The sequence below is a fragment of the Desulfovibrio piger ATCC 29098 genome, assembly GCF_000156375.1.
Lineage (GTDB): Bacteria > Desulfobacterota > Desulfovibrionia > Desulfovibrionales > Desulfovibrionaceae > Desulfovibrio > Desulfovibrio piger.
Window position 1 is genome coordinate 148,683 of the sequence record NZ_DS996351.1, and the last position, 44,583, is coordinate 193,265.

The window sequence follows — 44,583 nt, forward strand, 5'->3', positions numbered from 1 at the left end:
GGACCAGCGGCACGAACACACCGGTGGTGATGATGTCCGAAGCGATCCAGGTGATCTCGAAGATGGAGCGGATGCGCAGGGCGATGAGGATGCCCACGGCCACGATGGCCAGCGTAGCCAGCCGGGACAGGCGCAAACGGGTCTTTTCATCGTAGCTGCCGGGGAGAAGGTCCATGACCAGGGTCATGGCGCCGGTGTTGATGAGGGAATCCATGGTGGACATGATGGCCGCCGAGATGCCCACGAAGACCACCGCCGCCAGCAGGGGCGACATGGAGCTTTCCACCAGGGCGGTCACCACGCCGCCCTTGGGCAGGGTATCGAACAGGACGATGCCCGCCATGCCGGTGAGGACCACGATCAGGTACAGCGGGATGTAGACGAAAAAGCTCATGACCGTCATGCGCCGGGCATCCCGTGTGTCGCGCGTGGCCGAGATGCGCTGCCAGACATTGGCCTGGATCATCCACGAACAGCCGAAGGTGATGACGTACATCAGGTATTTGGGGGCACCTGCGGTCAGGCTCATGAATTCCGGCTTGCCGCTGCGGGCCGCTGCTTCCGCGATGGGGGCCAGACCTCCGCATTCCTGCATGGCCACCACGAAGACGGCCAGGGCGGACAGGAGCAGCAGCACGAACTGGATGATGTCCGTGAGCACCACGCCGCGAAAGCCTCCGAACATGGAATAGACCAGCACGATGAGCGTCTCGGCCAGCACGCCGCCCTCATAGCCCATGCCGAGGAAGGTCCCGAAAAAGTCCCCTACGGCCACCATCTGCGAGGCGGCGGAAAACAGCATGAAGAACAGGATCATCAGCGCCAGCAGCCGCGCCACGGGGCGGGAATAGCGGGCCTCCATCATGGCGCCCTGGGTCAGATAGCCCACGCTGCGGATGGCCCGCGCGCCCAGGCCCATGAGCAAGGTGGCCACCAGCACGGGCACGCCGTAGTACCAGAACGCCCCCATGCCGTCGGCAAAGGCCAGATCCGCCGTGGACAGGGCCGAGCCCCCGCCCCACCACGAAGCGATGAAGGTGATGGACAGGGCCCAGAACGGCAGGCTGCGCCCGGCAAAAAAGTAGTCTTCCACGTCGCTGTTCTTTTTTTCCTTGAGGACGACCAGCAGCAGGGTGGCAAAATAGAGGATGAGGCCGATAAGGGAGGCGGTCTTGAGCATGAGGATTCCGCGGAAGGCTGAAGGTGGCGGGAACGGGAAAGGCAGGACGGTTCAACGGGCCAGGTTGTGCAGGATGCCGTCCAGCAGCGTCATGCAGGCGGCCTGGTCCGCAGGCGGGATGTCCTGCCAGAGCCTGCGGTGCAGCGCTGCGGAGATGTCCGTCTGGACTTGGCGCAGAGCCTCGCCCCTCTGGCTCAGGGACACCAGCTGCACCCGTGCGTCCTGGTCTGAAGGCCGGCGCCGGCAGTAGCCGCGCTCCTGCAGGGTATCCACAAGGCCCGTGACCGTATTCTTCTTGCGGCCTATGCGCCGGGCCAGCGTGCTCATGGGCTGGGGAGATTCCTCGAACAGGGCATGGAGCACGGCCCCGTGGGCGGGCAGCAGATCGGTGATACCGCGGCGGGCAAGCTCGTCACAGATATGCTGGTTGACCCGTTCCCGGATGCGGGAAAGCAGATCGATGATGTCATTGGGGGAGGTGGCAGGCATGGGATTCCTCGCACAGGAAATGGGGCGTTTTTAGTTCGTGGGCGAACTAATCGCACAAATATGCTGGAAAATCAAATAGGAAGCTTTGACTTAACTTTTTATATATTATTTGATATTTATTTATAATTATTGCGAATTATGCTGGTATTACTTTTGCCAGCAGAACAACAGGAAAAAGGCAACTAAGCTACTTTTCCATAAAGTGAAGGATTCATGGATAGTTGTGCCCTTGAGGCCAGTGTTGCGTATGAGGATTTGGTGGGGAGCGTGCTTCATGCTTACCGAGATGATTCCCAGAATTACCCCTGGATAGTGGGGTTTTCCGGTGGCAAGGACAGTACGCTTGTAGCCCATCTTGTCTTTGACGCCGTGATGCAGGTGGCCCCTCGCAGGCGAAACAGACAAATCTATTTTGTTTCCAATGATACGCTGGTGGAAAGTCCCTTTGTGACCCGGCAGGTGCAGGAACAGTTCGATATGGTGCAGTGCGCTGCGGACTGTTTTTCTTTACCGATAACCACCGTCATCACCCGGCCTAAGCTGGAACATACCTTTTGGGTGCTGCTTATCGGCAAAGGCTATCCCTGCCCCAACCAGAAGATGCGCTGGTGTACGGACAGACTGAAAATCAAGCCCACTTCCCAGTTCATCTTGGACAATGTTTCCCGTTTCGGGTCGGCCATTATTGTGCTGGGTGTCCGCAAGGATGAGAGCTCTAGTCGCCGTCAAAGTATCGAACGGCACAAAAATCTGGAGAATTCGTACCTCACACCACATGGCACCTTGCGCGGGGCCTTTATCTATCGCCCCATCGTGGAGCTGACCACCAGTGATGTCTGGTATCTGTTGGGGCATTATGATCCCCCGTGGGGCGGGACGCATGAAAAGCTGATTCAGATGTACCGGGATGCCGAGGGGGGGGAATGTCCCATGGTGTTGAGCCAGGAAGAGGCGCCGGGCTGTGGCACCAGCTCCAGTCGCTTCGGCTGCTGGGCCTGTACTGTGGTCAACAAGGACAAAAGCCTGCAAGGCTTTGTGAACTCCGGGCAGAAAAAATACCAGCTGCTCATTGATTTTCGGGACTGGCTCCAAGCCATCCGCAACGATCCTGCTTATCGGCAGGCGCGACGGCGCAACGGCCAGCTAACCTTTCTGGCTTCGGGAAGAATCATGGGGGGGCCATTCACCCTCAAGGCCCGGCAGGAGATTCTTCAGCGCTTGTTAGATGTTCAGGAACAATACGGCGAGCCTTTGATTTCCGAAGAAGAGACCCGCTTGATCCGGGAACTGTGGGCCACGGAGATAGCGGAAAAGTTTTCACGAGGTTGTGATGAATAACGATGAATTGAAAGATCTGCCTCTGTGGGGAGATCCTGAGACCAATGCTCTGTTTGAACAGCTGTGCAAGGAGTCTGGTATCCCTTCCTCACAGATTCGTGCGCTTCTGGCTTTGCAACGACGCTTCAATCATATGGAAAGAGCGCGCGGAATCTATGAGGAAATGGACAACTGTCTGTCGCAGGGAGAATTTTGATGCGTATTTCCTATTTAAAGCTTGTTAATTTCAAGTCATATAAAAATCAGATCTTCGAGTTTCCCCCAAGCAGAGAGGACAAGAACCTGATTCTTGTGGGGGGATTGAATGGTTTTGGCAAAACTTCCTTTTTAGAAGCCTTGTATCTTGGCCTTTATGGGGCACAGGCCCTGCACTATCTTGGACGGGCCGGTTTCAATCTTGATAAGAAGAAAGAAAATTACAGCAAGTTTTTGAACCGTGCCTTCTGTGGAATTGCAGATACGGACAGTATGTCCATCACTATTGAATTTGTTGACGACGATAATAATGGCTATCGGATTACGCGAACCTGGCATTTTGATAATAATCGCCATTGGGATGGCGATACAAATGATATCAGGGTGTTTTCTGTGCAGAGTGGGGTCTGTCGCCGTCCTGTGAATCCTGACGAATGGGACAATGTATTGGCCAATGACTTTTTGCCAGCAAATCTTGCACCGTTCTTTTTCTTCGATGGTGAGGAAATCAAAGAACTTGCTGCCGAAAGTATGGTCAAGCAGGTCAAAGTCGGTATAGAGACATTTCTTGGTGTTGTTGAGCTGTATCAGCTTCAGAAGAGACTACGTGAGTATAATATAAATAGAGGGCGAAATGTAACAGAGGATAATAAGGATACAGTTAAGCGTCTTGATAAAGAATTGCAAAGTCTTGATTTACGTATCAAGAAAAATGAAGAAAAAGAGAACGAACTCCACGAAAAGCAGAAAACTATCGAGCGGGAGATCCAGCGGGTACAGGACAGAATGATCACGCTTGGAGGTTCTGACGGCAGTATCGCATCCATCAAATCGTTGACGGAAGACATCAATACCTACAGAAACTTGATAGATGCAACGCGCAAAGAACTCAGCGAGCTCCTTTGTAAAAAACTTGCCTTGCACCTTATGGCGTCCACAACGGTGCATTCCTTCTTCGAGCAGGCACGTAGGGAACAGGCGACCCGTCAATGGCGGCGGAAATGTGCCGCCCTGGAAGCCCAGAGAGAGAAGTTCCTGGCCAGCTTTATGGCGATGGATGCATACACGCCACCTTTGGATGAAATCCAGAAAGGACAGATGCGCAAGGCTGTCTGTACGGCTTGGGAGGGGATGTTTTTTCCCATGCCTGCTGATTGTGCGGAGAAGTGTCTACACGACTACTTGAGTGATGACCAATTGAAGAGGGTTAGTCAGCTGTATGAAAAAACACGTGTGGGTCGCCGGGAAATTTTTGCCAAGCGCGATGAGCTTGCCAGCCATGAGCGGCAGTTGCAAAGCCTGAACATGCAACTGGCCAAGCTGGAAGGTCTGGACAGTTCCGGCAAGCTGGTCGAAGAGCTGAAGGCTGATATGGAAAAATACACAGGTTTACGTGATGCCTGCATAAAGGAGCAGACGACCGTCGAAAACCAGCTCATAGCCGACAGGGCGGCCTACCCGCAGAAAAAAGCCGAATATGAAAAAGCCTACCATCAATATATGCAGAATGTTCCCATGCATACATTGCTGGGCAGGGCGAGGCGTATAGAGAATTTTATTGTAAAAATTGATCCCTGGACTGTATCCTGTAAAGAAGAAGCAGCTTCAGGAGGAGCTGACACGAGTTTTTCGAACTCTTTCCCACAAGCATCATGTGGAGCGTATCACGCTGGATGACAATGCAACGGCACATTTGTGGGGAAAGGACGGCAAAGAGCTGGATTTTGACAAATCTGCAGGCGAATCCCAGATTTTTGCAACAGCTCTGATTCTTGCTTTGGCAAATCTTTCTGGCTTGAATGCTCCTATGATCGTGGATACGCCGCTTGGCCGTCTGGACAGCCTGCATCGTGAAAAGATGCTGCAATTCTGGACGGAAACGGACCGTCAGGTGATTTTGTTGAGCCAGGATGAGGAAATCGACAGGGCGCAGTTCGAGCAGCTCAAGCCCTTCATCCTCAAGTCTTATTTGCTAACCCATACGGATATGGGCAAGGGGATCGGTCTGACTGTGGCCCGTGAAGGATATTTTTAGGTAGGTACTTGCCATGCAATTCAGTATCAGTGAATTTTTTCTGACGAAATTTTCCATAGGCCGCAGCGGGGCGAGTCTAACCAAAGATTTTAGGGGGAGGCTTGGTCTGGCAACCAATTATGAGGTGGCCCGTCTGGCCATTGGCCTTTCCATGACGCAGGGGACATATCCTCCTAAAAATGCTTCAGGAAGTGGATTAACCATTTGGAGTGGTACACTGTTCGATCATGATGACTATTCCTTATGGATAGGTCTGCTCATCACCAACTATGTACAGTTTCATCCCGAAAGAGCAGGCAGTATTTCTATGGAGTTATTCCAAGAAATCGTGCAGACCCACTGGGATAATGGTCTGACCATCATGCAGGATGTCTGGGAAAAATCCGGTGAGGATTCAAACAAATTTTGGGATATCCTGCTTCATAGTTATGCGGATATTCCCGATGAAGTGGCGCCCGTCATTGATTCCGCCCCCGATTCTTCCCCCTCTTTTGCCGCAGGAGCCGTGCGCCTCGTACTGGGCAAGGTGCTGCGCAAGAACGGTGAAACGGGTGATGAGTTCGTTCATGAGGTCAACGGTGCAGGCTATGCGCCGCACATCGCCATCATGGGGCAGGCCGGCTCGGGTAAGACGCGCGTCATGACGCATATCTTGCAGCAGATGAAAAAACAGGCCCAGTGTCCTGCCATTTTGGTGGATTTGGGCAAGGGAGATTTAGGGTGTAATAATGCCCTGATTCAGTCGCTGGGCGCTACCGTGCTTTCCGTGCCGGAACAACCCATCCCGTTGGACATGTTCCATGTGGCTGACATGTCCGACACCAACTTGACCACAGCGGCTATGGAAAATTTCCGTGACGCTTTCGCCCAGGTGGCAGGCAAGCTGGGGCCCAAGCAAAGTGATAATATCGCCGAGGCCCTGCTGCCCCTGTTCCGTACCCAGCAACGCATCACCTTCCAGAAGATTAAAGAGACTGTAGATACTTTTTACGCTGACAACGGGCTTTCCAAGGATAGCGTGGTCTCCACGGTTAATAGCCTCACCCTTCGTGAACTCTTCCGGCCGGAGCTTTCGCCGGATGAATTTTTCCGTAAAAGCTGGGTCATTACCTTTGCCAATGCCCGTACAGAGGTCAAAACTTTTGCTGTCTGCCTGTTATTGTCTGCGCTGGACTTCTACTTCAAGCGTCAGCCTGAAGCCGCGCTGGATGCAGACGGCTATCGCTCATTACAGCTGGTGCTGGCCATTGATGAAGCCCGGGAACTGCTAGGTATGAATCATGTGGGCCTGGCAAATAATATTCGCCTGCACCGTTCCAAGGGCCTTTCTGTAATTTTGGTTTCCCAGAGCCCAGATGACTATGACGGTAAGAAAGATGATTATCTGGAAAATATTGGCCTGCCTCTCTGTCTCAAGACTAATGCGGCCAGTCCGCGTAGCCTGAAGAATATGTTTAAGGGAGACGTCAATTTTGCTTCCTTGCAACCTGGGACTTGCTATAGCGTAGACGCCAGAGCCAGTAGACCGGTTTTACTGAAACTGCAATTCGATAACTAGGCTATCTTCCACAGTTAGCGAGCGCATAGAAAGAACGCGGGGCATTGTGCGATGTCCCGCTTTTTCTTTGCCATTTTCCATTTCCTGGAACATCCATATGGGATAACAGGCAAAAAGGAGATGCTTTCATGGACAAGAATGGGCCTGTCTTCCCCTGTCCGCATTGTGGTTCCCGCCATACGGAACTGAGCCGGGCAAGCCTGCCTTTTCTGCCGGAATGGCTGCACCATCTGTTGCCCGTGTCCGGGACATGCCCTGCGCAAGGCAGGATCATCCTCATCTGCAAGGATTGCGGGAAAAGGTGCGTCATGTATATCATGTAGGGGGAGGGCCCCTGCCATGGCGACCATGTTTCCTGCTGATGTGACCTCGTTCCTGACCTCGGGCGAAGAGGCGACCTACAGCTTTTTGCAACGCACGGCCCGGCCGGACGGCAAGTTCCTGTGCTGGTACGCGCCGGACATCGAAGATCGCGAGCCGGACTTCATCCTGCTTTCGCCCGATTGCGGCCTGGTGGTGCTGGAGGTCAAGGACTGGATCATCGACCAGTTGCTGGAGGTGGACGGCAAAAGCGTGCTCCTGTCGGTCAACGGCCGGGAGGAGCGGCGCAAGCAGCCCCTGGCCCAGGCGCGGGAATATGTGGGCAGCCTGCTGACCCTGCTGAACAAGCACGCGCCCCGCATGGCGGACGGCAAGCCCCTGCTGCCCTGTCCCGTCACCGGCGGGGCCGTGTTGCCGCACATCAGCCGTGAGGAATTTCGGGCTGCCGGTCTGGGCGATGTCATGGAGGAGGGCCGGATCATCTTCTGGGACGAGCTGCACGAGGAGTCCCCGCTGCGACGGGATGCCTCGGGCCGCAGTTTCGCGTGCTGGCTCGCGGAGCATTTCCCGCCCCTGTTCCCCTTCCAGCTCTCGGGTTCCCAGATCGACTGGCTGCGGGCCCGGATCTTTCCTGTGGTGCGGCTGGAACTGCCCGTGCGCGGCGGGGCGCAGGCCTCGGCCCAGGACGAGACCATCCGTGCTCTGGACCGCGACCAGGAAAATCTGGCACGCGGCATGGGCGCCGGGAAACAGCTCATCATCGGGCCGTCCGGCAGCGGCAAGACGCTCATCCTGGCCCATCAGGCCTGGAACCTGCCGCGGGTGGACAAAAAGGTCCGCCGTGTGCTGGTGACCTGCTTCAACCTTTCGCTGGTGGGCTACATCCGCCGTCTGCTGGCCCGCAAGGGCGCCAGCCTTGGCCCGGACGGCGTGGAGGTGGTACCGTTCTACAGTGTGTGCGAGCGTATCCTGGGCGAACCGCTGACCCATGCCGAGGAGAGCGCGTATTACGACCTTATCGTGCAGGAAGCGCAGGAACGCCTGCAAGGAGAGCATCCGCTCAAGGGGCACTGGGACGCCATCCTGGTGGATGAGGGGCAGGATTTTTCCCCGGAGATGGCGCAGGTCCTGCTGGCCCTGTTGCCGCCGCACGGAGTGCTGACCGTGGCCCAGGACGAACAGCAATGCCTGTACCAGCCGGAGGACAGCGGCTGGGAAAAAATGGGCATCGCCGGTTTGCGGCTGCGCCGTCTGCAACGCCAGTACCGCAACACACGGGCCATCGCCCGGAGGGCCCTACGCCTGCTGCCGGAAGATGAGCCCGTACCGGAACTGGCAGGCGCGGAAGGGGAGGCCCCCTGCTGGCTGCAAAGCGCCGATGCGCCTTCGCTGGTGCGCGACGTGGCGGATGCCGTGGCCGCACTGGTACGAGAGGGCGTGCCCATGAGCGAGATAGCGATCCTCTACGCTCATTCCCGCATGGAAGGTCTGGCGGCCAGTCTGCCGGAAAGCCTGCTGGAAGCGGTGGAGGCCCGGGGCGTCATGGCCCGCTGGGTGGCCCGGGATGCGACCAGCAAGCGCTATTTCGACATTACCACGGACAGTGTCTGCATCTCCACAATCCACAGTGCCAAAGGACTGGATTTTTCCCATGTCTTCCTGCTGGGCATGGAGCGCCTCCAGCCGGAGAAGCCCCGCCAGCGGCGCCTGGCCTATGTGGGGATGACACGTGCCCGGGAGCATCTGACGCTGGCCGTCTGCGGCCGGGAAGGGCTCGTCCTCTTGCTGGCGGAGGCAGGGCGGTAGCCTTGTGGGCCCCATCCGCTCTCCTTCATACCCGAGGGACAGGTGGCGTCAGCCGGGGAAAAAGCCCCGTGCGAAAGCCCTTGCCAAGCGCCCAGGATTCATCTAAAAGAGGAGAGATGCTGGTGTGGCTCAATCGGTAGAGCAGCTGATTTGTAATCTGCAGGTTATGGGTTCAAGTCCCTTCACCAGCTCCAGGAAAAAGCAAAAAGCCCTTACGGAAATCTCCGTGAGGGCTTTTTTGTTTGGGGTTCCACGGGGAGCCCTGCGCGGATTTTCCTGCTACGGAAAAATACTCTTAAAATCCCTCAAAATAATCTCTGGAAAATATTTTCATCGGTGCGGCCGGGCAAGTGTTTGCGGCGCTATTGGCAGCAATTTGCGCTCGTATCGGCAGCAGGAAGAACAAGATCAAGGCGGGATCTCTCCCGCCTTTTTTGCATGACCGTAATGGGACGTTGGGGAAAAGAATAAGGAAAACAGTTATTGCAACCAACGTTTTCCCTTTCAGGAATTATGGCAAACCATTTGCAAAAAGATAGCATAAATGACTTATGTTGATGCTTATCTTTTATTTTTTCAACTCATTGGAAAATAAAATAAAGTATTCTTCATGATCTTGTCATATAGACTTTTCATACAGTTTATTTTATATTTGTTGGCAAAGACTCCAGCATAAATGAGACACGGCTGCGACAGAGTGAAAAAATTGGGGGCGTCCATTCCAGATACTGGAATGGATGAGGAGGAAAGTCCCTTTATCCGGCAGTGCTCTCAGTCTGGAATTCCCTTGCGAGCAAGGAGGCGTGATGGATCTTCCCCGACCCCTCAACGACTGGTCAAAGACGCATGATGGCGTGCCCGGCATCCCTGTCCGCCAGCACCTGCTGGCAGTGGCCTGCGTGACCGAAGCCTTGCTGCGTCGTTATCCATGCCTGTGTGATCGTTGCGGCATCACGCCGCAGGCGCTGTTCTTTTTGGCAGCGAGCCACGATGTGGGCAAACTTTCCCTGGATTTCCTGCAAAAGTCGTCTGTCTGGCTGGAGCGCCAAGGCCTGGCAGAAAAGGCGGCCCAAGGAAGCTGGAAAACTGTCTATGCCCGCCCCCACCCCCGCATATCCTGCGACAGCCTGCAAAAATTCCTTGCCGATAATCGCCTTGCCAACAAAAAAACTGCCGCATGCTGGGCAGCTGTGGTGGGGGCGCACCACGGTCGTATCTCCAAAGCCTATTCTTCTGCTCCTCTCATCCTCAAGGAGACGGAACGCCTTCTGGAAGAGGAGCGTCAAACCTGCCTGCGCGAATTGTGGGAACACTTTGGGCGGCCATCCCTGCCGGAGGTCTCGGACAAAAACGATCCTGTGCTCTGGTGTGTGGCCGGGCTGGTGACGCTGGCAGACTGGCTCGGCTCCGATGAGCATTTCTTTCCTCCAGACACGCTGCTGGACGAAGATTCCCTGCGACAACGGGCCGGAAAAGCCGTCGAGACCATCGGGCTGGGGCTACCGCCGGTCGTCCAGGGACTGGATTTTGCAAAAATCTTTTCCGGGCGCGCTCCCTATCCTTTGCAAGCGGAGGCCGCGGCGGCCATCGACAGGCCCGGCATCCATGTCATCGAGGCGCCTATGGGCATGGGCAAGACGGAGGCGGCCCTCTGGGCGGCCTATCATCTGCTGTCCCGGGGACAGGCCGATGGCATTTTTTTCGCACTCCCCACCCAGGCCACCAGCAATCGCATGTTCCTGCGTTTTGCGGATTTTGTCCGGCGCGTCTGTCCTCAGGCCGTACCGGCCCAGCTCATCCACGGCAATTCCTGGCTTCAGGACGAGCTCAAGGCCCTGGTCTGTCCCGCCACCCCCGGGATCGAGGCTGATCCCTGCTGGTTCAATACCACCCGGCGTTCCCTGTTCGCTCCTTTCGGTGTCGGCACGGTGGACCAGGCCCTGCTGGCCGTGCTGGCCGTCAAGCATTTCGCCCTGCGGCGCTTTGCCCTGGCGGGCAAGGTCGTGGTCATCGATGAGGTGCATACGTATGACATGTATACCGGCACTCTGGTGCGCTACCTGTGCCGTGAGCTGGAGCAGCTGGGATGCACGGTCATCATCTTGTCCGCCACACTGACGGAAGAGGCCCGCTGTTCGCTGCTTTCCCTGCCTGCCGGAGAGGAAGGCAGGGATATTCCCTATCCCCGTATCAGCGGCCGGGCCGCGAGTGATGTTTTGCCGGAGCGCTGCCCCCCGTCATTGCCGGACAAGGTGGTGCATGTGATGCATCCCGGACGTGGAGAGGCTCTGGCGCAGGCCGTGGAGCTGGCCGGGCAGGGGGCCCAGATCTTGTGGGTCTGCAATACGGTGGCGCGTGCGCAGGAAGATTTCATGGAGCTCAGGCAACGGGCGGCCACCCGCGATGGGGGGCCTGACGTGGGCTTGCTGCACTCCCGTTTTCCTTTTTACCGGCGCGAGTTCCTGGAGCGTGAGTGGATGGCCCGCCTGGGACCGGAGGGAGAACGGACAAAAGGCTCCATCCTCGTGTCCACCCAGATCGTGGAGCAGAGCGTGGACCTGGATGCGGACGTGCTGTTTTCCGAGCTGGCTCCCACGGACATGCTTTTGCAGCGGCTGGGACGCCTGTGGCGGCATCCGCGCGATGGGCGTCCCGTGGAGGCCCCGCTCTTCTGCCTGTTGCGGGAAGGCGTTCCCTGCGAGGAATTCCGCCATCTGGAGGCCGCAGCGATCATGGCCAGCCTGAGGGAAAAGGCCTTCGTCTACAGCCCGTATGTGCTGCTGCGGACCCTGGAGCTTTGGGAACCGCTGGAAAAGCTGACCCTGCCGTCCGGCATCCGGGGGCTGATGGCCGCGACCTATACGGAAAAAGATGTCCCTTCGGGCTGGGAGGCACTGTATGCCGAAGATTACGGCCGGGATCTGGCCGACAGACGGCTGGCGGACATGGGCACGGATATCTGGCAGGTGGCGCTGGATGATGCCGTTGCCCTGAAGACCCGCCTGTCCGCGGACGACGCCCTGATGGTCCTGGCCCGGGCCAGGGAGGGGAACCGCATCGTCCTGCTGGAAGGCGGTGAGGCCGCCATGCCGTCGGATGGCCGCATCTCGCTGGCCGCGGCGCGGCGGCTGCATCGCAATACGGTCCGGATCCCAGCTTCCTGTCTGACCGGGAAGCCACAGGACGGACAATTGGCACCCTATCATATCGACGGCTGCCTGCTGGTTGGGGAGGGCGTCCTAGTGGCGCCGTCCCTCAGGCCCGGCAGGGCGCTGTACTGGGATGAAGACCTGGGGGTCGTCATCCGCAAGGAGGAACGATGAATCTTGTCGATGATCCGTGGATCCCCTGCATCCGGCGGGACGGCATGGTCCGCCCGGCGTCCTTGCGGGACTGTTTCACCTGTGACGATATCGTCGATCTTGCCGTGCGTCCACATGAGCGGGTGGCGCTCATGCGTCTGCTGCTCTGTGTGAGCTACGCGGCCGCAGGCATACCGGAAGATTACGATGGCTGGGAAGACCTGCGGGAAAGATTGCCTTTGGAAGTCCCTGTCTATCTGGACCAGTGGCGGGATGCCTTTGAGCTTTTCCATCCGCAAAAGCCGTTTTTGCAGGTGGTCGGGCTGCGCAGCGCTTCTGCCTCCGGGGACCTGACGCCGTGCAGCAAGCTGGATTTTTCTCTGGCGACAGGGAGCAACAGCACACTTTTCGACCATGCAGCCCTGATGGAACGCGCGTTCACGCCGGAATGGCTGGCCCTGAACCTGCTGACCTACCAGATGTTCAGCCTCGGTGGCCTGATCGGCTCCGTGTGCTGGGGGGAGAAGACCACGGGGCGCTCGTCCTGTGATGGTCCCTGCGCGCCCGGTTCCATGCTGCATACCTTCCTGCGCCGGGACGTCTTGCTGGACAGCATCCATGTCAACCTTTTGTCTGAAGAAGAGCTGCATGACTACCAGCAGCTTGGAGAAGGCTGGCAGGGCAGGCCCTTGTGGGAAAGGTTCCCCCATGGCCTGGATGACGCTCCGGCCATCCGCAACGCGACAGAGACGTTCCTGGGGCGGATGGTCCCGCTCACGCGGGCCGTCCTGCTCTCGCGTGACGGAGCAGGGATGGTGCTGGGCGACGGACTGGCCTTTCCCTCATATACCAGTCCCCAGCGTCCCTTCCCGCCGGAAGTGACGGCTACGGTCATCGCCGGCGGCAAGAAAGACGTACGCTTCCTGCTCGGAGCCCAGCCGGACAAGGCCATCTGGCGTCAGTTGGCGGCCCTGACGGTCAAGCGGCAGGGAGATGGTATCGGGGGCTGTGCGGCCCTGATTCATGGTCATGAAGAACAGGGGACAGACCTTGTGGTCTGCGGCCTTTCCCGGGATCAGGCTGATGTGGTCGATGTCCTGGAGTCCGTGTTCCATGTGCCTGGTGCCATGTTCCAGACAGCGGGACATACGCTTTATGAAGGCGAGGTCGCCAGAGCGGAAAATATCGCCGGGGGGCTGGGCGACGCAGTGGAGCGGTACCGGCGTCTTGTGGACGGCGGCTGGGAAGCACGGCTGAAGCTGGCCGGTCCCAAGAAGGGGGGAGAGTTGGCCCGCCTGAAGGCACAGGCCTTCCGCTGTTACTGGACATCTGTAGAGACGGGGGTGTCCCTGTTGTGGGACATGGTGCGGACCTGCGGTAGTGAGGCCTTTGTGCCAGTACAGCGGGCCTGGTGGGCACATCTGGAAAAAAGCGCCCGAGCAGCCTATGCCGCTGCCTGCGGCAAGGATACGGAGCGGCAGATGCGTGCCTATGTCACGGGCAGACGCATCCTTGCTGGTCGTCTCCGCAAGTATCTGGAACATGACGGGAAGAAGGAGGAGGCATGAGCGCCCTGATGGAATTTTTGTTACGCAACGCGGACAACAAAAGGGTGATGGCCACACTGCGTTGCGGGCTGGTGGAAAGTACCGAGATGCGGGCATGGCCGCTGCTGGCGCATCTGGACGGTATCGGCAGCAGTCAGCGTGCCCGTGCCGTGCGCACGGTAGCGGGTTTGTTCGCCCTTCATCCCCGGGATTGCTCTTCCGGCAATATGGGGACCGTGTGTCGTCAGCTTTGCGGCAGCGATGAGACCCCCTGGGCCAGCGGTCTGGGGGCGGACGACAGTCCGGGCCCCATGGGGCGCCGTTTTCTCTATCTGCTCAATGCCGACAGGGAAGAGATCTGCGGACGAGTCTGCCGCCTCGTGCGCTATGCGGGCAGCAGGGACATCCCCGTCAATTACACAGCGCTGGAAAAAGATCTTTCGGAATGGCCACGGGCCCGGGAGGCCTGGGCCGCAGCCTTCTGGGCCCCCGTAGCTGATGAGACGGCGGAAAACGGGGGAGAAGCGTCATGAGCTGGCTCGTACGCATGCTTTTGGACAGGCAGGCCCTGGCGCGCTGCCGTTTTCGGGACAGCTATGCCTGGCATCAGGCCCTGTGGGAGTGCTTTCCCGCCATGCCGGATGCCGGACGGGATTTTTTGACCCGCACCGACTGGCTGCCCCAGGGCTGCCGGATCTATCTGCTGTGCCGCAGGGAGCCCGTCCGTCCGGACTGGTGCCCGCCGGGATCCTGGGCCGTCAAAAATATCGCCCCGGCTTTTTTGCAGCATGGGACGTATGCCTTCGACCTGCTGGCCAATCCCACCCGCAAAGTAGCGGCCTTTGACGCTGGCGGTCAGCGTACCCGTAACGGCAAACGCCTTGCCCTGCTGGATGAGACATCCCGTCAGGCATGGATGGAGGCCAAGGCCGGGCAGCACGGTTTCTGTCTGGACGGGCCCCTGGCTCTGGATGATGCCGGGGCCAGCATCTTCTGGCGGCGTGCCTGCGCCGGGACGCATATCGGCGTCCGTTTCAGGGGCCGTCTTCAGGTCACGGACCGGGAACGTTTCATCCATGCTTTTTATCACGGTATCGGTAGCGCCAAGGCCTTCGGCTTCGGCATGCTCCTGCTGCAACCTCTTTCCTGAGACTTTTCAAAGGAGAACACGCCATGCGTCATCTCGAACTGCATATCCTCCAGTCTGTCCCTGTGGCCTGCCTCAACCGTGACGATTTCGGCTCTCCCAAAACAGCACTGTTCGGCAACGTGCAGCGTGCCCGCGTTTCCAGCCAGTGCTGGAAGCGTGCCGTCCGTGAGCTGATGCAGGAGGAAGTCCCCGCTCTGTTCGGTGGTCAGCGTACCCGCCTTATCCTGGATCCGTTGTGCCGGATCTTGCATGAACAGCATGGTCTTGCGGAAGAAGAGGCCCGCAAGAAGGCGGAGGAGCTGGGGGCTGCGGTAAGCAAACTGGATACGCCGCCGGTACGCGTGAAGACCTTGTTCTTCACCTCGCCGCTGGAGCTGGAAGCCCTGGCAGCGGCCTATGTTGCCACCGGCAACGCCAAGAAGGCCGTCAAGGAACTGGCGAAACATCCGCTCAAGGATGCCGCGGACATCGCCCTGTTCGGCCGCATGGTGGCCAGCGACCATTCCCTGACTTTGGAGGGGGCGGCCATGTTCAGTCATGCCCTGTCCACGCACAAGGTCTCCAACGAGATCGATTTCTTTGCCGCTGTGGATGACCTGCAGCCGGAGGATGAAGCCGGTGCGGGCATGACCGGGACGCTGGAATTCAATTCCGCCACGTACTATCGCTTCGCGGCCCTGAACCTTGACCTGCTGGAGCAGCATCTGTCCGCCCTGTCGGCCGAGGAGCGCCGGGAGGTCGTGTGCAATTTTGTGACGGCCACCCTGCGTGCCGTACCCGGAGCGCGCAAGAATTCCATGAATGCTGCGACCCTGCCTTCCCATGTGCTGGCCGTGGTGCGGGAAAAGGGGCATCCGGTGCAGCTGGTCAATGCCTTTGAGAAGCCTGTCTGGACCAGGGGCGGGCTGATGGAGGAATCCGTCAGCCAACTGGAGCGGGAATACACGCATCTGAAGGAGACCTGGGGGCTGGAAGCCACGCTGGAGTGCCGTATGCCGGAGCTTTCTCTGTCCGTCTTGCTGCAGGAGGTCGAACAGCATGTGCGCTGAAACGGTCTGTCTGGCCATACGGCTGGAAGGGCCCCTGCAAGCCTGGGGCAGCGCCAGTCAGTATAACAGGCGCCTGACGGATCTTCTGCCTTCGCGCAGTGCTGTGACCGGTATGTTGTGCGCGGCCCTGGGGCTGGGCAGGGGATCGACGGAAGAGACCGACTTCCTGCGGGAAATGACCGGCGTGCGGATGCTGGCGGTAGTGGTGCCCCGCCGTATGGGGGGGACGGCGCTCCCTGTGCGTCGCCTGGAGGATTATCATACCGTGCAGGATACGGCCAAAGCGGATGGCGGTCTCAAGGATTGTCACATCACCCGGCGGCAGTATCTGCTGGATGCCGCCTTCCGGGTCTTCCTCAGCGGCAGTCGGGCGCTGCTGGAAAAGGCCGGAGCAGCCTTGCAGGATCCGGTTTGGGGCCTGTGGCTGGGGCGCAAGTCCTGCATCCCCACAGCCCCTGTTTTCGCAGGGATCTTTGCTGATGAACAGGCAGCTATCGCGGCCTGTGTCCCGGAAGGTCTGGACGGGTGCCTGCGCTCCCGGGATGCGCTTTCCTTTGCTGAGGGTACGGACAGCGTGGCAGACATGCCGTTGAGCTTTGCTTCTTCGGCACGTGCCTTTGCCCTGCGCAGGGTGCGTTTGGATCACGGAGACGAGGATGCGTCTTGATTCGGAGGTCATCCCCATCAGGGAGCGCAGCGCCATGCTGTTTTTGCGTTGTGGCCGTCTGGATGTGGAAGACGGCGCCCTGGTGCTGGTGGATGCCGCTGGCGTGCGGATGCAGATACCTTTGGGCGGGATAGCCTGCCTGCTGCTGGAGCCGGGGACCACGGTCACACATGCGGCCGTGGCCCTGGCTGCGGACTGCGGGACCTTGCTGCTCTGGATCGGAGAGGGCGGCGTGCGCCTGTACTCTGCCGGGCAGCCCGGCGGTGCGCGGGCGGACAGACTTTTGTATCAGGCCAGGCTTGCCCTGACGGACGATCTGCGCCTGAAGGTCGTCCGGGCCATGTACCGTTTTCGCTTTGGGGATGAACCGCCGCAACGGCGCAGCATCGAACAGCTGCGCGGTATCGAGGGGGTCCGGGTCAGGACGCTCTACAAGGAGCTGGCCGCACGTTACAAGGTAGCCTGGGGCCGACGCAGCTATGATCCGCGGGACTGGGATGCCGCCGATCCGGTCAACAAGGCCGTGAGTGTGGCCAACCACTGCTTGTATGGTATCTGCGAAGCTGCTGTCCTGGCGGCGGGCTATGCGCCTGCCATAGGCTTCATCCATACAGGCAAACCGCTTTCCTTTGTTTACGATGTGGCGGATCTGTTCAAGTTCGATACCGTGATTCCTGTGGCCTTTCGGGTAGTGGCTGCCAAAAGCCGGGATGTGGCCCGTGATGTACGTCTGGGATGCCGTGACATGTTCAGGGAACAGAAGTTGCTGCGCCGCATCATCCCCGTGATGGAAGAGGTCCTGGCAGCTGCCGGCCAGGCCTTGCCTTCGGCACATCCCGAGGCTGTCCCTGTGGCTTTTCCTGACAAAAAGGGGCTGGGTGATGCTGGTCATCGTAACTGAGGCCGCCCCGCCCCGGTTGCGCGGCTATCTGTCGCGCTGGCTGCTGGAAGTCCGTGCCGGCGTCTATGTGGGGGATTATTCTGTGCGCGTTCGTGAAAGATTGTGGAAGGTCGTCAGTGATGAGATACAGGAAGGGAATGCGGTGATGGCCTGGAGCACGAACAGCGAGTCAGGATTTTCCTTTGTGACGACCGGGAAAAACCGCAGGGAACCGGTGGACTGGGACGGCTTTTCCCTGGTTCGATTCTTGCCGGATCAGGCTGTACCTGATCGGTAGATTTTTGCAGCGATGATAACCTTTGAGAACTCTTCATGTTTTCTGGAGTATTCCCCACGCACGTGGGGATGAACCGCCCTTCGTCTCGCTAATGCTTCTGTCCGCGCTGTATTCCCCACGCACGTGGGGATGAACCGCCGCTGATCTTCCAGGAGCGCACCAGCCCGGAGTATTCCCCACGCACGTGGGGATGAACCGGGGACCGCGTGCAAGGGCAACAGGTGGTCGATGTATTCCCCACGCACGTGGGGATGAACCGGTGCTGGGCTGCCGGAAGACCGCGCAGGATGCGTATTCCCCACGCACGTGGGGATGAACCGGCTGATGAGTGCCTGCCAGATGTTGTGCTTGCGTATTCCCCACGCACGTGGGGATGAACCGCTCGTGTTCGTCCCTCGATCCTATTGTGGTACGTATTCCCCACGCATGTGGGGATGAACCGAATATTACCGACGAAATCAAAAAGACCAATGAGTATTCCCCACGCATGTGGGGATGAACCGCACTATGTCAGGTGTCACGGATGTGACATGCAGTATTCCCCACGCACGTGGGGATGAACCGAAATACATTCTTCTTTTTTATTGTCTTCTTTGGTATTCCCCACGCACGTGGGGATGAACCGAGCTGCAATGGCTGCCCCAACGGTAGACCGCGCGTATTCCCCACGCATGTGGGGATGAACCGTGCTGCGGCAGCTTTTGCTTCTGCCCCGGGTCGTATTCCCCACGCATGTGGGGGTGGGGCATACCGTCCGCCGCAGGCACACCAAAAAGCCCGGTATGGGAATTCCATACCGGGCGTGCCTTGCGGGCGGGTGCCGTCAGCCTGTCAGCCCGCGGCGGGGATGTGTTTGCCGACTAGGCAAAGAACATCTTGGACAGGGTCATGGGATCGATGTACTTGCCGTCCTTGTAGACGCGCATGTTGCCGGAGGCGATCTCATCGATGAGGATGACCTTGCCGTCGGCGTCATAGCCGTATTCGAACTTGATGTCGTACAGGACCAGGCCCTTTTCCTTCAGGTCGTCGGCCACGATCTGGGTGATTTTCTGGGTCATGTCCTTGATGTCGTCGTACTGCTTGTCGGTCATCACGCCCAGGGCCACCAGGGCGTCCTTGGTGACCAGGGGGTCGCCCAGGGCGTCGTTCTTGAAGGTGGTTTCCACATAGGCGGGCAGGTCGGCGCCTTCTTCGATGTAATCACCGTAACGGCGGATGAAGCTGCCCACGGCCTTGTGGCGGCAGATCACTTCCAGGCCCTTGCCGAAGGGCTTGGCGGGCAGGACTTCCATGGTGGTGTCGGCCAGGTTGGCGCTCACATAGTGGGTCTTGATGCCGGCGGCATTGATCTTTTCGAAGAAGTAGATGGACATGCGCAGGTTCACGTCGCCCACGCCGTCGATGGTCAGGCCCACGGAGTTCTCGCCGGGATCGAAAACGCCGTCCTTGCCGGTGCAGTCATCTTTGAACTTCAGCAGATAGTTGCCGTTTTCCAGGGCATAGACGTTCTTCGTTTTGCCAGTGTAGATGAGCTCCATTTTCGATACCTCCGTGAAGCTATGGTGGGAGAAAAATTTTGCTTCGGCCCGGCAGGGCCGGTCAGAATCAAAAAATGTCCGGTATGCATATAATTATTATAGTGTGAAATCAAGCAGGGAATGCAGGAGATATTTTTTACTGCATAAAGCCTATGCATCCAGGACAAGAAGAGGGAAATTTTTTATTTTTATTTAATTTTATAAAAATATCCTGCGCGATGAATGGAAAAAAATTCCATAAATGGCGTTATTATGTAGTGTTACATTTGTTTTTTATGTTTTTTGTTGCAGTATGTTGAAAGCATGATGGCTGCATCGGGACCACGTGTTGATTCCTGTGTGCGTTTTTCCCTGATGCATGGCCCGGCGGCAGCCCGCGAGGTCTTGAAAAAAAATGAAAAAAGTCCCCTGACCGCGGTGGCCAGGGGACTTTTTGTTTCAGGCAAGGGCCCTACTTGTTGTCAGCCAGGTTGGCCTGTTCAAATTCGTCCAGGGCCTTGCTCACGACCTTGGCCAGACCGATGAGGGCGATAAGGTTGGGGAAGGCCATGAGGCCGTTGAACATGTCGGCCAGTTCCCACACCAGGTTCACCTGCAGCAGGGAACCCATGACGATGAAGCACATCACCACCACGCGGTAGGGGGTCACGCCGCGGGTACCGAACAGGTACTTGACGTTCTGCTCACCGAAGAAATACCAGCCCACGATGGTGGAGAAGGCGAAGAACAGCAGGCAGATGGCCACGAACTTGATGCCGAAGGCACCCAGACCGGTGGAGAAAGCCTTCTGGGTCAGGGCGATACCGGTGGTGGTACCGTCCAGGGCGCCGGTGACGAAGATGACCAGGGCGGTCATGTTGAGCACGACGAAGGTATCGATGAACACGCTGACGATACCCATCAGGCCCTGCTGGGCGGGGTACTGCACCTTGGCCACGGCGTGGGCGTGAGGCGTGGAACCCATACCGGCTTCGTTGGAGAACAGGCCGCGGGCCACACCGTAACGGATGGCTTCCTTGACGCCGGCACCGATGATACCGCCGGTGGCGGCCGAAGGATCGAAGGCGCCCACAAAGATCATCTTGAAGGCGGGGATGATCTGGTCGGCATTGCTGAGGACCACGAACAGGCCACCGATGACGTACAGCAGGGCCATGAGGGGCACCATCTTTTCGGTCACGGCAGCGATGCGGCCGATACCACCGAAGAAGACGAAGGCACCGCAGGCGGCGATGATCAGGCCCATGACCAGGGGCGGCACGTCAAAAGCGGTCTTGAAGGCGTCGGCGATGGAGTTGGACTGCACCATGTTGCCGATGCAACCCAGGGCGATGATGATGGAGACCGAGAAGAACACGGCCAGCTTGTGGCTGCCGAGACCTTTGGAGATGTAGTAGGCGGGACCGCCGGTGATGTGGCCGGCGTCGTCGCGGGTGCGGTAGACCTGGGCCAGCACGGCTTCGGCAAAGATGGTGGCCATGCCGAAGAAGGCGGCGATCCACATCCAGAAGATGGCGCCGGGACCACCCATGGCGATGGCGGTGGCGGCACCGGCCAGGTTACCGGTACCCACCTGGGCGGCGATGGCGGTGGCCACGGACTGGAAGGAGCTCATGCCGTGCTTGTCGGCGCGCTTGCCCTTCAGGGAAAGGTCACCGAAGAGCATGCGCACGGCCTGTCCGAACTTGCGGACCTGGATGAACTTCAGCCGGATGGTGAAGTATATGCCCACACCACACAGCAGCGGGATAAGGCAGTACATGCCCCAGATGAAGCTGTTGATGTTGGAGACAAGTTTCGTCAATTCTTCCATGGTTTCCCCCTCAGGCTATCCGGCCTGCATGTCATCCGGCAGGAGAACCCCGTGTCCGTCCGTCGTCTGGCAAGGCATGTCGAATATGGAATGATGGTGTCATGTTCCCGGCAACCTTCGCGAGATTCATGTATGGATGAATGATATGCATCCATACAGGGTCAAAAAAACAGCGCGTCTTTTCCCTCTTCGGGATGGGCCCGGTCCGGATGCCGGTATGATGGTGTCCGGCGGGCAGAGGCGCTGTCGTTGTTCGCTATGGTTGTCGTCGATTTATCTATGCATGTGCAATATTAAACCGTAACGAGAAAAATGTCCATGCCGGAATTGATCGGAAATCATTTCCTAATCATCGAGTGGATATTTTAAAAATACTAGTGATTCCATATTGTTGTAATATAGTTACGAAAAGGGCCTGCTCCGGGATGGCCAGGGCGGAGCGTCGTTGCTCTTACTGGCCGGAGAGGGATGCACAGCTCGCATAGACTGGAAAAGGCCGGAATCAGGGCCGGGAGGGGAATTTTCCTGCCATGGCGGCCTTACAAAAAAATGTTGCCGGGAGAAAGCACGGGCGGATCGGGTGAGGCAGGCCGGGAGAAGGACAGACCAGGCTCGGGCAGGATCAAGACCGGAAGGGGGACGAGCCTGCAAGCGAAAAAAGGTCATCCAAAATAAAAAAGGGACCGCACGGATGGCAGTCCCTCAAAGTATCAGTCCTCGTCCCGGACGCTGCTGCGGCGTCTGCGGCGGGGCTTTTCTTCTTCCATGTCCTCGGGCAGGTCTGGTGTGGAAAGCTGTTCCCGGATGCGGTCGCGCTCCTCCCGGGGCTTGGCCACCAGGCGCAACTGCTTGACCAGTACCTTGCCGATGACCAGCACTTCTTCCACATCGGCCAGCTGTTCGAAGTCCGGGGCATCGGGGCTGAAATCTTCGGGAGCGTCCCGCAGTTCTCCAGAAGTCATCCTGAAAATATACATGACGTGCCTCCGTGGCAGCAGTTTTGAGTTTTTCGTATCCAGCTGGACAAAGGGCGAGGTGCGCAACAGGGCCAGCCGTTCTTCCGTCATGGCGCGACAGGGGAAATGCCGGCAGGCCAGACAGGCCAGCAGGGGCCGCTGATGCCCTTTGAGCGGGCAGCGGAGGGCTTTTTCCGTGGGGTCTGCGTATCTTCCCATGACGAACACCTTTGCCTTGCTATAGCAAAGAGTGCCTTCCGGGCCTAGCCGCCGACGGCAGAAATTTTTCCGCCGGGTGGCGGATGCGATGCCAAAAGGCCGCGTGCAAGAGCGGCTTGCAGCCTGACGATGCCTGCCGCGGACAAGGCCGGACGCACCGTAGCCGATAGACGGCATGCAGTGCGCCGCCACGGATGCAAAAAAACGGGAGAGGCGAGCACGACTCGCCCCTCCCGCGTGATCTTCGCTATCCGGGAACGGATCAGGCCCGACGGGCCCAGGTGCAGCGGTCCAGACCGGCCAGATCCTGTTCTGTACGGGGCTCGCTGTACCCTACCTCCGCCAGCAGGCGGCGCACGGCCCCGCCCTGACGGTAGCCGTGTTCCATGACGATGAGCCCGCCCGGCTTCAGGGCCCGCTGTCCGGCGCGGATGACGGCGTGCAGGTGGCGCAGGCCGTCCTGTTCGGAAAAGAGCGCGCTGTGCGGTTCGTGGTGCAGGACTTCCGCCATGACCTCGTCTTCTTCCGCGGCGGCGATGTAGGGCGGGTTGCTGACCAGCACGTCCAGCCCGCCCGGCAACAGCGGCGGCGTGAACATGTCTCCCCGTACCAGGGCCAGACGGTCAGCGGCTTGCAGGCTGCGGATGTTGCGGGCCGCCACGGGCAGGGCCCCGGCGCTGTATTCCAGCAGCAGGCCCCGGCTGTGCGGCAGTTCAAGGGCCAGCGTGATGCCGATGCAGCCCGTGCCCGTGCCCAGATCCGCAAAGCGTACCTCTCCGTGCCCTGCGCATTCCCGCAGCACGATCTCCAGTAGCAGCTCGGTCTCCGGCCGGGGGATGAGGGTCTGCGGGCTGACCTCGAAATCGCGGCCGAAGAACTCGCGTCGTCCCGTGATGTGGGCCAGCGGCTCACCGGCACAGCGACGGGCGGTCAATGCACGGATGGCGCCGGCCGCGTCGTCCGCCACAGGGGAGGGCATGGCCAGCATCAGGCCGATGCGGTCAAGGTGCAGCACATGGCCCGCCAGCAGGCGGGCCTCCAGCGCGGGGGCGTCCGTGCCTGCGGCGTGCAGGTCGCGGGTCAGCGAGGTCAGCAGTTCCTGAAGGGTCATATCCTTGTCCTCTGTACGGCCGGGCAAAGTGAAAAAGGCCCGGGGCAACGCCATGTCGTCCCGGGCCGTCCGCGTCACCGCTTTTCAGGGGCGACGGCGGCGTTATTTCTTTTCCGTGGCCGGAGCGGCTTTTTTGGCCCGCGCGGCCGTCTTTTTGACAGGTTCAAAGGCCAGGGCCAGCACATCGTCATAGGTATGCGCGGGGTGGACCTTGATCTTTTTCAGCAGTTCCTTGGGGACCTCTTCCAGATCCTTGACGTTCTGGCTGGGGATGATGACATGCTTGAGCCCGCGTGCCACACCGGCCAGGATCTTTTCCTTGATGCCGCCCACGGGCAGCACCCGGCCCTGCAGGGTGATTTCGCCGGTCATGCAGGTATCGGCCCGTACGATGCGGCCGCTCAGGGCCGAGATCAGGGCCGAGGTCAGCGTCACACCGGCGGAGGGGCCGTCCTTGGGCACGGCACCGGCGGGCACATGGATGTGGATGTCCTGCGTGTCGCTGAAGTCCGCGTCGATGCCCAGGCTGTCGGCCCGGCTGCGGATGTGGCTCATGGCGATGCGGGCGCTTTCCTTCATGACGTCGCCTAGCTGGCCCGTGAGCTGCAGGTTGCCCTTGCCCTTCATGCAGGCGCATTCGATGGTCAGCACCTCGCCGCCGGCCGGGGTCCAGGCCAGGCCCAGGGCCATGCCGGGCATGAGGCGCTTGTCCTTCTCGTCCTCGATGAAGCGCGGCGCGCCCAGCAGCTTTTCCACCACGGCGCTGTCCACGGTGAAGCTGCCCTTCTTGCCTTCGGCACGCTGACGGGCCAGCTTGCGGCAGATGGAGCCCAGCTCCCGTTCCAGGTTGCGCAGACCGGCTTCGCGGGTATAGCCGCGGATGACGGCGGTGAGGGCGGTATCGTCCATGATGACGTCACCTTCACGCAGGCCGTTCTCCGTCACCTTCTTGGGCAGCAGATGGCGTTTGGCGATCTCCACCTTTTCCTGCATGGTGTAGCCGGGCAGGCTGATGACCTCCATACGGTCGCGCAGGGGGGCCGGGATGGTCTCCAGATGGTTGGCCGTGCACAGGAACATGACCTTGGAAAGATCGAAGGGCACGTTCAGATAATGGTCACTGAAGGTGTGGTTCTGTTCGGGGTCCAGCACTTCCAGCAGGGCGGACGAGGGATCGCCCCGGAAATCGGAGCCCAGCTTGTCCACTTCGTCCAGCACGATGACCGGATTGCGCGTCCCGGCCTGCTTGATGGCCTGGATGATGCGGCCGGGCATGGCGCCGATATAGGTGCGGCGGTGGCCGCGGATCTCGGCCTCGTCATGCATGCCGCCCAGGGACAGGCGCTGGAAATGACGGCCCAGGGCCCGCGCGATGGAGCGGCCCAGGGAGGTCTTGCCCACGCCTGGAGGGCCGGCGAAGCAGAGGATGGGGCCCTTGGACTGGGGATTGAGCTTGCGCACGCTGAGGAATTCCAGGATGCGGTCCTTGATCTTGTCCAGACCGTAATGGTCCTCGTCCAGGATGGCCTTGGCATGGGCGATGTCCAGACGGTCGCGGGAAAGCTTCTTCCACGGCAGTTCCACCAGCCAGTCCAGATAGGTGCGCACCACGTTGGCCTCGGAGGAGTCGGCGTGCATGCCGGAGAGGCGGCGCAACTGCTTGTCGGCTTCCTTGCGCACGTCCTTGGGCAGGCCCGCCTTGTCCAGGGCCTTGCGCAGCTCGTCCAGCTCTTCTTCGCCTTCGGAGGCCGCGTCGCCCAGCTCGTGGCGGATGGCCTTGATCTGCTCGCGCAGGAAGTATTCCTTCTGCGCCTTGTCTATGCCTTCGCGGGCCGTGCTCTGGATGTGGGCCTGCATGGTGGCCACTTCCACCTCGCGCTCGAGCTGGATGTTGACCAGCATCAGGCGTTCCACGGGGTTCACGGCTTCGAGGATGCGCTGGGCCTCGGCGGTCTTCATGCGCAGGTTGGCGGCAATGAGGTCGGCCAGACGGCCCGGCTCTTCCACGCCCTGGAGCACGGCCAGGATGTCTGGGGAGGCTACGCCGCGCAGCTGGAGCACCTTTTCGCTCTGCTCACGGGCGGAGCGCAGCAGGGCTTCTATCTTGGCGTCGCGCGGGGGGGTCTCTTCCTGCAGGACGGTGATGCGAGCTTCCAGATAGGGATCCACACGGTGGTAGCCTTCCACCCGGGCGCGGCTGGCGCCCTGCACCAGGATCTTGATGCGGCCGTCGGGCATCTTGAGCATGCGCATGACCTGCACCACCGTACCGGCGGTGTAGAGGTCATTGGGGCCGGGATCCTCGGTGGATTCTTCCTTCTGGGTGCAGACCAGCAGGTGGCGGCCCTTCTTGAGGGCGGCCTCCACGGCTTTGACGGATTTTTCGCGACCGATGAACAGCGGCAGGATCATGTAGTTGAACACTACGACATCCCGGACGGGCAGCACCGGCAGCAGGTCGGAGATCTGCTGTTCGCCGGGGGCCGACGCCTGTTCGTCGCCGGTCGTCCCCTGGTCCTGTCCGGCGGCATCCACCGCTTGGCTCAGGGCATCCTGCAACTGGGACAGCATATCTTCCAGCGGATGGTCGTTCTTTTTCTGATCAGACATATATACTCCCGGACTGCTTACAGGTGTCTGCACTGGCAGATGCTGTAGCAGCCATTATCGGTGACGATCACATGGTCCAGAAAGCGCAGCCCCATGTTGACGGCCAGTTCCCGCACGGTGTTGGTGAAGATGATGTCGGGCTGGGAAGGCCGGGTCTGGCCGCCCGGATGGTTGTGTACCAGGATGATGCCGCTGGCCTTGTAGCGCAGGGCAGGCTCCAGCACGTCACGGGGCAGCAGGGGGACGCTTTCCACATTGCCCTGGCGCAGGCGTTCCCAGGCCATGAGGCGGTTGCCCGCGTTGACCATGGCCAGCCAGCATTCTTCCTGCTGGCTGCCTGCCAGACGGGCCCGGGCCATCTCGGCCACGGCCTGGGGCGTCGCTATTTCCTTCCCTTGCAACAGGGGCGCAGCCGCATGGCGGGCCAATACTTCGCGCAATACCTGCCACAGGGAGAGCAGGCCGGGGCCGAAGCCCGGTACGGCCAGCAGCTGTTCCGGCGGTGCGTCCAGTACGCCGCGGATATTGTGGAAACGCAGCAGCAGTTCCCGAGCCAGAGGTTTGGTATCCTTGCGCGGCTGCCCGTAGCCCAGCAACAGCTCCAGGATCTCATAATCGGCCACAGCCAGAGGCTCGCGAGCCAGTCGCTGGCGCAGGCGGCTGCGGTGGCCGCTATGGGGTGAGGCAGAGGATACGGACATTGCGGTCATAAGGTAAGATGCTTTTTGGCAAGCGCAAGGGGGGTGGGATGGTATCTTTTGAGGGGGAGGCCCCTCATCTCCGCTGTCGAGGCCCGTAAAGTTCCTTCGTCGCTAACGGGCACGGCCTGCGGCCGCCTTCGGTCGCTGCTGGCGCGAGAGGGGTCTCCCCCTCAAACTCCCCCTTACCCAGCGCGCTTTATTTGAAGCCCCAGAGGACGCCCCCACAGAGAGCGCCCTCTGGGGCTTCGTGACAGTCATAAGGTCGAACTGGCTGATGATGCCGTCCTTTCCCTCTCTGTGCCGGAGAGCTCCATGAGCGTTCACGATGGTTTTATAGGATAAAGCACGACCGGAGAACTGAGAGCCGTCGTGTTCCATACCTTTCCGGAAGACATGGTCCTTTTGAGCCGAAGGTCTGACCGTCATGCAAAAGTTTTTAGAAGAAAGCGCGTTTGGGGGAGGATGGGGGCTTGGGGGAAGGGCCCCCCTTTTCGCGCCAGCAAAAGGAGGTCCCTTCCCCCAAAAAAACGATGCAGGCCGTGCCTGTTGCGACGGAGGAAATACGGGCATCGACAGTGGAGCAAGGGAGACCCTTCCTCCAAAAAATCTAGCGTCGGGCAGCGGCGAAGAGGGCCACAAGATCGGTGGCCAGCTTGTCCAGACTTTGCTCAGGCGTGCAGCGGCCGCTCTTGATGGCCAGCTCGGCATCCATGATCATGCCCAGACAGCGGGCCAGGGCGGCGGGGCCAAGACGGCGGGCCAGCTGCTGCTTGGCGTTGGCTTCGGAGGGATGGAAACGGACCTTCTCGCCCGCGCAGGCCTGCCAGAGCTGGCGGAACTCGCGGGCCAGCAGGGAGAGCAGGGGGAAGAGCAGGCCTTCCACGTCCTTGCGGCCCCGGGCCAGCTCTTTCCAGACGGCGGCCAGATTGCCGGCTTCCATGTGGCGGATGCAGGCGAAGATATTGCATTCCGGGGCCCAGGAACTGGTGGCCAGCATATCCGTGGTGACGGACCAGGGCATGGCCTGCCCGTCATCCGCCGGTCGCAGGAGCAGGAGCTTTTCCAGTTCGTTCTCCACGGCCTGCGCATCGGGGGGCACGGAGGTACAGAACTGTTCGAAAGCGTCGGCCTCGAAGGGGATGCCCAGGGCCTGGGCGCGGTCGCGGACGTATTTCTTGATGCTGCGTTCGCTCAGGCCCTCACTGCGCCAGATCCAGCCCTGCTGGTCGGCAAAGCCCAGGCAGCGCAGCTTGGCGATGTGGGCCGGGATCTTGGGCTGGCCTTTTTCCCAGGCCACTTCCAGGCAGAAGAACGGCCAGCACTGTTCCGAAGGCCAGGCCAGGGCGGCGGAGATCTTTTTCCAGACCGCGGCGGGCCAGAGGTGGGCCTGCCGTACCACCAGCAGGCGCGGCGTGCCGAACAGACACTGGAGGGTGAGCTGCTCCCAGAAGCGCGGCGAAGGCTCCTCGTCCCCCCAGTGGACGTGGCGTTCCCAGCGGCTGCTGTCGCCCTGGGCGCTCACGAGGGTTTCCAGACGGGCCTGCAAAAGGCGGCTGTCCGGGCAGACGAGAAAGGAAAAACCGGGTCTGGGCATGGCACGTCCTGAGTTTTGGATGGAAAACGACGTTGCGGGGAAAAAAGGCGGACGGCATGTCCGGGCCTTCTTCCCCCGCAACGGTTCAGTTCGGTAGGGCGGAGCGGGGCTCCCTGCGGGCTAGTTGGCCACCACGTTGACCAGCTTGCCGGGCACCACCACGACCTTGCGGATGGTCAGACCGCTGGTGTGACGCTGCACGGCGGCGTCGGCCAGGGCCACTTCTTCCATTTGGGCCTTGTCGGCACCGGCGGGCACGTCGATGGTACCGCGCAGCTTGCCGTTGACCTGCAGGGCGATGGTGACGGTGTCCTGCACCAGGGCGCTTTCCTCGCACACGGGCCAGGCTTCTTCCTGCAGGGAAGAGGTATGACCCATGCGCTGCCACAGTTCCTCGCACAGGTGCGGGGTAATGGGCGAGAGCAGGGTCAGCACCGTGGCCATGGCCGAAGAGAAGACGCGGTTCTCGGCGTCGCTCTTGCCCAGCTTTTCGCGGGACAGGTACATGGCGTTGACCAGTTCCATGACCGCGGAGATGGCGGTGTTGAACTGGAAGCGGTTGCCCATGTCTTCGGTGACCTTCTTGACCGTCAGATGCTCGCGGCGGCGCAGGTCGCGGGCTTCGGGCGTGGTCACGTCGTCGGCACCGGCGCCGCAGGCCTTGACGGCGGACAGGCGCTCGGCCTCGTCCATGAACAGGCGCCAGACGCGGTGCAGGAAGCGCGAGGAACCTTCGATGCCGCTGTCGGACCAGTCGAAGTCACGCTCCGGCGGCGCGGCGAAGAGGCAGAACAGACGCACGGTGTCCGCGCCGTACTTGGCGATCATGGCCGTGGGGTCCACCACGTTGCCCTTGGACTTGGACATCTTGCTGCCGTCCTTGAGCACCATGCCCTGGGTGAGCAGGTTGGTGAAGGGCTCGTCCAGGCCTTCGGGGTAGAAGCCCAGGTCGCGCAGGACCTTGGTGAAGAAGCGGGCGTAGAGCAGGTGCAGGATGGCGTGTTCCACACCGCCGATGTACTGGTCCACGGGCAGCCAGTACTTGAGGGCGTCCATATCGAAGGCGCTCTCGGTGTTGCGGGCGCCGGTGTAGCGGGCGAAGTACCAGGAGGACTCCACGAAGGTGTCCAGGGTATCGGTCTCGCGACGGGCCTCGCCACCGCAGACGGGGCAGGTGCAGCGCACGAAGGAGTCGGTCTCGGGCAGGGGAGAGCGGCCGTCTTCGCGCACATGGGCATCCAGGGGCAGCAGCACGGGCAGGTTCTCTTCCTTCTCGGGCACCACGCCGCACTTGTCGCAGTAGATGACCGGGATGGGGGCGCCCCAGTAACGCTGGCGCGAGATGTTCCAGTCACGCAGGCGGAACTGCGTGGTGGCCTTGCCCTTGCCTTCCTTTTCCAGGCGTTCGGCCACGGCCTTTTTGCCGTCGGTGTTGGGCATGCCGTCGAAGTCGCCGGAATTGACCATCACGCCTTCGGTGGTGAAGGCGGCTTCCATGGTGGCGGGGTCGAGGACCTCGCCTTCGGGGCTGATGACCACCTTGACGGGCAGGCCGTACTTGCGGGCGAATTCGAAGTCACGCTGGTCGTGGGCGGGCACGCCCATGACGGCGCCGGTACCATAGTCGGCCAGGACGAAGTTGCCCAGCCACACGGGCACCTGCTGGCCGGTGAAGGGATGGATCACATAGGCGCCGGTGAAGATGCCTTCTTTTTCCAGATTGTCGGACTGGCGCTCCAGACGGTCCATGTTGCGGATGCGGGTCACGAAGGCGCGCACTTCGTCGGCCTTTTCGTAGCCTTCGATGAGCTTTTCCACCAGCGGATGTTCGGGGGCCAAGGTCAGGAAGGTCACGCCGAACACGGTGTCGGGACGGGTGGTGAAGACTTCCAGATGGTCGACACCGTCCAGGGGAGCGGGCAGGCCGAAGCGCACGGCCGCTCCGGTGGACTTGCCGATCCAGTTGCGCTGCATGGAGAGCACGCGGTCGGGCCAGCCGCCTTCCAGCTTCTGCAGGTCCTGCAGCAGTTCGTCACCGTAGGCGGTGATGCGCAGGAACCACTGGGTCAGGTCCTTCTGTTCCACATGGCTGTCGCAACGCCAGCACAGGCCGTCGATGACCTGTTCGTTGGCCAGCACGGTGTGGCAGGAGGGGCACCAGTTCTGGGGCGCCTTTTTGCGGTAGACCAGGCCCTTTTCCAGCAGGCGCAGGAAGAAGCTCTGCTCCCAGCGGTAGTACTCGGGGCGGCAGGTGGCCACTTCGCGGGACCAGTCATAGGAATAGCCCAGACGGCGCAGCTGCGCGCGCATGTTGTCTATGTTGGCATAGGTCCATTTGGCCGGATGGGTGTTGTGCTTGATGGCGGCATTTTCCGCGGGCAGGCCGAAGGCGTCCCAGCCCATGGGATGCAGCACGTTGAAGCCCTGCATGCGCTTGCAGCGGGCCACCACGTCACCGATGGAATAGTTGCGGACATGGCCCATGTGGATGTTGCCCGAGGGGTAGGGGAACATCTCCAGCACATAATACTTGGGTTTGTCGCTGTGATGGTCGCAGGCAAAGGCATCCTGCTGCTGCCAGCGCTCCTGCCATTTCTGTTCGATGTCCTGCGGGGAATAACGATCTTGCGTCATGACACTTGTCTGCTTTTAGTTGGTGGAATCCTCTCCGGCGGAGAGGGAACCCTTTTCCAGAGCCTTGGCGGCGGCGTCCAGAATACCGTTGACAAAACTGGTGGCGTTGTCTTCGCCGAACTGGCGGGTCAGCTCCAGGGCCTCGTTGATGGCGACCTTGGCGGGGACGTCCTGGCGGTACAGCAGTTCGTACATGGCCAGGCGCAGCAGGGTCAGCTCCACGCGACCCATGCGGTCCACGCGCCAGTTGCGCGAGAATCGGCTGATGGTCTTGTCCAGTTCGTCGCGTCTGCTCCACACTCCCTGCACCAGATCCCAGGAAAAACCGGAAGGCAGCTCGCCTTCTTCGCTCTCCTGATGGTCGGGGGACTGCAGGAAGGCGCGGCGCACGTCTTCCAGCGAGGTGGCGTCAGCGAAGGACAGCCCGTACAGAACCTGAAAAGCCTGGGCGCGTTCGCCCCGGCGGCTGGCGGATTTACCCTTGCTCATGGATTACAGCTGCTCCAGCACGCGGATGGTTTCCAGCATGGCGGCGGCAGCTTCCACGCCCTTGTTGCCGCCCTTGGAACCGGCGCGTTCGATGGCCTGCTCGATGCTGTCGCAGGTCAGCAGGCCGAAGCCGATGGGGGTCTTGTACTGCAGCATCACCTGGGCGATGCCCTTGCTGGCTTCGTTGCACACGTAGTCGAAGTGGGGGGTGGCGCCGCGGATCACGGCGCCCAGGGCCACGATGCCGTCATACTTGCCGCTGGCGGCCAGCTTCTGGCAGACCAGGGGCATCTCGAAAGCACCGGGGATGCGCACGATGGTGATGTTCTTGGCATCGAGGCCGTGGCGTTCCAGGTAGTCCAGGGCGCCGCCGGTCAGGCGGTCCACGATGAAGTCGTTGAAACGGGTGGCCAGGATGGCGATCTTGAGGCCTTTGGCATCAAGCATGCCGCTGATGGTAGTGGGATTGCTCATGGTCTGCTCCTAAAGAAAACCGTTTTGCAGTAAAAATTCCTTGTTGATGCCGCTGCTCTTCTGCGGCGCGGCGGGCCCGTCGGCCTGGCACTGCATGATGCGGCGCACGTATTTGCCGATGAGGTCCGTCTCCATGTTCACGCGGCTGCCCGGGCGCCAGTGCAGCATGGTGGTGCGTTTCTGGGTGTCCGGGATGACGTTGACGGTCAGGAAATCCTTGCCGCAGGCATTGATGGTCAGGCTGATGCCGTCCAGCGTGACGGAGCCCTTTTCGATGACTTCCGCCGCGAAGGCCGGCGGGAAGGCCAGCGTGCAGCGCAGGGAGGAACCGGCCTGTTCCACGGAACGCACCGTGGCCACGCAGTCCACATGGCCGCTGACCAGGTGCCCGCCCAGGCGGTCGCCCAGGGCCAGGGCCCGTTCCAGGTTGACCAGATCGCCCTTGCGCAGGTCGCCCAGGGTGGTGCGGGAAAGGCTCTCGCCCGAAGCATAGACGGTGAAGGTGGAACCGCTGTGCCGTTCCACGGACAGGCAGGCGCCGTTATGGGCGATGGACTCCCCGTCCACGATATTTTCCAGAGGGAAGAGGGGGCGCACTTCCATGCGGCACTCCTGGCCGCTGCGGCGCAGGCCCACGATCTCGCCCTGTCCCTGGATGATGCCGGTAAACATGGTCTACTCCTGAGGAATGGCCGGACGCAGCTGCAGGTGGACGTCGCCGTCGCACAGGGTCGTGCGGCAGACGCGCAGGTCCAGGGCCTCGGCCATGGTGAGGGGGCTGCGGCCGTCGAACAGGGGCGCGGCCTCGTTGTCGCCCAGGATGCGCGGCGCCAGATGCAGCAGAAATTCGTCGGCAAAGCCCGCTTCCAGCAGGGAAAGGGCCAGATGCCCGCCGCCTTCGCAAAGCACGTAGGGGCAGTGCAGTTCCTCGTACAGCATGTGGAACATGGCCGGGAAGTCCGGGCAGCCGCGCTGTCCGGGGCCCAGGGCCAGCACGCGCACGCCCATCTGGCGCAGGGCGTGGGCCGCCGTGGAAGCCGCCGCCGCAGGCGAGCAAAGGAAGACCGCCTGATGGGGACGCTCCTTGAGCAGGTGGATGTCGCCCGCAGGATTGGGCAGACGCGAGGTCAGCACGCAGGCCAGCGGCTGCTGTTCCACCGTCTCGCCGGGGATGCGGGCCGTAAGGCAGGGATTGTCGGCCCGGAAGGTGCCGCCGCCCACCAGCACGGCGCCCCCGGCACGGCCGATGCCGGCACGCAGGCGATGCACCAGGGCGCGGGAACCTTCGCTGCTGACCCAGCGGGAGTGGCCGGTGCGGGTGGCGATGCGTCCGTCCATGGTGGCGGCCATCTTGAGGATCACATAGGGGCGGCCCTGCTGCCAGGCCAGGAAATCGGCCACCTGGTCGCGGCATTCCTGCTCGCAGACCGGGCCGATGACTTCCACACCGGCGGCACGCAGGCGTTCGGCGCCGCCGGCCGCCTTGGGGGTGGGGTCGTACAGGCCGATGACCACGCGCTTGATGCCCGCGGCCAGCACGGCTTCGCTGCAGGGCGGGGTCTTGCCGTAATGGTTGCAGGGCTCCAGCGTGACCACCAGGGTGCACTGGGCGGGATCGATGCCCTGACGCTGCGCGTCGCGCAGGCACTCCACCTCGGCATGGGGCTGCCCGGCGGCATGATGCCAGCCGCGCGCCACCACCTGACCGTCGCGCACCAGCACGGCGCCCACGGTGGGGTTGGGGCAGGCGCTCCAGCGGCCGTTCTCGGCCAGGGTCAGGGCCTCACGCATGAAGGGGGCAAAAATGTTCTCAGACATGCTGCGGTCCTTTGAGCATGTCGGGCGAGAAGGGGATCTGCTCGAAGGTCACGCCGGCTTCGCTGAGCATGGCCAACCCCAGTTCGTCGGGATAATGCTCGCTGTACCAGATATGCTTGATGCCGCAATTGATGAGCATCTTGCTGCACATGGCGCAGGGGAAGGTGGTACAGTACAGTTCCGCCCCGGCGATGCTCACACCGTGCACGGCGGCCTGGATGATGACGTTCTGTTCGGCGTGCAGGCCGCGGCAGATCTCGTGGCGCTGCCCGGAAGGGATGCCCATCTGTTCGCGCAGGCACCCCGTCTCCAGACAGTGGCGCACACCGGAGGGCGCACCGTTGTAGCCGGTGGCCAGGATGTGTCTGTCCTTGACGGCGATGGCGCCCACCTTGCGGCGCAGGCAGGTGGAACGCTCGCGCACCAGATAGGTGATGCTCATGAAGTAATCGGGCCAGGGCATTCGTTGCATGACAGTACTCGCAATAAAAAGTTGGACTACCTTACACGCAGCCGGGGCAAAAGCCAAGCCCGCCGGTGGCAGGGACCACGGACGGAAAAGGCCGCCAGAGGCGGCCTTTCCAAAAGGGGGCTTTTCCTGAGGTGTCCGTCATGCGGCAGCGACCGGCAGGTCGGGGCCGCCGGCGGGCGCGGCGGAAAAAAAGAGGGAGGGCCCGCCGCCCCGCAGGGGACAGCGGCGCCCTCCCTCCCTGTCGTGCATGGTTACCAGGTGAACAGGGGATAGGCGCGGGCGAATTCCTCCACGCGGCTGCGGATGGCGGCCAGGGAGGCAGGTTCGTTGCGCTTTTCGATGGCTTCCACGATGAAGGCCGCCACCTGGCGCATCTCGTCTTCCTTCATGCCGCGGGTGGTCAGGGCAGCGGTGCCCAGACGCACGCCGGAGGTCACGAAGGGCGAGCGTGTCTCGAAGGGGATGGTGTTCTTGTTGACCGTGATGCCGGCGGCATCGAGGGCGTGTTCGGCATCCTTTCCGGTCACGTCCTTGTTGGTCAGGTCCACCAGCATGAGGTGATTGTCCGTACCGCCGGACACCAGCTGGAAGTCGGCATCGATCAGGCACTGGGCCAGCACGGCGGCGTTCTTGACGATCTGCTGGCTGTAGGTCTTGAAGCCGGGGCGCAGGGCCTCGCCGAAGGCCACGGCCTTGGCGGCGATGACGTGCATCAGCGGGCCGCCCTGGATGCCGGGGAAGATCTGGCTGTTGAGGCTCTTGCCGCGGGTCTCGTCGGAGAGGATCATGCCGCCGCGGGGACCGCGCAGGGTCTTGTGCGTGGTCGTGGTGGTGATGTGGGCGTACGGGATGGGGCTCTCGTGCAGACCGGCAGCCACCAGGCCTGCGATGTGGGCCATGTCCACCATGAGGACGGCACCCACTTCATCGGCGATGGCGCGGAAACGGGCGAAGTCGATCTTGCGGGGATAGGCGCTGGCACCGGCCACGATGGCGGCGGGCTTGTGCTCGCGGGCGATACGGGCCACTTCGTCATAGTCGATGCAGCCGGTTTCGCGGTTCACGCCGTAGAAAACGTTGTTGAACAGCTTGCCCGAGAAGTTGACGGGGCTGCCGTGGGTCAGATGGCCGCCATGGCTCAGATCCATGCCCAGGATGGTGTCGCCGGGCTTGAGGAACGAGAAGTAGGCGCCCATGTTGGCCTGGGAACCGGAGTGGGGCTGCACGTTGGCGTATTCGCAGCCAAAGAGCTTCTTGGCGCGTTCGATGGCCAGGTTCTCGGCGATGTCCACGTATTCGCAGCCGCCGTAGTAGCGCTTGCCCGGATAGCCTTCGGCATACTTGTGGGTCATCACGCTGCCCTGGGCCTCACGCACGGCCGGGGAAACAAAGTTTTCCGAAGCGATCAGTTCCAGTTTGGTGACCTGACGCTGGGATTCCAGGATGATGGCCTGGGCCAGCTCCGGGTCCTGAAGCAAGATTTCGTCCATTCTACCGCTCTCCCTTTGAGGCTAGTCGTTCCACTTCTTCAGGATCAGGCTGGCATTGGTGCCGCCGAAACCGAAGGAATTGCACATGGCGTATTCACAGGGGATATGGGCGGAACCGCCGGCCATGTAATCCAGATCGCAGTTGGGATCGGGATTTTCCAGATTGATGGTACCGGGCAGCCAGCCGGTATGCAGGGCCATGGCGGTGAACACGCTCTCCACACCGCCCGCGGCACCCAGCAGGTGGCCGGTCATGGACTTGGTGGCAGAGATCTTGATCTTGGAAGCGTGCTCGCCGAACACCAGCTTGATGCCCTTGGTCTCGGTCTTGTCGTTGAGCTGGGTGGAGGTGGCGTGGGCATTGATGTGCCCGATGGCCTCGGGGGCCAGACCGGCGTCACGCAGGGCGTTCTGCATGGCGCGGGCCATGCCTTCGCCGGAATCGGCGGGAGCGGTCATATGGAAAGCGTCGTCGGAGGCGCCGTAGCCCACCACTTCGGCGTAGATCTTGGCGCCGCGGGCCTTGGCGTGTTCCAGTTCTTCCAGCTGCAGCAGACCGGCACCTTCACCGATGACGAAGCCGTCGCGGGCGCCGTCGAAGGGACGGGAAGCCTTGGCGGGATCGTCGTTGTAGTGGGAAGAAAGGGCCTTCAGGGCCGTGAAGCCGGCCACGCCCAGAGGCGTCACGGTGGCTTCCACACCGCCGGTGATGGCCGTGCTGATGCGGCCCAGCAGGATCTCGCTGAAGGCGGTGCCGATACCGTGGATGGCGGAGGCACAGGCGGTGGTGGTCACGATGTTGGGGCCTTTGGCGCCGGTGAAGATGGCGATCTGGCCGGGACCCATGTTGGAGATGAGCATGGGGATCAGGAAGGGAGAGACCTTGCCGGGACCACCCTGCAGCAGCTTGGCATGATAGGTCTCGATGGTCTTCAGACCTCCCAGGCCGATGCCCAGGATGACGCCCACGTCGTAGGCGTTGTCGTCATTGATGACCAGGCCGGAGTCTTTGAGGAGCTGCTGGGCGGCCACCACGGCGAACTGGGTGAAGCGGTCCATGCGGCGGGCCTGTTTGGCCGGGATGAAATCTTCGGCAACGAAGTTTTTCACTTCGCCGGCAACGCGCGAGTCATAGTCGGTGGCATCGAAAAGGGTGATGGGGCCGATACCGGATTCGCCGGCAAGCAGGCGCTTCCAGGTGGTTTCAAGGTCATTGCCCAGAGGGGTGATGGCGGAAAGACCAGTGATGACAACGCGCGGACGACTCATGGATACTCCTTGGACAGGCGGGGTCTTGTGCCTGGAAAAAATCTCGTGTTGAGGCCGGAAGGGGAAAAACGCACCGGGCAAGCCCGGTGCGTTCCAATTTTTCCGGCAGACAGGGAAAAACTTAGCCCTGCTTGCTTTCGATGTAGCTGATGGCGTCCTGCACCTTCAGGATCTTCTGGGCGTCGTCATCGGCGATCTCGATGTCGAATTCTTCTTCCATGGCCATGATCAGTTCGGTCAGGTCCAGGGAGTCAGCGCCCAGGTCTTCCACGAAGGAAGCTTCGGGCTTCACTTCTTCAGCGCTCACACCCAGCTGGTCCACGATGATTTTGGTCACTTTGGCTGCAACTTCAGACATGGTTATCCTCCAACTCGCTTTGTGTTTTCCGGTAGCGGGAGCGGCAGCGTGCGCGGCCGCAGTTTTTAGCAGTACATGCCGCCGTTGACGGCCAGCACCTGGCCGGTGATGTAGGCAGCCTTGTCCGAAGCCAGGAAGGCCACGGCATCGGCGATCTCCTGGGCGGTGCCCATGCGCTTCAGCGGGATGGCGGCTTCGTAAGAGGCTCGCACATCGTCGCTCAGGGCGGCGGTCATGTCGGTTTCGATAAATCCGGGGGCCACGGCATTGACCGTGATCTGGCGCGCGGCCAGCTCCTTGGCGCAGGACTTGGTCAGACCCAGCAGGCCGGCCTTGGCGGCGCTGTAGTTGGCCTGGCCGGCGTTGCCCATCTGGCCCACGACGGAAGAGATGTTCACGATGCGGCCGTGACGGGCCTTGGTCATGATCTTGGCGGCTTCGCGGGTGCAGATGAAGGCACCGCGCAGGTTGATGGTGATGACGCGGTCGAAATCGTCATCCTTCATGCGGACCAGGAAGCCGTCCTTGGTGATGCCGGCATTGTTGACCAGCACGGCCAGATTGACCTTGCCCTTGATATGTTCGGCAAAAAAGGCAGCCACGGCCTCGCCGTCGCCCACATTGAGGGGCAGGGCCAGGGCACGACCGCCGGCAGCCTCGATCTCCGCCACGGTCTTGTCGGCTTCTTCGGGACGGCTCACATAGGTGAGGATGACCTGATAGCCGTCACGGGCCAGGGTCAGGGCAACGGCGCGACCGATGCCGCGGGAACCGCCGGTAACCAACGCGGTAGGAGTGGTGGAATCAAGATTGCTCATGATGCTGCCTCAATGGATTTTATGATATAGCAGAAAAGGGCCGAGTTCAACGTCGCGGCGGCCTAGAACTGCAGCAGGGCCGCGCCCCAGGTCAGGCCGCTGCCGAAGGCGGTCACCAGCACGCGGTCCCCGGCCTTGATGCGGCCCTGGGCCAGAGCTTCCACCAGGGCCAGCGGCACGGAGGCGGAAGAGGTGTTGCCGTATTCGGCCACGTTGGTGAACACGTGATCCAGATCGATCTTCAGGCGGCTGCCCACGGCCTCGATGATGCGCATGTTGGCCTGGTGGGGCACGAAGAGATCGACATCGGCGGCCGTGAGGCCGTTGCGCTCCAGCAGTTCCTGGCAAACGCCGGACATCTGGCGCACGGCATGCTTGTAGACTTCACGGCCCTGCATGGAGATGAAAAAGTCGTCGCCCACGGGATCGCCGGGCTTGTACTGGCAGGTGGTGCCGCCGCCCACGATGATGAGGTCATGCAGGCTGCCGTCGCTCTTGCAGATGCTGTCCTGCACACGGGCCAGGGCGTTCTCGGGATCGCTGTTCAGGATGCAGGCGCCGGCGCCGTCACCGAAGAGCACGCAGGTGCTGCGGTCGCTCCAGTTGACGCGGCGGGTAAGGGCCTCGGTGCAGACGAAGAGGATCTGGGAAGCCGGGTCCTGGCAGAGCAGGGCGTCCGCCAGATGCAGGCCGTACAGGAAGCCGGAGCAGGCGGAGCCGAAGTCGAAGGACATGGCCGGGCCGGCACCGATGTTGCCGCCGATGATGCAGGAAAGCGAGGGGCTGAGGTGGTCCGGCGTACAGGTGGCCGTGAGGATGTGGGTCAGCTTGGCAGCATCGAGACCGGCATCTTCCAGCGCCTTGCGGGCGGCATGGGTCCCGAGGTCGGAGGCGTTCTCTTCCTGAGACAGACGGTGGCGACGCTTGATACCGGTACGGGTGGTGATCCACTCGTCGTTGGTCTCCACCAGTTTGCTCAAATCGTCGTTGGTCAGGACCTCGGCGGGGACGTAGCTGCTGAGGGCGTGCAGATAGCAGTTTGGCTTCATAGAGATACCCGTGGCTTAAATGGCGCGTGAGAAGCGGGTGAGTTCCTCGTTGGCCAGGATGGTTTCGGCAAGACGGTCGTTGGTGCCCTTGCGCACAAAGGTACCGGCCATCTTGATGGCATTCTGCATGGCTCGGGCGCTGGAACGGCCGTGGCAGACGATGGCCAGACCCTGCAGGCCCAGAAGGGGCGCGCCGCCGTATTCGGCATAGTCGATGGTGGTGGCGAACTTTTTGAAGGCGCCCTTGGCCAGCATGCCGCCCAGGGCGGGCAGGAAGCCGGAGGTAAACAGGCGCTTGAGCATGCGGACCAGGGCCGAGGCCAGGCCTTCGCTCATCTTGACCACCACGTTGCCCACAAAACCGTCACAGACCACGACATCGATATCGCCCGTAAAGATGTCGCGGCCTTCGGCATTGCCCACGAAGTTGAGGTTCTGGGCGAGTTTGAGCAGTTCGTAGGCTTCCTTGACCTGGCTGTTGCCCTTGCCTTCCTCTTCGCCGATGCTCAGCAGGCTGACACGCGGGGCCGCATAGCCCAGCAGGTCACGCGCGAAGGCGTCGCCCATGAGGCCGAACTGGAAAAGATGATAGGGCCGGCAGTCCACATTGGCGCCGGCGTCCAGCACGACCACGGGATTCTTTTCCGTGGGCAGCAGGGCAGCCAGCGCCGGGCGTTCGACGCCCGGCAGCCGACCCATGATGAACATGCCGCACGCGACCGTGGCACCGGAATGTCCGGCGCTGACCACGGCTTCGGCCTTGCCGTCCTTGACGAGACGGCAGGCCACCTGGATGGAAGCGTTTTTCTTGCGGCGAAGAATGTCCGAAGGCTTTTCATTCATGTGCACCACATCATCAGCCTGGACGATGTCGAAATGCACGTTGGCAAGGTCGAGCTTGGCGAGTTCCGCTTCTACCTTGGGGGTATCCCCCACAAGGAGGACGTGCAAGTCATGAAGCCTGGCGGCGTCGATGGCACCAGGAACAACCACGGAGGGGCCAAAGTCCCCTCCCATGGCATCAACGGCTATGATGGGGCGCGCGTTCATTACTCAGCTTCGGTCTTGGCGATCACCTGACGGCCCTTGTAAGCGCCGCAGTTGGGGCACACGCTATGGGGCACGGTGGGCTCGCCGCAGGAGCAGTAAATGACGGTGGGGGTGGCCACGCGGTCGTGGGAACGACGCATGCCCTTGCGGGAACGGGACTTTTTGTTTTGCTGGACAGCCATGATGTTCTCCTTCTCCGAGAGATCGGAAATGATATGCTTTTTGGGCGTGAGTGACCCTATGGGCCAAGCTCAAGAGGCAAGAGCCTAGCAGAAAAAAATTTTGATGTCTAGTTTTTGCGCAACTTCAGCCCGCGCAGGACGGCCATGCGCGGATCGCCCTCTTCCGGGGCGCACTGGCAGGGGCCGTCATTGAGGTTGGCACCGCACTGGGGGCACAGGCCTTTGCAGTCGGGGCGGCACAGGGGATTGACCGGCAGGGCCAGGACGAACTCTTCCCAGCAGATGGCGCCCAGATCGAGATACGACACGCCGTTCTCCACCACGACGCGACTTTCCAGCAGGTCTTCGCCGGTGGTCGCGGCCTCTTCGTCTTCGGGTTCGGCGGCGGTCTCCTCAAAATTTTCAAGATGCGAATCCACGGTCACGGTCACGTCTTCGGCGCAACGGTTGCAGGGCAGCACCACGGTACCGGTGATGCTCCCGCGCACCAGATAGCCGCCTTCCAGGGGCATGATGCCGAGCTCGGCCTTCAGGGGATCGATGATGCGGCAGTCCATCTGGAATTCGGCCAGCGGTCCCTGCCAGATGGCGGGATCGTCCAGCGTCATGTCCTTGCCGGAAGGGGAAATCTCACTGAGCGGGATACGATAGTTCTGCATGGTCACCTCAATGCGGCCTTCTTACTCGGCGCTCAAGCCTGTGTCAAGCCCGGAAGGGGCGGTGTCACAGGCCTTTGCGCGGCTCAGGCCACGCAGGAGAATATCAGCATCCCGGCCAGGGCCACGAAGACCAGACCGGCCACACGGTGCATGAGCATCTGGCCGCGCGGCGAGCTGTTGAACCAGTGGGCCAGGCGGCCGCCCAGGGCCGAGACGGCCGTGAAGACGATGAAGGCCGCCAGCATGAAGAGCAGGCCCAGTTCCATGACCTGCAGGGCCACGCTGCCGCGCTCCGGCGCGCAGAACTGCGGCAGGAAGGCCAGGAAGAAGAGCGTCACCTTGGGATTGGTGATGTTCATGATGACCCCGCGGCGGTACAGGCCCCAGTAGCCCAGGAAGCGGCTTTCCTGCAGATGGGCCATGCTGGCCCCGGCCCGGAAGGAGAGCCAGGCCAGATAGAGCAGGTAGGCCGCCCCGACGATGGTCAGCAGGGTGAAGGCCAGCGGCGAGGTCATGAAGATGCCCGCCACGCCCACGGCTACTATTGTTGTATGGAAGCACAGGCCGGAGATGAGCCCCAGGGTGGTGGCCACACCGGCCCGCATACCGTACAGGGCGGACTGGGTGAGGACGAAGATGATGTCCGGTCCCGGAGCAAGGGCCAGCATGAGGGCAGTAGCGAAAAACGTCAGGACAGTATCCAGGGGCAGCATTGGGGAAACTCTTTCAGGGCCTGTTCCTTGCGGGAGCGGGGCAGTCGTTTGATGTGATATTCCAGGCGCAGGGCCTCCTGCCGGGACGTGCAGGCCCGGGAAAGCAGCAGGGCAACCGGCCTGCGCGGGCGCGTGTAGCGGGCCCCGCCGGGCAGACTGCCGTTGTGCTGGGCCAGACGCCGGTCAAGGTCGGTGGTCACGCCGCAGTACAGGGTGTCATCGGCGCAGCGCAGCAGATAGACATGCCACGTGGCATCACTGGAAGCCACCGGAAAGCCAGCCTACCAGCAAAAAGCTGATGGTCCAGCTGAGGATGCGGCCGGGCCACGGGTTGGGGGGATTGCCCGCCAGCATGGAGCGCATCTCGCGCATGGAGTTGAGGACGGAGCCGATGGCGTGGAAGACCATGAAGCCGATGCTGGCCAGCAGGCCGAACTGGATCCCGGCGATGATGATCAGCGCCAGGGTGATGCCGGGCGCAAGGCCAGCCTGCCGGCTGCCGCCCGAGGTCCAGATGGTCTGGAAATGCAGGCCGCCGTTCCAGGGGCTGCGGCTGCCGCGGAACTGTTCCTGGCCGTAACCGCCCCGGCAGGAGTGCCCGTAAGGGCCCTGGCCCCTGCCGTCGTCACAGCCGTCGTGGATGATCTCGGCCTCGATGACGCGCTCGCCATCACGGGACTGGCCGTTGTCGCTCCGGGGAGAGGGGTATCTGTTCTGGGGATCGGGATTGAAGGGGGACATGATACTCCTGTATCAGGTAGGAAGGTTATAGCGGGCGGCCATGGCCCGCAGCACGCCCCTGCCCAGGCAGCGGGCGCGTGAGGAGACGTGGTCCAGGGGCACGTGGTCCAGCGGTTCGATGTCGCACACCTTGGCCCCCGCGCGCACCGGAAGACCGGAACGCAGCAGGCCGCGCAAACGGCCGGACAGGGGCGCCGTGACGGGGACACCGTCCACCCGGCCCACTTCCCGCCCCTGAAGGACATGGCCACCCAGGGACAGGGGGCTGGAGAAGATGCCCGCGCACGGGGCACGGCCCACGCGCTGTTCGGTGCGGCCGTGTTCGCAGGGGATGCCGGTATCGGCAAGAGCTTGTCCCCGCCAGAGGCAGCGGCCCATGTCCGGGCCGAAACTTTCGATGACGCAGTGGACGTCCCGTCCGGCTTCGATGCCCGGGCCCAGGGCGATGACCAGGTCCGCCATGTCCGGGGAAAGGCCGCGGCCCTTCTTGCTCATGGTGGCGTCCACGAAGACCTGCGGGCAAAGCTCGCGCAGGCTCGCGCCGTCCTCGTCCACCAGCAGGGGCAGACCCCCGTCCTGCCAGAGGGCACGGCAAGAGGGCACATCGGGGCACAAGCGGGCTTCGAGCCCTTCCACCCGGGCCACGCCCTCGAAGACCGCCTCGGAAAAGACCACGAAACGGCGGATGGCACGCGGTCGGGCGCACTCCAGCAGCACGAGCCTGTGCAGGCCCGCGCGCCACAGCTCCAGGGCCACACCGGTACCCATGTCTCCGGCGCCCCGGATGACGACGAGGGGACAGAATCCTTTTTGCATCATGACAAAAATGCATCTTGCCGGGCCAGTCGTCAAGGGCCGGTGGGCGCGTGGACAGGAGGCTTGTGTCCCGCCGGGCGGCGGCGTATGGTGGCATGCACGCGTGTCCCGGACTGATGCCGGACGAGGAAACGACACGCAAGGAGAGATCATGAACAAGATACTCGCGACAGGCCTGCTGGGCCTTGCCCTGGTGAGCGCCATCCCTGCCGTGGCCGCGGACAGCAAGGCGGACAAGACCTGGCAGGAAGCCTGGACGGCCTACAATATCGGCCAGTACAAGAAAACGCTGCGCCTGTTGCAGCCCCTGGCCACGGAAGGCGATGCCCGCTCGCAGGTACTGCTGGGCCGTTGCTACGAGAACGGACTGGGCGTCCCGCAGGATCTGACCACGGCCTTCAAGTGGTACATGCTGGCGGCGGAACAGAACGATGCCGAAGCCCAGACCCTGGTGGCCTATATGCTGCGTTCCGGTGCGGGCGTCCCGCGTGACACCAACGGCTATCTGCAGTGGATGCAGCGTGCGGCCCAAAGCGGCTATGCCGAGGCCCAGTTCAATATGGCCCTGATCTACGCCGACGGTGAACTGGTGACCAAGGACCCCGAACAGAGCTTCGACTGGGCCAAGCGTGCCGCCGAACAGGGCAATGGCCAGGCCCAGCGTTTCCTGGGCGCCTGCTATGAAGTGGGCTTCGGCGTACCGGAGAATGCCACGGAGTCCGCCCTCTGGTATGCCAAGGCTGCCCAGCAGGGGCTGGAGCGGGACGGCAGCATCTTCTCGCACATCCGTCAGTATCCCAAACCGTAACTTTTGCCGCCTGTCGCCGGCCTGCGGCACGACCGTACGCCGCAGCCGGAGCCAGACGGATAAAAAAACAGGGCCTGCCTCCCTTTCCCGGGGAGACAGGCCCTGTTTCATGAGCGATCGAAAAAACGGTGGCGAGCCAGCATATCTCATGCGCGCCGGAGGGCGCCCCGTCCCGGGCTGCCTGATTTGTCGCGTGGCGCATCGCATGCGCGGCGGCAAGGCGACGTAATCTTTCCGAGAAGCATCCTTTCTTGCCTTCAGGCCAGCAGCTTCCCTTCCCGCGTTATACCGGGGGACGGTGAGTCGCGCGCAGCCTGCGCGACACAAGACCTTGCAGTGATCCGGTCAAAAGTTTTTGGCAGGGATGGGGGAGTTTGAGGGGG

At 61.5% G+C, this 44,583-nt stretch carries 42 protein-coding genes, 1 tRNA gene and 1 CRISPR repeat array; of the genes, 16 read left to right on the top strand and 27 right to left on the bottom strand.

What is annotated here, in order from left to right:
• Both DESPIG_RS00650 and DESPIG_RS00655 read right to left on the bottom strand, forming a co-directional pair.
• The coding region (locus DESPIG_RS00650; protein WP_006003751.1) for a sodium:solute symporter family protein at positions 1 to 1,180 on the bottom strand (1,180 nt) is incomplete at its 3' end.
• A gap of 51 nt (positions 1,181 to 1,231) precedes the next feature.
• On the bottom strand, positions 1,232 to 1,669 hold the full coding sequence (locus DESPIG_RS00655) for a MarR family winged helix-turn-helix transcriptional regulator (RefSeq protein WP_006003753.1): 438 nt from the start codon (positions 1,667 to 1,669) through the stop codon (positions 1,232 to 1,234).
• Positions 1,670 to 1,882: 213 nt separating this feature from the next.
• On the opposite strand from DESPIG_RS00655, the gene dndC reads away from it, so the two are divergent.
• The 15 genes from dndC to cas2e all read left to right on the top strand — a co-directional run bounded on the left by dndC (position 1,883) and on the right by cas2e (position 17,815).
• On the top strand, positions 1,883 to 3,007 hold the full coding sequence (dndC, locus tag DESPIG_RS00660) for a DNA phosphorothioation system sulfurtransferase DndC (RefSeq protein ID WP_006003755.1): 1,125 nt from the start codon (positions 1,883 to 1,885) through the stop codon (positions 3,005 to 3,007).
• Positions 3,000 to 3,203 carry a DNA modification system-associated small protein gene (locus DESPIG_RS13520; protein WP_147589221.1) on the top strand — a complete coding sequence of 68 codons (204 nt, stop codon included), beginning with the start codon at positions 3,000 to 3,002 and terminating at the stop codon, positions 3,201 to 3,203. The genes dndC and DESPIG_RS13520 overlap by 8 nt, the downstream gene beginning before the upstream one ends.
• The gene (locus DESPIG_RS00665; protein WP_006003758.1) at positions 3,203 to 4,879 is read left to right on the top strand and encodes an AAA family ATPase; all 1,677 of its coding nucleotides are present in this window, start codon (positions 3,203 to 3,205) and stop codon (positions 4,877 to 4,879) included. Before DESPIG_RS13520 ends, DESPIG_RS00665 begins: the two co-directional genes overlap by 1 nt.
• On the top strand, positions 4,857 to 5,237 hold the full coding sequence (locus DESPIG_RS00670) for a hypothetical protein (RefSeq protein ID WP_006003760.1): 381 nt from the start codon (positions 4,857 to 4,859) through the stop codon (positions 5,235 to 5,237). The genes DESPIG_RS00665 and DESPIG_RS00670 overlap by 23 nt, the downstream gene beginning before the upstream one ends.
• Before the next feature lie 13 nt (positions 5,238 to 5,250).
• Entirely contained in the window at positions 5,251 to 6,795 is a 1,545-nt protein-coding gene (locus tag DESPIG_RS00675) for a type IV secretion system DNA-binding domain-containing protein (protein WP_040368919.1), read from the top strand.
• A 339-nt stretch (positions 6,796 to 7,134) separates the two neighbouring features.
• On the top strand, positions 7,135 to 8,922 hold the full coding sequence (locus tag DESPIG_RS00685; protein WP_006003767.1) for a DEAD/DEAH box helicase: 1,788 nt from the start codon (positions 7,135 to 7,137) through the stop codon (positions 8,920 to 8,922).
• A 118-nt stretch (positions 8,923 to 9,040) separates the two neighbouring features.
• Positions 9,041 to 9,116: transfer RNA gene (locus DESPIG_RS00690), tRNA-Thr, on the top strand.
• Between the two features lie 612 nt (positions 9,117 to 9,728).
• Complete coding sequence (locus DESPIG_RS12645) at positions 9,729 to 12,245, top strand: CRISPR-associated helicase/endonuclease Cas3 (protein WP_050760227.1); 2,517 nt, start codon at positions 9,729 to 9,731, stop codon at positions 12,243 to 12,245.
• Positions 12,242 to 13,792 (top strand): type I-E CRISPR-associated protein Cse1/CasA, encoded by a 1,551-nt coding sequence (casA, locus tag DESPIG_RS00700; RefSeq protein WP_006003776.1) that lies wholly within the window; start codon positions 12,242 to 12,244, stop codon positions 13,790 to 13,792. Before DESPIG_RS12645 ends, casA begins: the two co-directional genes overlap by 4 nt.
• Positions 13,789 to 14,304, top strand: coding sequence for a type I-E CRISPR-associated protein Cse2/CasB (gene casB / locus DESPIG_RS00705; RefSeq protein WP_006003780.1), 516 nt, complete (start codon positions 13,789 to 13,791; stop codon positions 14,302 to 14,304). The genes casA and casB overlap by 4 nt, the downstream gene beginning before the upstream one ends.
• Complete coding sequence (cas6e, locus tag DESPIG_RS00710) at positions 14,301 to 14,921, top strand: type I-E CRISPR-associated protein Cas6/Cse3/CasE (RefSeq protein ID WP_006003782.1); 621 nt, start codon at positions 14,301 to 14,303, stop codon at positions 14,919 to 14,921. The genes casB and cas6e overlap by 4 nt, the downstream gene beginning before the upstream one ends.
• Before the next feature lie 23 nt (positions 14,922 to 14,944).
• The gene (gene cas7e / locus DESPIG_RS00715; protein ID WP_006003784.1) at positions 14,945 to 15,970 is read left to right on the top strand and encodes a type I-E CRISPR-associated protein Cas7/Cse4/CasC; all 1,026 of its coding nucleotides are present in this window, start codon (positions 14,945 to 14,947) and stop codon (positions 15,968 to 15,970) included.
• On the top strand, positions 15,960 to 16,637 hold the full coding sequence (gene cas5e, locus DESPIG_RS00720) for a type I-E CRISPR-associated protein Cas5/CasD (RefSeq protein WP_006003786.1): 678 nt from the start codon (positions 15,960 to 15,962) through the stop codon (positions 16,635 to 16,637). The genes cas7e and cas5e overlap by 11 nt, the downstream gene beginning before the upstream one ends.
• Complete coding sequence (cas1e, locus tag DESPIG_RS00725; protein WP_006003788.1) at positions 16,627 to 17,538, top strand: type I-E CRISPR-associated endonuclease Cas1e; 912 nt, start codon at positions 16,627 to 16,629, stop codon at positions 17,536 to 17,538. The genes cas5e and cas1e overlap by 11 nt, the downstream gene beginning before the upstream one ends.
• Positions 17,519 to 17,815, top strand: a complete 297-nt coding sequence (gene cas2e / locus DESPIG_RS00730; RefSeq protein ID WP_006003790.1) for a type I-E CRISPR-associated endoribonuclease Cas2e — start codon at positions 17,519 to 17,521, stop codon at positions 17,813 to 17,815. The genes cas1e and cas2e overlap by 20 nt, the downstream gene beginning before the upstream one ends.
• A 47-nt stretch (positions 17,816 to 17,862) precedes the next feature.
• A CRISPR array of direct repeats spans positions 17,863 to 18,503; the repeat unit is 30 nt; unit sequence GTATTCCCCACGCACGTGGGGATGAACCGG.
• Positions 18,504 to 18,675: 172 nt separating this feature from the next.
• On the opposite strand, the gene DESPIG_RS00735 is transcribed toward cas2e, so the two are convergent.
• The 25 genes from DESPIG_RS00735 to yqeB all read right to left on the bottom strand — a co-directional run bounded on the left by DESPIG_RS00735 (position 18,676) and on the right by yqeB (position 43,395).
• Positions 18,676 to 19,356 carry a phosphoribosylaminoimidazolesuccinocarboxamide synthase gene (locus DESPIG_RS00735; protein ID WP_006003800.1) on the bottom strand — a complete coding sequence of 227 codons (681 nt, stop codon included), beginning with the start codon at positions 19,354 to 19,356 and terminating at the stop codon, positions 18,676 to 18,678.
• A gap of 451 nt (positions 19,357 to 19,807) precedes the next feature.
• Positions 19,808 to 21,169 carry an alanine/glycine:cation symporter family protein gene (locus DESPIG_RS00740; protein ID WP_006003804.1) on the bottom strand — a complete coding sequence of 454 codons (1,362 nt, stop codon included), beginning with the start codon at positions 21,167 to 21,169 and terminating at the stop codon, positions 19,808 to 19,810.
• Positions 21,170 to 21,879: 710 nt separating this feature from the next.
• Positions 21,880 to 22,344, bottom strand: a complete 465-nt coding sequence (locus DESPIG_RS00745; RefSeq protein WP_040368921.1) for a hypothetical protein — start codon at positions 22,342 to 22,344, stop codon at positions 21,880 to 21,882.
• A gap of 262 nt (positions 22,345 to 22,606) precedes the next feature.
• Positions 22,607 to 23,455, bottom strand: coding sequence for a peptide chain release factor N(5)-glutamine methyltransferase (gene prmC, locus DESPIG_RS00750; protein WP_040368958.1), 849 nt, complete (start codon positions 23,453 to 23,455; stop codon positions 22,607 to 22,609).
• A gap of 102 nt (positions 23,456 to 23,557) precedes the next feature.
• Positions 23,558 to 26,026, bottom strand: coding sequence for an endopeptidase La (gene lon, locus DESPIG_RS00755; RefSeq protein ID WP_187119505.1), 2,469 nt, complete (start codon positions 26,024 to 26,026; stop codon positions 23,558 to 23,560).
• Positions 26,027 to 26,082: 56 nt separating this feature from the next.
• Positions 26,083 to 26,775, bottom strand: a complete 693-nt coding sequence (locus DESPIG_RS00760; RefSeq protein WP_040368922.1) for a JAB domain-containing protein — start codon at positions 26,773 to 26,775, stop codon at positions 26,083 to 26,085.
• A gap of 598 nt (positions 26,776 to 27,373) precedes the next feature.
• Positions 27,374 to 28,360, bottom strand: a complete 987-nt coding sequence (gene holA, locus DESPIG_RS00765; protein WP_006003818.1) for a DNA polymerase III subunit delta — start codon at positions 28,358 to 28,360, stop codon at positions 27,374 to 27,376.
• A gap of 120 nt (positions 28,361 to 28,480) precedes the next feature.
• Positions 28,481 to 30,994, bottom strand: a complete 2,514-nt coding sequence (gene leuS, locus DESPIG_RS00770) for a leucine--tRNA ligase (RefSeq protein ID WP_006003820.1) — start codon at positions 30,992 to 30,994, stop codon at positions 28,481 to 28,483.
• Positions 30,995 to 31,009: 15 nt separating this feature from the next.
• Complete coding sequence (gene nusB, locus DESPIG_RS00775; protein WP_006003822.1) at positions 31,010 to 31,483, bottom strand: transcription antitermination factor NusB; 474 nt, start codon at positions 31,481 to 31,483, stop codon at positions 31,010 to 31,012.
• Positions 31,484 to 31,486: 3 nt separating this feature from the next.
• Positions 31,487 to 31,957 carry a 6,7-dimethyl-8-ribityllumazine synthase gene (ribH, locus tag DESPIG_RS00780; protein WP_006003824.1) on the bottom strand — a complete coding sequence of 157 codons (471 nt, stop codon included), beginning with the start codon at positions 31,955 to 31,957 and terminating at the stop codon, positions 31,487 to 31,489.
• A gap of 9 nt (positions 31,958 to 31,966) precedes the next feature.
• On the bottom strand, positions 31,967 to 32,629 hold the full coding sequence (locus tag DESPIG_RS00785; protein ID WP_006003826.1) for a riboflavin synthase: 663 nt from the start codon (positions 32,627 to 32,629) through the stop codon (positions 31,967 to 31,969).
• 3 nt (positions 32,630 to 32,632) lie between these two features.
• Positions 32,633 to 33,775 (bottom strand): bifunctional diaminohydroxyphosphoribosylaminopyrimidine deaminase/5-amino-6-(5-phosphoribosylamino)uracil reductase RibD, encoded by a 1,143-nt coding sequence (gene ribD / locus DESPIG_RS00790; protein WP_006003827.1) that lies wholly within the window; start codon positions 33,773 to 33,775, stop codon positions 32,633 to 32,635.
• A complete protein-coding gene (locus DESPIG_RS00795; protein ID WP_040368923.1) occupies positions 33,768 to 34,247 on the bottom strand; it encodes a deoxycytidylate deaminase in 480 nt (159 codons plus the stop codon). Before DESPIG_RS00795 ends, ribD begins: the two co-directional genes overlap by 8 nt.
• A gap of 251 nt (positions 34,248 to 34,498) precedes the next feature.
• On the bottom strand, positions 34,499 to 35,737 hold the full coding sequence (gene glyA, locus DESPIG_RS00800) for a serine hydroxymethyltransferase (RefSeq protein WP_006003831.1): 1,239 nt from the start codon (positions 35,735 to 35,737) through the stop codon (positions 34,499 to 34,501).
• A gap of 21 nt (positions 35,738 to 35,758) precedes the next feature.
• Entirely contained in the window at positions 35,759 to 37,006 is a 1,248-nt protein-coding gene (gene fabF, locus DESPIG_RS00805) for a beta-ketoacyl-ACP synthase II (protein WP_006003833.1), read from the bottom strand.
• A gap of 121 nt (positions 37,007 to 37,127) precedes the next feature.
• A complete protein-coding gene (acpP, locus tag DESPIG_RS00810) occupies positions 37,128 to 37,364 on the bottom strand; it encodes an acyl carrier protein (protein WP_006003837.1) in 237 nt (78 codons plus the stop codon).
• A gap of 65 nt (positions 37,365 to 37,429) precedes the next feature.
• Positions 37,430 to 38,182: a 3-oxoacyl-[acyl-carrier-protein] reductase gene (gene fabG, locus DESPIG_RS00815; protein WP_006003839.1), complete on the bottom strand. Its 753-nt coding sequence runs from the start codon at positions 38,180 to 38,182 to the stop codon at positions 37,430 to 37,432.
• Positions 38,183 to 38,244: 62 nt separating this feature from the next.
• Positions 38,245 to 39,231 (bottom strand): beta-ketoacyl-ACP synthase III, encoded by a 987-nt coding sequence (locus DESPIG_RS00820; RefSeq protein ID WP_006003840.1) that lies wholly within the window; start codon positions 39,229 to 39,231, stop codon positions 38,245 to 38,247.
• Positions 39,232 to 39,246: 15 nt separating this feature from the next.
• Positions 39,247 to 40,281 carry a phosphate acyltransferase PlsX gene (plsX, locus tag DESPIG_RS00825; protein ID WP_006003842.1) on the bottom strand — a complete coding sequence of 345 codons (1,035 nt, stop codon included), beginning with the start codon at positions 40,279 to 40,281 and terminating at the stop codon, positions 39,247 to 39,249.
• On the bottom strand, positions 40,281 to 40,463 hold the full coding sequence (gene rpmF / locus DESPIG_RS00830) for a 50S ribosomal protein L32 (RefSeq protein ID WP_006003844.1): 183 nt from the start codon (positions 40,461 to 40,463) through the stop codon (positions 40,281 to 40,283). Before rpmF ends, plsX begins: the two co-directional genes overlap by 1 nt.
• 107 nt (positions 40,464 to 40,570) lie before the next feature.
• A complete protein-coding gene (locus DESPIG_RS00835; RefSeq protein WP_006003846.1) occupies positions 40,571 to 41,122 on the bottom strand; it encodes a YceD family protein in 552 nt (183 codons plus the stop codon).
• A gap of 83 nt (positions 41,123 to 41,205) precedes the next feature.
• On the bottom strand, positions 41,206 to 41,835 hold the full coding sequence (locus tag DESPIG_RS00840) for a LysE family translocator (RefSeq protein WP_006003848.1): 630 nt from the start codon (positions 41,833 to 41,835) through the stop codon (positions 41,206 to 41,208).
• Entirely contained in the window at positions 41,811 to 42,104 is a 294-nt protein-coding gene (locus DESPIG_RS00845; protein WP_006003850.1) for a GIY-YIG nuclease family protein, read from the bottom strand. Before DESPIG_RS00845 ends, DESPIG_RS00840 begins: the two co-directional genes overlap by 25 nt.
• Positions 42,091 to 42,576: a hypothetical protein gene (locus DESPIG_RS00850; protein WP_006003852.1), complete on the bottom strand. Its 486-nt coding sequence runs from the start codon at positions 42,574 to 42,576 to the stop codon at positions 42,091 to 42,093. The genes DESPIG_RS00845 and DESPIG_RS00850 overlap by 14 nt, the downstream gene beginning before the upstream one ends.
• 12 nt (positions 42,577 to 42,588) lie before the next feature.
• Entirely contained in the window at positions 42,589 to 43,395 is an 807-nt protein-coding gene (yqeB, locus tag DESPIG_RS00855) for a selenium-dependent molybdenum cofactor biosynthesis protein YqeB (protein WP_006003855.1), read from the bottom strand.
• A gap of 148 nt (positions 43,396 to 43,543) precedes the next feature.
• Here yqeB and DESPIG_RS00860 point away from each other — a divergent pair, with 148 nt between their 5' ends.
• The gene (locus tag DESPIG_RS00860) at positions 43,544 to 44,200 is read left to right on the top strand and encodes a tetratricopeptide repeat protein (protein WP_006003856.1); all 657 of its coding nucleotides are present in this window, start codon (positions 43,544 to 43,546) and stop codon (positions 44,198 to 44,200) included.
• The last annotated feature ends 383 nt before the right edge of the window (positions 44,201 to 44,583 follow it).

What these genes read in the sequence shown, in the direction of transcription:
- DESPIG_RS00655 (WP_006003753.1), bottom strand. Translation starts at nt 1,669, where the DNA reads ATGCCTGCCACCTCCCCCAATGACATCATCGATCTGCTTTCCCGCATC.
- dndC (WP_006003755.1), top strand. Translation starts at nt 1,883, where the DNA reads ATGGATAGTTGTGCCCTTGAGGCCAGTGTTGCGTATGAGGATTTGGTG.
- DESPIG_RS13520 (WP_147589221.1), top strand. Translation starts at nt 3,000, where the DNA reads ATGAATAACGATGAATTGAAAGATCTGCCTCTGTGGGGAGATCCTGAG.
- DESPIG_RS00665 (WP_006003758.1), top strand. Translation starts at nt 3,203, where the DNA reads ATGCGTATTTCCTATTTAAAGCTTGTTAATTTCAAGTCATATAAAAAT.
- DESPIG_RS00675 (WP_040368919.1), top strand. Translation starts at nt 5,251, where the DNA reads ATGCAATTCAGTATCAGTGAATTTTTTCTGACGAAATTTTCCATAGGC.
- DESPIG_RS00685 (WP_006003767.1), top strand. Translation starts at nt 7,135, where the DNA reads ATGGCGACCATGTTTCCTGCTGATGTGACCTCGTTCCTGACCTCGGGC.
- DESPIG_RS12645 (WP_050760227.1), top strand. Translation starts at nt 9,729, where the DNA reads ATGGATCTTCCCCGACCCCTCAACGACTGGTCAAAGACGCATGATGGC.
- casA (WP_006003776.1), top strand. Translation starts at nt 12,242, where the DNA reads ATGAATCTTGTCGATGATCCGTGGATCCCCTGCATCCGGCGGGACGGC.
- casB (WP_006003780.1), top strand. Translation starts at nt 13,789, where the DNA reads ATGAGCGCCCTGATGGAATTTTTGTTACGCAACGCGGACAACAAAAGG.
- cas6e (WP_006003782.1), top strand. Translation starts at nt 14,301, where the DNA reads ATGAGCTGGCTCGTACGCATGCTTTTGGACAGGCAGGCCCTGGCGCGC.
- cas7e (WP_006003784.1), top strand. Translation starts at nt 14,945, where the DNA reads ATGCGTCATCTCGAACTGCATATCCTCCAGTCTGTCCCTGTGGCCTGC.
- cas5e (WP_006003786.1), top strand. Translation starts at nt 15,960, where the DNA reads ATGTGCGCTGAAACGGTCTGTCTGGCCATACGGCTGGAAGGGCCCCTG.
- cas1e (WP_006003788.1), top strand. Translation starts at nt 16,627, where the DNA reads ATGCGTCTTGATTCGGAGGTCATCCCCATCAGGGAGCGCAGCGCCATG.
- cas2e (WP_006003790.1), top strand. Translation starts at nt 17,519, where the DNA reads ATGCTGGTCATCGTAACTGAGGCCGCCCCGCCCCGGTTGCGCGGCTAT.
- DESPIG_RS00735 (WP_006003800.1), bottom strand. Translation starts at nt 19,356, where the DNA reads ATGGAGCTCATCTACACTGGCAAAACGAAGAACGTCTATGCCCTGGAA.
- DESPIG_RS00740 (WP_006003804.1), bottom strand. Translation starts at nt 21,169, where the DNA reads ATGGAAGAATTGACGAAACTTGTCTCCAACATCAACAGCTTCATCTGG.
- DESPIG_RS00745 (WP_040368921.1), bottom strand. Translation starts at nt 22,344, where the DNA reads ATGGGAAGATACGCAGACCCCACGGAAAAAGCCCTCCGCTGCCCGCTC.
- prmC (WP_040368958.1), bottom strand. Translation starts at nt 23,455, where the DNA reads ATGACCCTTCAGGAACTGCTGACCTCGCTGACCCGCGACCTGCACGCC.
- lon (WP_187119505.1), bottom strand. Translation starts at nt 26,026, where the DNA reads ATGCTGTCCCAGTTGCAGGATGCCCTGAGCCAAGCGGTGGATGCCGCC.
- DESPIG_RS00760 (WP_040368922.1), bottom strand. Translation starts at nt 26,775, where the DNA reads ATGACCGCAATGTCCGTATCCTCTGCCTCACCCCATAGCGGCCACCGC.
- holA (WP_006003818.1), bottom strand. Translation starts at nt 28,360, where the DNA reads ATGCCCAGACCCGGTTTTTCCTTTCTCGTCTGCCCGGACAGCCGCCTT.
- leuS (WP_006003820.1), bottom strand. Translation starts at nt 30,994, where the DNA reads ATGACGCAAGATCGTTATTCCCCGCAGGACATCGAACAGAAATGGCAG.
- nusB (WP_006003822.1), bottom strand. Translation starts at nt 31,483, where the DNA reads ATGAGCAAGGGTAAATCCGCCAGCCGCCGGGGCGAACGCGCCCAGGCT.
- ribH (WP_006003824.1), bottom strand. Translation starts at nt 31,957, where the DNA reads ATGAGCAATCCCACTACCATCAGCGGCATGCTTGATGCCAAAGGCCTC.
- DESPIG_RS00785 (WP_006003826.1), bottom strand. Translation starts at nt 32,629, where the DNA reads ATGTTTACCGGCATCATCCAGGGACAGGGCGAGATCGTGGGCCTGCGC.
- ribD (WP_006003827.1), bottom strand. Translation starts at nt 33,775, where the DNA reads ATGTCTGAGAACATTTTTGCCCCCTTCATGCGTGAGGCCCTGACCCTG.
- DESPIG_RS00795 (WP_040368923.1), bottom strand. Translation starts at nt 34,247, where the DNA reads ATGCAACGAATGCCCTGGCCCGATTACTTCATGAGCATCACCTATCTG.
- glyA (WP_006003831.1), bottom strand. Translation starts at nt 35,737, where the DNA reads ATGGACGAAATCTTGCTTCAGGACCCGGAGCTGGCCCAGGCCATCATC.
- fabF (WP_006003833.1), bottom strand. Translation starts at nt 37,006, where the DNA reads ATGAGTCGTCCGCGCGTTGTCATCACTGGTCTTTCCGCCATCACCCCT.
- acpP (WP_006003837.1), bottom strand. Translation starts at nt 37,364, where the DNA reads ATGTCTGAAGTTGCAGCCAAAGTGACCAAAATCATCGTGGACCAGCTG.
- fabG (WP_006003839.1), bottom strand. Translation starts at nt 38,182, where the DNA reads ATGAGCAATCTTGATTCCACCACTCCTACCGCGTTGGTTACCGGCGGT.
- DESPIG_RS00820 (WP_006003840.1), bottom strand. Translation starts at nt 39,231, where the DNA reads ATGAAGCCAAACTGCTATCTGCACGCCCTCAGCAGCTACGTCCCCGCC.
- plsX (WP_006003842.1), bottom strand. Translation starts at nt 40,281, where the DNA reads ATGAACGCGCGCCCCATCATAGCCGTTGATGCCATGGGAGGGGACTTT.
- rpmF (WP_006003844.1), bottom strand. Translation starts at nt 40,463, where the DNA reads ATGGCTGTCCAGCAAAACAAAAAGTCCCGTTCCCGCAAGGGCATGCGT.
- DESPIG_RS00835 (WP_006003846.1), bottom strand. Translation starts at nt 41,122, where the DNA reads ATGCAGAACTATCGTATCCCGCTCAGTGAGATTTCCCCTTCCGGCAAG.
- DESPIG_RS00840 (WP_006003848.1), bottom strand. Translation starts at nt 41,835, where the DNA reads ATGCTGCCCCTGGATACTGTCCTGACGTTTTTCGCTACTGCCCTCATG.
- DESPIG_RS00850 (WP_006003852.1), bottom strand. Translation starts at nt 42,576, where the DNA reads ATGTCCCCCTTCAATCCCGATCCCCAGAACAGATACCCCTCTCCCCGG.
- yqeB (WP_006003855.1), bottom strand. Translation starts at nt 43,395, where the DNA reads ATGATGCAAAAAGGATTCTGTCCCCTCGTCGTCATCCGGGGCGCCGGA.
- DESPIG_RS00860 (WP_006003856.1), top strand. Translation starts at nt 43,544, where the DNA reads ATGAACAAGATACTCGCGACAGGCCTGCTGGGCCTTGCCCTGGTGAGC.